This is a genomic window from Streptomyces sp. NPDC001851, assembly GCF_040297165.1.
Lineage (GTDB): Bacteria > Actinomycetota > Actinomycetes > Streptomycetales > Streptomycetaceae > Streptomyces.
Window position 1 is genome coordinate 56,031 of the sequence record NZ_JBEOYR010000032.1, and the last position, 55,687, is coordinate 111,717.

Consider the following 55,687-nt stretch of genomic DNA (forward strand, 5'->3'; position numbering starts at 1 on the left):
CGTCCCGGCTCTGATGGCCGTCCAGTCGCCGCCGGTCCGCCCGCCCTTCGCCGCTCCCTGGATGCTGCTCGGCATCGCCCTGGCCGTCGCGGGCCTCGTGACGTGGCGCGCCGGGCATCGCCGGCGGGTGCGGGCGTGGCTGCTGCTCGCCCAGTCCGCGGGGCTGGTCACGCTGTCCGTCGTGGTGGCGCTGTGGGTGAGGTCGCGGGTCGAGCCGGCCGCGCTGCGCATGGCGAAGGGTGATGCCAAGGGCGTCTGGGGTCTGGTCGCGGAGGCGCAGACGCTCGCCGTCATGCTGGTGGCGGTGGTGTTCTTCCTCGTCGTCCGCAGGGTCAGTCCCGCGCCGCGGTCCCGTTGGGCAGCCGCCATGCGGCCGTTCAGCCAGCGCTTCCCCAGCCCCGGCGAGATCTGGTGGTGCCAGCCGAGCGGTGGGGGCAAGCACCGACCCTGTCTGGTGATCGACCGGGACGAGGGACGAGCCCGCGTCCTGCGGATCGCCCACTGGCGGGGTGAGACTTCCGACGCCTCCGTCGCCGTGCGGGACGGCGCGTGGAACGCTCGGTCGCGTGGCCACTCCAACTGGGTGAACGTGCGCAGCCACGAGGACGTGCCGCTGGCCGCTTTCGGACGGCAGATGGGCCTGTGCCCCCTCAGCACCTGGCGTCAGGTCCACAAGGTCGTCCGCGGGGAGTCCGGGGCGCGCCGGCGCCCCGTGACGTACCGGCACTCCCCGCGCCGGTATCCACGGCCCCTGCGGTGGCTGGGCCGCGACCCGAATCGGCCCGCCATGGCCGACGGGCCCGCACCCTGGGAGCCGGAGGGCGCAGGCGCGGCGCACGACCCGTCGGACTCCACCGCACGACAGCCCGCCGATCCCACGACGGATGCACCCGTACGACGTGCCCGGCGGCGTTTCCCGAGCATGGGCCGTCCGCCGGCCCGCCGCTGACGGCGCGTTCGCTCGCCCTCGTGTGCCCACCTCACCCTCTCCTGCCCCAGACCCCGCCTCGCCGTGGAGCCGTACGCCCCGGCGCGTGACCTGAACCGTGCGCCGGGTCTGGTGCCCACGACCCAGCGGAACCGCCGTAACCGGCGGACCGGCCCGAACCCCGCGCCCTGACCTCCCGAAGGTGCCGAACATGAACGCTGTCGTCGACGTCTCGAACGTCTGCTGGTCCGACGAGATCGGACCACGATCGAAGCGCCCCCTGCTGAGCCGGCTGGACCAGGTCACCGAGGCGTGGCGGGACCGCTACGGGGCGGGCGCCGAACTCGTCCTGGTCGTCGACCGGGCCCTGCGGCACCAGATATCCGGGGAACAGCGCGCCGACTTCGACCGGCGGTGTCGGCAGGGGCTCTTGAGGGTGGTGCCCTTCGCGGATCCGGTACTGCTCTCCCTCGCCCAGGAGCGCGACCTCCAGATCGTCAGCCAGGACCGGTTCGTGGATCTGCGGCGGCAGTTCCGCTGGATCGAGGAGCAGCCCGAGCGCTTCCACGGCTGGCGCCGGGACGGGAACGGACTGCGTTTCGTCCCCAGCGGCATCGTGCCGGTGTCCGGGCAGGTCAAGTCGCGGGCCGAGGAGGACAAGGACCTCTTCATCAGAGGGCTGAAGGACCACAAGGACGTCGTGCGCTCGGTGTGGCGCTGCGCCTCACGCTGCTTCATGGCCCAGGTCTGGCCCGAGGGCCTCCTGCTGTGGCCGGAGCTGGATCGGCGCACGGGCGAGCCCGTGTGCCCTGATCCCCGGTGCGGCCGTCCCCTGGTGAGGGTGGGCGATCGCAGGCCGTCGCGCGAACTGCTCGTCGAGCGCCTCGACCTGGACGAGGACAAGGCCGTACTCCTGCGTTTCCCGCTGGAGGCCGACGGCTGCCTGGAGATCGGCCGCGGCGCGCTCACCCACGGCATCAACCTCGACGGCATCGGCCGCGAGCACCGCGACGCGGTGGCCCGGGTCAGCCGCAGGCACCTGCTGATCGAGGCGGACGCCGCCCTGACGGTGTCGGTGAGGGACGTGGGGTCCTCGCACGGCACGGCGGTCCGGCGCTGGGAGGGCCACGTCCTGGGCCGCCCGCGCCCCCTGGAGCCGGGCGAGCCGGTGCGCCTGGGCCCATCGGATCAGGTGGTGCTCGCGGACTCCGTGGCCGTACGGCTGTCCGGTCGTCGGTACAGCCCGGACGTGGTCCCGCCCGCCCTCGGCGGCGGGGGCGGGGCGAGGACGGTGCTGCGGTAGCCCCCAGGACCGGCCGGAGTTTAGCTCGCTCCAGCGGTAAATGATGAAATATGGGAACTTCGGGTATTCCCTCCACTTCCCTGACTAGGGTGCTGCGTGTGTTGGTGAGTCTGACGAGAGTGGGAGCGGCACGGCAGGCGCTGGCCAAGGGGCTCGCGGTGCAGGGTGCCGACCGGGACATGGTGATGACGGCCGTGGAGCGCCGCGGCCTTCCCGAACTGGGCGGCGAGCGGCTTCTGTTGCTGCCGCACCAGCGCCACCGGGCGGTGATGCGGCTGGTGACTCCGCCGGCCTGGTGGGGCACCCGGGCGGCGCGAGCCGAAGGATTCGACGTCCTGGCCCAAGCGATCGCCGCCGTGGCGGACGCGGCGCGGCAGGCCGGCGGGGCCCTCACCGTACCGGGCGTCTCGCTGGACGGGACCGCCGTGCCTCCGGACGGCGACCTCCACCGGCTGGAGACGACCGACCCGGTGGAACGGGAGTTGCTGTACCAGTTGCTGCGACGGCACTCACCCACGCTGATCGCGCTCGCCGGCCGGGGCTCCTTCTCCCCGGGCGGACGCCGGGACCGCATCGGGTCCCGGTGGCTGGCCGACTCCGGCGAGCACCTCACCGCCCGGGAGATCGGTCCCGTGACGGAACGCCACCTGGAGCGGGTGTACGCGGAGTTGCGCCGTCGCGACGGCATCAGCCACCTGGACCGCATGGACCTCGCGCCCGCCGAGGACGGCCGCACCGTGCTGGTCCGCTGCCTCGACGCGCAGGCCACCCTCGCCGAGGTCCGGGCGCACATGCTGCTCCTCGACGCGCTCGCCCTGCGCGCCCGCGGGCAGGCGAGGAAGGGCCAACGGCAGCGACCCGTCCGGCAGGACCTGCTGGACGACAACCGGGCCCGCGCCGTCGCCGAAGGCCTGCGAGCCGTGTTCATCGAGGACCGCCCCCAGAAGCCGGGGCGGGACCGAGACGACACGCGGAGGGGCGACACAGGGCGGGACGACGCGCGACGAGGCGGCCCGCGACGAGACGCCCCAGGGCGCGACGAGCCGCGGCGAGGCGGGCCGGCGGGGGAGCGCCGGGAGCGCCGCCGCCCCGCCCGGCAGGCCGCCCGCGCCCTCCTCGACGACCTGGTCCCCGAACTCGCCAAGCTGGACGCCACCGCCGAAGAGCTCCTGCCCCTGCTGAACCTGGTCGAGCTGCCGGGCCGGACCCGGCCTCCGTGCGGCCAGGACCTGCTCCGGCTCGACACGGCCCGCCGGCCGCCGGCCGAGACGCTTCGCGCGGGGCTGACGGACACCCGGCCGGGCGGCCCGTTGCTGCCGACGGTCGTCGCCAGCCACCCGGGAAGCGCCGCCCTCATGCTTCAGGCCTGGCGCGCGGCCCTCGCCGCGGGCGAACCGCTGCGGGAGCGCCGGGGACGCGACGAGCCGGGGCGACCGGGCCGCGCCGGACCGCGCCGCGAGGACCGGCCACCGTCGCACCGGCGCCGGCGGCCCCCCGGCAAGGGACCGGGCGCCGCTCCGGACGGCCGCCGCGACCAGGGTCAGGCACGGGGAGGGAACCAGCAGTGACCACGGCACCCGCCGAAGTCCCCGCAGGAGACGTCGAGGTCGTCCTCGACCTGCGGGAGGCAGACCTCGGCCTCACCACCGCGCAGGCCTACGGCGAGCTGTGGCAGCAGCTGGAGCCGACCCTGCTGGGGCGCCCGCTGCGCACCGGCACGCCGTTCCGCTGGGAGTCGCAGACCGGAGACATCGTCCTGGAGGTCGTCCGCTGCGGCCCCGGCGTCACGGTCGTCCGCCAGGACACCCGCTTCGACGTCGTCGCCGTGCGGGAACGCCCGGACCTGACCCGCGCGGCCTGCGCGGCCTGCGCCGGGGGCGGGCGCACGGCCTACGGGCCCTTCACCTGTGAGCTCTGCGAGAAGGAGGGACGTCCCGCCAGGCTGTGCGACGACCATGTGGTGCTCCTCGACGGGGCGCTGACCGCGACGTGCGCCGCCCACCACCCCTCCTGCAAGGAGTGCGGGCGGCCGGCGTCCTTCCGCTGCGCGGGCCCTCGGTGCGGCACCACTGAGGCCTGGTGCGACGCGCACCGCCACCCGCACCCCGCCGACCCGGACCTGGACTACTGCCCGGCCTGCCACCGACGCCAGTTCCCCGTCTGCGAGCAGGAGGGCTGCCGCGGCGCCGGCCGCGTCCGGTGCGACTGGGCGGACCCCGCGGGTACACCGTGCGGCCGACAGGTGTGCCCCCGGCACGTCCACCGCTGGCAGGCCTACGGCCACGAGAAGGTCGGCCTGGGCCTGTGCCGCGAGCACCACCGTGCCCCGCGCGCCGCGGCCCCACCCGAGCTGGTCCGGCAGATCGTGGCCACGGCCGCACGCCGCCGGGGAGGCCCCCGCGTGTCGCTGGCCCTGCTGGGCCACAACCTGCGCAACACAGGACACGGCCAACTCGCCGTGGACTACCGCGCGATCCACGCCCTGCTGCGGCGGCTCGCCGACGACCCGGGCCACGGCAACGGAGCTCGCCGCCTGGCAGAGCACGTACGCCGGGCGGAGCCGGACTGGCAACGGGAACTGACCCGGCTGGGCGACACCGCGACGGAGGGCCGTCGCCTGTTCGAGCGGCTGCGGACGCTGGTGCGCGAACAGGAAGCGGGCCGGGCGGAGATCGCGGACGCACTGCGCTTCGTGGAGTACAAAGCGCCGCGCATGCGCGACGGCGTCGCGGAACGGCGGGGCCTGCTCTTCGTCGACCTGCCGCAGTCCCTGCGCGGACGGTTCATCGGCGCCAAGGGGGCGCATGCGGCCCGGTACCGCCAGGCACTGGGCGTGGACGTGAGGTTCGAGGGCGATCGGAGCCGACGATGACGGGGACGACGACGGATCCCCGGCTGACCCGGGGTGTGGTCGTGCCGGCCGGCGGGGTGCTCGCCGGGGCCCGGGTCGGGGTGTGCGCAGCGGAGTGGGAGACCGCCGCACGACCGCCCGGTGGCGAGCGGTACCGGGTGCTGAGCCTCGGTGCCGGGTACGACGCCACGGCCGTGGCCGTCGAGGTCGTACCGCTGGCCGAGGTGCCGGCCGGACTGCTGGCGGTGCCCGAGGACCTGGCGAGGGCGACCGACTTCGACGCCGCGGCCGACCGCGCCGCCTGGCGGCTCGACGCGGCCCCGGTGGTGGAGGCGCGCTCCGTGCAGCTGGAGTCGCCCACCGAGCGCTCCCTCGACGAAGCCGGCCGGGAACTGGCCGGCACGGGACTGGCCGGACGGGCGCTGTGGGTGCCCGCCGACGATCAGGAGATGTGGCTGGAGGCCGGCTCGGTGCCCTACCGGGTACGGCAGTTCGACTCGGGCGGACGGCGCGAGGTGATCCTCGCCATCGGTGAGCGCACCGCCGTCGACCTCTTCGTGCCCGGCGCCCGCAACGGCGTCGACGTCGTGGTCCTGGCGGACTGCAGCGGCTCGATGAAATGCGAGGACATCGTTCCCTTCGCGGAGTACGCGGCCGCGACCGCCGCCACCTCCCGCTGGCGCGGCCTGATCGGGTCGCGCACCCGGCCGCCCCGGGCCGGACTGAGCCGGATGCGCGCGCTGCAGGACGCACTGCGCCATCTGCTGGAGGTACGCCTTCAGGCCGGCGGGCGGGTCTCGCGGATCGCGCTGCTGGAGTTCACCCACCGCACCCGCCAGATCTTCCCGCCCGGCGGCGGCATGGCCCAGATCGACGCGGGCACCCCGGCGGAGTCCGACCTGTTCCGCAACGCCGTCGGCGTGCTCAAGGCCCAGAACGCGGGCACCGACATCGGCAACGCGCTGCACGAGGCCGCCAACCTCCTCTACCACCATCACAAGCCGGGCAACGAGAAGCTCATCGTGCTGGTCAGCGACGGCGCGCACTGGGCGCCGAAGGGCGAGCAGGGCTCCGGCGAGGTGCTGATGGCCACCGAGGAACCGGTCAGCCTCATGGAACACCTGCACGCCGACACCGGCATCCGGCTGCACGCCATCGGCATCAGCACGCCGCAGCTCTACCAGGACTGGCTGACCCGCGCCCAGGTGCAGGACCACGTCTCCCTGCGGCCCGACCACGCGCTGCTCGCCGAACTCGTTCAGGTCGGCGGCGGTGATCCGGCGGCGATCGGCGGCTACGAGGTGCTGGACGAGTACTTCTCCGGCCTCGGCGCCGGCATGTCCCGGCGCGTCCAGGTCACCCGGGCCCGGACCGGCGGGCTCCCCGCCGAGACGACGCAGGCGCTGGACACGTGGCGGACCCGGATCGCCGGGGACGCCGGACGCCCCCCGGCACCAGACCCGGGCCACGGCCGGGAGGCGGTGCGGGAGCGGCTGTCCGCGGCAGCCGGCCGCTGCGCGCAGGCGGCCCAGGCCGCACTGCGCACCCCGCTGCTGGATCTGATGCGAGTGCGGGACGCCATCGACCGGGGCCTGGAGGGCGAGCACGGCGTGCCCGACCCCCGCGCGTTCGTCCGCACCATCGGCCGGGCGCTGCCCCAGCCGCAGTCCGACGCCGTCCCCCCTCCCGCCCAGGTGCGGCCGCACCTGCACGAGGCGGAGCGGTTCCTCGCCGGCCTCTCCCAGGAGTACGACGGTCTCACGGCCGCCGGGCCGGGACCGGACACGGCCTGGGTGGTGGCCCGCTGCGACCGACTCGCGCACCTGCTGGAGTCCCTCACCGCGGCACTGGAGACCGTTCCGGCGCCCGCCGTCGATCCCGCGCCGTACAGCGGCGGACGGCCGGAGCGGTCGCTGCCCGCCGACGAGGACCCCTACGACGTCGAGGCGGCGCTCGGCACGCTCGGCGTGGCGACGGGCGGCGTCTCCGCCCCCGCGGCGCCGGCCGTGTTCCGCCTGCGGGAATGAGGTGTGCCCATGGATCAGACGCCCCACGATCCCGGCATGCGCGTGGGCAGCAGGGAGAACCCCGACCAGTACACACTGGAACGGTTCATCGGCGCGAACGGACTGGAGGGCGAGTGCTGGCAAGCCCGGCGCACCGACCGCGCCGGCCAGGTGTCGTGGTGGATGGTGAAGATCCTCCCCGCGCAGCGCGACGACGCCGCCCTGCGACGCTGGCAGGCCCGCTGGGAGGACTGCGTGCACGCCGCGAACCTCCTGGCGATCGAGGGCCTGATCGCGCCCCTGGTCCTGGTGGGGCCGGCCCCCCACGCGCCGGGCGCCGCCGCGGACGCCCTGTGCTCCTACCTGGTCAGCCGGTGGTTCGACGGCGCGGAGCTGGCCCAGTGGGCGGCGGAAGGCACCGATCCCCTGGCGGCCGCGGCCGTCCTGGAGCGGCTGTGCTCCATCGTGGACCGGCTCCACGACAGCGGGTGGGTGCACGGGGATGTGTCGGCGCGCAACGTCATGGTGGGCCGGGACGGCTCGGTCCAGCTCATCGACCTCACCTTCATGCATCCGGCCGGGCAGCGGCGGGAGACGGTGGTCTACTCCCAAGGACACCGGGCGCCGGAGCGCGAACAGTCCCCGGGCCGACTCACCGTCGAGGGCGAGCGCTACGCCGTCGGCGCGGTGGCCAGGACCGCACTCCTCGGCCGGCCTTCGATACTGCCCGACAGCGGCGGCGGAGCCGACGCGCAGTTCCGGGAGGAACTGCTGGACGCGGGCTTCTCCGCGGAAGCCGCCGGCCACGCCGCCCGTCCGCTCTCCGACGACCCGGCGAACCGGCCACGGCTGCTGCCGTGGGCGAAGCGGCTGACCGAACTGCTGCGGGCGGGCGGGCGGCCCGCCCGGCACCGGTGCGTGGACGTCCTGACCGGGGGCGGCGGCCTGATCGTCGTCGCGGGCGGCGCGGCGGGCGTGGAATACCTGCGTGTGCCCGGACCCGACGGACCCGACCGGGCGGCGGCCGACACCGGCCTGCCGCCCGGGGACGGCGCGCCCAGGTCGGTGCGCGAGGTGGCGGCCCGTCGCACCGGCACGGGCCGACCCGTGATCGCCGCCCTCGACCCCGCAGGGACGCTGCACATCGGCACGTCCACCGGATGGAGCAAGGTACTGAGCGGTGCCGAGGGGGTCGCCGCGACCTGCTCCACCTCAGGTGACGTCGTCGTGTGGACCGCGTACGACGGGGCGCTGTTCGCGGTGCACTGCCCGGCGGAGGGCGGCGAACCGGAACGCAACCGGGTGCCCGGCGCCCCGGCGCGGCGAGTGATGACGGCCGCGCGGGACATCGACGGCAGCACCGGGGTGCTCGCCGAGGACGACGGCACCGTCGTGTGCCTGCGGCTGCGTTCGGGCCTGCCCCCCGTACGGGAGGTCGTCCCGGTCGGCCGAACGGACCGGGGGGCGCTCGCACTGAACCGGTGGGGACACCTGGAAGCTGTCCTCGCCCGGCCGGACGCGCCCCCCGTCCGCGCCGAACAGGACGCGGGGATCTGGGAGTTCGAGAACCTCCCGCAAGAGGACGGCGTCCACGACGTGACCGCCGCGGGCCACCGCGGCGGTCCCACCGTCGCCCTCGCCGGCCCGGCGGGCGTGCGGGTGCTGACGCACGGCGCCGGAGCCGCGGAATGGCACCTGCTGAGGGAGTCCGCCTCGGCGACCCGGGTGCGTGTCGCCGAAGGGCCCGGGTGGCGGTTGTGCGTGGCCGCCGTAGTGGACGGTTCGGCACGACTGTGGTTCGAAAAGGTCACCCGCAACGGCTGGGACCGCCCCGCCATCCTGGCCTGACCGGCGCGGACGGACCCGGACCTGCGTCGCCCGGTCGCCGGCGCTCCCGTCCCGCGGCCAGGCGTGCGACCGCCTGGCGTCCCTCGGCGGTGCGGTGCGGTGAGCCCCACGCGAGCGTGACGCGTTCGGCAGCGCGTAGCTGTCGGTCGCGGCCCGGTCCTGCCCGACGAGCCGGTACAGATCGCCGAGTGCGTGGGTGCGGGGCCGGGTCGCACAGGCGGCGCCGGCCGTCCCGGCGAACTGAGCGCGATCGGGCAGCAGATGCCCGTCCAGCACAGTGCGGTCCCAAGCGAGCGCCTGGACGGCTGAGGAACGGTGGGCGCGTCAGAAGTGCTCCGCGGCGTGAGGGTCCCGACAGCCTCCCGCTACCGTGCTGCTATGGCCTTTGTGGTCACGACGGCCATGAGGACCATGATCGTGAACAGGTTCGGGAGATGACACCGAGCTGGAGGCCGATGCCGAGGACGACGATCTCGGTGATCCGGCGGCAGTTCATCAGGGTGCCCAGCAGCACCGACCACCGCCAGGAGCAGCCGGCGAGTCGAGCCGCCCCGCCGGCACCGACCCACTTGCCCGTCTCGGCGACGGCCAGGATGAGTGCCGCCCAGCCCCACTGGCCGGCCGGGACAGAGGCGAGGCCGGTGCGCAGTCCGAGGTCGACGAAGAACAGCGGCAGCAGCACCGGAAGGACCACCGCCTGGAGACGGGCGGCACTGCGTTCCCGGGCCCGGCCGCCCCTCGTGCGATGCCTCGAAGGGGGCGTTCTGCCGCAGCCACCTCGCAAAAGACGGCCATTCGCCATGAGTTGGCGTCAGGCTCTTGTCCATCGTCCGGGCATGGCCGCCGCCCGAGCCGCCGAGCCGACGGCATGCGCGTCATCGATGTCCGCCCGTTCACCAGCCCGCCAGCGGCCGTCCTGTCGTGAAGGCGAGAACGGCCTGCACGTTCAGCTTCCGGGGACCAGGATGAGCTTTCCTGTCGTGCGGCGGGCGAGCAGGTCCTCGTGCGCCTGGCGGGCCTGCATGAGCGGGTACTCTCCTCCGACCAGCGGTCGCAGGCGCTGCCTGGCCGTGAGGTCGAGGAGTTGCTCCAGCGGCGCGCCCCCGGCCCCTTCCCGGACGAGCAGCGGGGTGAGCCAGAAGCCCGCGACGGTGAGACTGTCCACCGCGAGGCGGCTCGGGGCGATGGCGGAGGCGGGCTGCCGGGCAGAGGCGCCATAGGTGACAAGCCGCCCCAGATAGCCCAAGGTGTCCAGGGCGGCGTCGAGAACCGGTCCGCCGATGGCGTCCAGCACGACATCGACCGGCCGCCCGTCGTTGGCGGCCAGAACCCGCTCCCGGTAACCCCGTGCCTCGCCGTCGATCGCCACGTCCGCGCCCAGGTTCAGGGCAAAGGCGCGCTTGGCCTCGGAGGACGCGGTGGCGATGACCCGCCCGGCCCCGAACTCCCGGGCCAGCTGCACCGCGAGGCTTCCGGTGCCGCCCGCGGCGGCATGCACCACCACGCTCTCGCCGGGCCTGATCCGGGCGACCGAGCGCAGCAGGTGCCAGGCCGTCAGCCCTTGGACGAGGACCGCCAGCGCCTCGCCCGCGCTCACGCCCTCCGGCACGGTGACCAGGTCCCGCTCGGCGACCACCGTCCGCTCGGCGTAGCCGCCCTGCAGGACGTGGCCGAGGACCCGCCGCCCGTCCGCCGTCCGGCCCACGACCTCCATGCCCGGGATCCGGGGCAGCGGGCCCTTGGGGGCATAGGGGCCGTCGGGCTGCTCGCCCGCGGTTTGCTTGATATCGCCGAAGTTGACGCCTGCCGCCTCCACCTCGACCACCGTTTCAGCCGGCCCCGCCACCGGTTCGGGCACCTCGGCCTCCGTAAGGACCTCGGGCCCACCGAACCGCTCGAACTGCATGACGCGCATGCGTCTCCTCCTCGCTGCGAGGTTCTCTCCATGGCCGTCACGCCGGTATCGGACCCGGACGTCACTTTCGACGGCACTGGACTGCTTTGTTCACGCTCTTGCTGCGCGTGCGTAAACGGATCGGCGGCGCCGCGGCGGGGACGGTCGTACACGTCATCGCCCATGACCCGGCTGCCTCGCTCGACCTGCCGGCGTGGTGCCGCAGGGTCGGCCACGAGCACCTGGGCGAGACGTCCGTGCCGACCGGCTCACCTGTGCCGTCCTGCTTGCCGCCAACGCCCTGGACACCCGTTCCGATGCGCCGTGGCCCTCGCCGACCGACCGCTTCCTCCCCGCGTCCGCCGTGTGACGGATCAGGCCGACGGTGGCGGACCTGCGGTCGGCCGATCGGTCGGCTGGCGGTCGAGCTCGGCCGCCCAGCGGTCGGACCAGCGGACCAGCCCGCGGAGTTCATGACAGGCGTCCCGGCCCAGGGCGGTCAGCCGGTAGGCGCCGGCAGCGTCGCGTTCGACGAGCAGGGTCGCCTGCAGGTCGTTGAGGCGCTGCTGCAGCACGCTGGATGACATACCGTCGCATCGCTGCTGCAGCGGCCGGAAACCGAGCGGTCTGTCGCGCAGTTCCCACATGATGCGCAGGATCCACCGCCGACCGAACAGGTCGAGCGCGGCCATGAGCGGACGACCGGTGGTGGAACCACGGACCGGGCTGCGCGGGCGAGGAGTTGACGTCACGGGAGATGCCGTTCTCTTGTGCGTGGCACGGGATGGTGCTTCGGAATCAGAAACACTACCCTCCCCATGGGTGCTTCGAAATACGAAGCAGTCTCTGGGGAGGAATGCAACGCCATGGCCAGCCGGATCCCACCACTGTCGGCCCCCTATCGCGGGGAGAGCGCTGCGGTACTGCGGCGCATGATGCCGAGCGGGGAAGAGCCGATCGCCCTCTTCCGCACCTTCGCCCGCAACCTGCCCCTCGCCGAGGCGCTGCACGGCTGGGGCTCCTACCAGCTCAGCCGCCGGCTCAGCCTCGGCTTGCGGGACCGCGAGCTCGTCATCGACCGCACCTGCGCCCGGTGCGGCTGCGAGTACGAATGGGGCGTCCACATCGCCCGCTTCGCCGACCGCGCCGGCCTGACCACCGAAGAGATCACCTCCCTGACCCACGGATCCAGCGCCGACCCCTGCTGGACCGGCGAGAGTGACCGACTGCTCATCGACACGGTCGACGCCCTGCACGACGGCCACGACATCGACGACACGCTATGGGCCCGGCTCGGCACTCACTACAGCCCCGAACAGATCCTCGACGTGCTGATGCTGTGCGGCTGGTACCACGCCATCAGCTTCACCGCCCGCGCCACCAGGCTCCCGCCGGAGCCGGGGGCACCGCGGTTCGACACGTTCCGCGCAACCGACGCGCAGGACGGCCGCTGATGCGTGGGCGCTGCCTGCCCGTCGCCATCGTCCGCGCGTGCCTGCGCCAGGGCACAGGCGGGCGCCCCACGGCACCGGCGCTGGGCGGCCGTTGGGACGTTTCAGTCTTCACTGCCCGTTGCGCGGCCTGACCCACTGTCCGGCGGCCGGCCTCCAGCCGTGCAGGGTGCCGGACAGGCAGAAGCGCAGCCTGAGTCCGTGACCGCTGGGTTGCCCAGCAGCACCGGCCGTGCCCGGCTTGCTCCTGACGCGAGGAGGGATCTGACGTCCATGATCGAGTGCGTCGAGGGCTTCCAGGTCGCGGACGTGAACCCGTGATCCCGTGGTGGCGAGGCCGCGCCACCCTGCGCGGAGTGTATTCGGTCAAGGCCCCCGGATCCCTTCCGGGCTGCCGGGCCCTGGAGCTGGCAGCCCTTCGCTGACGCGCAGTGAGGGCCGGGAGGATCCGGATCGGGTGAACGGGGGCATCCGTACGTGACGGGGTCGCCCCTTCCGCTGTGTCAGCCCAGCAGTCCGGTCAGCACCGCCGTCGCCGCGCTCAGCAACTCCTCGGCAGCGGGGCCGCCCGCGGTGGTCCGGGCGAGCAGGCCCTCGCGTGCGGCCAGGATCACCTCGGCGGCCTGCTCGGCGGAAGCCCCGGGCGGTACCAGCTCCGGAAGGACCCGTTCCAGCAGCCCAGCCACCGCCGTCGTCACCGTGCGGTCGTGCGCGGCGACCCGGTCGGAGAGCTCGGATGTACGGGCGGCCAGCAGGCGGAACTCCAGGAAGAGCAGGATCCACCTCGTTTCGGCGGCCTCGACCCGCAGCAGCGCCTCGACCAGTCGCCGTGCCCGTTCTGCGGGCCCCAACTGTTCGGCCGCGGCGGCCAGGTGCTCCAACTCGGTCATCCGCTCGGCCGCCTTCTCGTCGAAGAGGGCCAGGACCAGGTCCTCCTTGGTGGTGAAGTTCGAGTAGAACGCCCCACGGGTGTAGCCGGCGGCGGTGCAGATGTCCTCGATGCTCGTCCGCGCGTATCCCGCGGACAGGAACAACTCGCCCGCCGCCGAGAGGATGCGGGCTCTGGTGTGGACGCGGCGCCGCGGAGGCCGCGGCGCGGAGGGTTGGGCGGGGGAGGAGTTCACAGTTTTACGATACATGGTGTATTCAATACGTGTCGTATTGAAACGGGGGGAAGGACCACCGCCATGAGCCGACTGCTGATCACCGACGCCCACCTGCTCCATCCCGAGACCGGTGTCCGCACGGACCCCTCCTGGATCGAGGTCGCCGACGGCCGGATCGCCGCCACCGGCAGCGGCCGCCCGCCCGGCGCCGGGCAGGACGTGCGGGTACTCAGTGCGGCCGGCGCCACCGTGCTGCCCGGGCTGATCGACGCGCATGTCCATCTGCTCGTCACCTCCCTCGACCTGGCGGCCATCGCCTCCTGGACCCCCGGATACCTGACCGTCCGGGCCCTCGCGGAGGCGGAACGGATGCTGCGCCGCGGCTTCACCACCGTCCGGGACGTCGGTGGTGCCGACCACGGCATGGCCCGGGCCCTGGCCGAAGGGCTGGCGCTCGGCCCGCGGCTCGTCCACGGCGGAAAGGCCCTCTCCCAGACCGGCGGCCACGGCGACCTGCGGCCCCTCGGGGACGACTCGGTGCCCTGCTGCGAGAGCCGTCCCAACTTCGCCCGGATCGCGGACGGCGTCGACGCCGTCCGTGCGGCGGCCCGGGACGAGTTCCGCAAGGGCGCCGCCCATCTGAAGGTGCTGCTCTCCGGCGGGGTGGCATCGCCGCACGATGAGATCGCGGCCGTGCAGTACAGCGAGGAGGAGATACGCGCCGCCGTGCAGGAGGCGCAGAACCACAACCGGTACGTCACCGCGCACGCCTATCACCCGCGCGCCATCGACCGGGCCCTGCGGGCCGGGGTGCGCTGCGTCGAACACGGCAACCTGATCGACGACGCGACCATCGCACTGCTGTTGGAACGGGACGCCTTCCTGGTGCCGACCCTGGTCGCTTACGAGCAGACGGCGAAACTCAGCAGGCAGTCCGGGCTGCCGGAGTCGTCCTACCGCAAGCTCACCGAGGTTCGCGACCACGGGCTGGCCGCGCTGGAGAAGGCCCACCGCGCGGGTGTCAATCTGGTGTACGGCAGTGACCTGCTCGGGCCGCTGCACTCGGCGCAGCTACAGGAGTTCACGCTGCGCGCCGAGGTCCAGCCCGCCGTGGATGTCATCCGCTCCGCCACCAGCACGGCGGCCCGCCTGCTCCGGATGGAGGGCGAGATCGGCACCCTTGAGCCGGGAGCCCACGCCGATCTCCTCGTCGTGGACGGTGACCCGCTCGCGGACCTGACCGTCCTCACCCGCCCCGAACGCCACCTTCGGCACGTCATCAAAGCCGGTTCCGTCGTCTGAGAAGGCTTCTCGGGCGGTGGGACGCATGGTTCTCCTCCGCGAACGGGAGCGGAAGACCCCCCGCTTCACCGCCGGGATGAGGTTGTCGTAGCGAACCTGCCCGGCCGCCCCCGCCCAGTGCGGTCAGCGCGCGGACGCATCCTGCGAAGAATGCCTGCTGACCGCACGGGTGGGGGATGCGGTGCACGGCCTTGGCGGGGTGGGCCGGCCGGGAGGCGAACGGGTGCCGGCCGGTGCGCCGGCCGGCCAGGTCCACGCAGTAGACGTCACCGACGCCCACCTCGGCATCCGCATCGCGGGCGTTGTGCCGGGTCGCGCATGCAGCGACCGCCGCACCCACTTGGGCCGTGATCTCCCTGCGTCGTGCGGCTGCGGCCTCCCGAACCGTCGGACAGGGGATCGCCTCGCCGAACGCCTCCCCGATCCGCCGCACCGTGCGCCGCTGCTTGCGCGGCGCCTCGGGATCGGCCCGCAGTCAGCCATCGACCCTCTACCTGTACGGCTCCCTCCGCGCCGAGGTCGGTACCAGCCGCCTCTGCGTGGCACCGGCGAGAGACGGTGTATCGGATGCCGTGCACTCGGTGCGCATCCCTTGACCACTCTCGCCACCGTCCCGGTGAGGCCGCACACCGGACGCCGAAGTCTCCCCGGCTGTCCTCGCCCTGACGAAGGCCCTGCTGTTGCAGGCCGGCGGGCTCGGCGCGGTCACGAAGACGGTGGAGGGCTTCGGCGGGGTCGCGAAGCAATACGAGCAGATCGAGAAGGTCTCCGCCCACCACGGCAACTCCTGGGAAGTGCTGCTGTACGAGCAGATCGGCCGGGACCGGGCCCTGATGTTCGACCTGGCCGAGAAGCTTCAGTTCACCGCCACATCGGAGGACGGGCGAGTCCTGGACGCGCTTGCGCACGCGCAGCGGAACGAGGCCGCCCGCGGCGAGTACATCAGCGCGCTCGGCGAGGACGGCGGGCGGGTCGACATCTCCTCCGGCACGCAGAACTGGCAGAAGGCCGTGGTCGACAGGACGCGGCCGGCGCAGTTCGTCCGCAAGCACTTCGAGGCGATGGTCTTCACCTGCCTCGCCGAGGAACTGCGCACGGGAGACGTGGCGGTGGTCGGCTCGGAGGCGCTGAGGAGGGCGAGGCCGCCGGCTTCGACGCCGCTTCCTTCCGCCGCCAACTGGAGGACCGGCTGCGGGCAGCCGCCGCGGCGGCCGACGCCGGGTACCCGGACAACGAGAGCCTGGTGATCGACCCGGTCACCGGCATCCCATCGCTCAAGGCACACCGCTCGGAAGGGCAACTCCCCTCGGCGAATGGCTGGAGCAGGAGATCAAGGCCAGGATGCCGGAGCGCACGCCCGCCACATCCCCGGCGTGAGCGGGCACGAGCTGGCGTACACGGCGAACCGGCACTTCTCCCTCGTGCTGCTGAGCGAGGCCATCGCGGACTTGGTCAACGCGCATGCCCGCCTGGACATCTCGCAGGCGTGGGGCGACGGGGCCGCCGTGGCAGCGGACGGCACCCACATGGACACCTACCTCGACAACGTGCTCGCCGAGACGTCCGTCCGGTACGGGAAGCCGGGAGGCATCGCCTACCGTCACATCTCTGACACCTACGTCGCGCTGTCCACGCACTTCATCCCGTGCGGGGTGTGGGAGGCCGTCTCCATCATCGAGGGTCTGCTCAAGAACCCTCCGAGGTGAAGCCCACCACCGTGCACGCCGACACCCAGGGCCAGCCCCTGCCGGTCTTCACCTTGGCGCACCTGCTGGGCTTCGACTGCTGGGCTTCGACCTGATGCCCAGGATCAGGAACTGGACGCCCTGTTCGGCGAGGCCAGGAAGGAAGAACGTCATCGCCTTCGACCTGATCGAGTCCCAGTTCCGGCACCTGGAGAAAGCGATGAAATTCAACTCTCTGCTCACGAACGCGGTGATCTTCCACAACGCCCTGGACATCGCCGAGATCGTCCGCCGGCTGCTGGAGGAGGGCGGGGAGATCGACCCGGAGGACCTGGCCCACATCACCCGTACCTGACCGAGCACATCAAACGGTTCGGCGAGTACTCCACCCATGAGCTCGGCATCGAGCCCGAGGCGTACGACCCGAAGCTTGACTTGACCCAACGTCTTCGCCTACGCGGCCGCCTCATTTGTGGAGCGGGATGCGGGTCGGCTATGCGGTGGGCTGCAGAAAGCCGACGACGGCCTCCTTCTCCATGTCGATACACTGCTCGATCTGAGGCGGGACAGGTTCGAACGCATCCACCTTGATGGAGCGTGCGCCGGAGCCACGGGTCCAGGTGGCGATGGCAAGGCCGTCGGCGATGACGGTTGGCCGGATGAGGCCGCCCCCTGGCCAGACGCGGGCCTGGTGGAGAGCGGGGACGGACACCTCGCGGGTGCGGTAGCCGATCAGGTAGTTGTCGTAGGCGGGCAGCATGCGAACGTCCGGGGTGTCGGACGAGCCTGGGAGTTCTTCCACCCGCCCGGCGAGCATGGTCCAGGCGCCGTATTCGTGGATCGCGCCCGATTCCGCCAGCAGTTTCCAGGCCGTGCGGGCCCAGGTGATCGGCAGCCCGGACCAGGCGGCGAAGTCTTCCAGGGTGGCGGGGGCGTGCGCGGCAAGGTAGCGGCGGGCCAGCTCGGCGAGGGCGGTGTCGCCCTCGCACCGGAAGCGCCCGGTGGCGGGCAGCCAGTCGTTGAGCAGTACATAGGTGGCCTCACCGGCGCGCCGTCTGCCGTGGCAGAGGATGCCGGTGAGTGCTGCGTGTCGGATCAGGTGGAAAGGCGCCTGCCCGTCCGGCGGGATGCCGAGGGTGGTGAGGTGCTCGGTCAGCTCGGCCCGGGTGAGCGGGCCGTGCGCGGCAAGAGCGCGCCGGATGAGATGGTCGGCGCGCCGGCGCAGATCGTCGTCCAGGCCCAGCTGCTGGTAGCGGCGGTTGGTTGCGGCAAGAATTCGCGGGGACAGCAATTGCAACACCCAGCGGGCGTCGTTGCTGGGGATGGTGTGCAGGGTGCCGCGCATGTACCAGTTGCGGACGATGCTCCGCTCTTTCTCGTATGCCGTGCGGATGGCTTGGGCGGTGATGTCCAGGCCGCGTACCCGGATGCCCAGGTCGGCGGCCGTGGCGTCCTGGGCCTGGATGGCGAAGACCCGTCGGACGACCGCCTCGGCAGAGGCCTCCCGTGCTCCGCCGGCCAGGGCCTGAGCGTGGGCCCGCAGTCGGCGGACGTTTTCGTGGTCACGCATCGGGCTGTGCCTCTCGGCCGGTGCGGTCAGGAGACGGCCTTGTCGAGGATGTCGGCGAGTTCGGCGGGCGCGGACAGCATCGGCCAGTGTCCGGTGGGCAGGTCGAAGCGTCGCCACGGCGGCTGGTTCAGGTAGGCCAGCATCGGCACCCCGGCATCCAGCAGCCCCGTGAAGTCATGGCACGCGACCAGGACACGGTCCACACCGACGCTGAGCTCGGCCGGGCCAGCGAGGCGCTGGGTATAGGTGCCGAATGGCTGAGAGGTGGCACGCGAGCGCAGAGCGTCCCGCTGGCCTTCATCGAGCCCGTCGAGGCTGCTGGACAAGCCCAGGACCTCAAACGGCGGCATCGGTAGCCGCCACCCGTCGCCAGACGCGTCGACCTGCTGGCGCAGTTGGTCCGCTGCTTGCGGTGGCATGAGGTCGAGCATGCACATGCCTGCGGCGAACGGGGCGCTGTCCACGTAGACCACGCGTTCCAGCCGGTCGCCGAGACGTCCGGCTGCCCCGGTGACCGGGGCAGCCGCATAGCTGTGGGCGACCAGCGTGATGTCGCGCAGATCGTTCCGCTCGATGAAGCCGATGACATCAGCGATGTGCGTGTCCAGGTCTGTCTGGGGTCCGCCCTGGTCTGCGTGTTCGGCCAGTCCGGTCAGTGTCAGTGGCAGCGCCGTGTGGCCGCGCTCCTGCAGAGCGCGGGCGGTGTTTTCCCAGGCCCATGCCCCGAGCCAGGCGCCGGGAACGAGTACGAAGGTGGCCATGTGATCTCCCAGAAGTAGCTGCTGCGGGGAGCGTAGAGTCGATACAGGACAGAATCCGCCCTGAAATGCCGAGTGATCCATGTCGCATCCCCTGACCCGTGTGCTGACCCTGCTGGAACTCCTCCAGTCCAACGCCCGGCTCACCGGGGCGGAGCTGGCAGACCGCCTGGACACCGACGTGCGCACGGTGCGCCGGTACGTCGCGCACTTGCGGGACCTGGGCATCCCCGTGGAGGCCGAACGCGGCCGGTACGGCGGCTACCGACTGGCCCGCGGCTACCGCATGCCCCCTCTGGTCCTCACCAATGACGAGGCCCTCGCCGTCGTTCTTGGCCTGCTCGCGGCAGAACGTCTGGGCATGGGCACTGCCGCGCCGGCCAGTGCCGGTGCCTTGGCCAAGATCGAGCGGGTGCTTCCGCACGCCCTGCGCGAGCCGCTCGCCGCCATGCGGGAGACCCTGTCGTTCACCGCCAACGCCGTGATCGGACAGGCACCCGGAACCGGCGTCCTGCTGGCACTGGCCCAGGCCTCCCGCGCCCGCGCGACCGTCGGCATCAACCACCAGTCCTGGCGCCAGGAACACACCGAACGCGACATCGACCCCTACGGCGTGGTCTTCCACACCGGCCGCTGGTACGTCGTCGGCCACGACCACCTCCGCAACAGCCTGCGGACCTTCCGCATCGACCGCATCGCCTCCGTCACCCCCCGAGCCGGCGGCTTCATCGCACCCGAAGGCTTCGACCCCGTCGCCCACCTGACCTCGACCCTCGCCCAGGGGCCCTACCGCTGGCAGGTCGAGGTGACGATCCATGGCCCCCTCGATGAGATCGCCCGCCGACTGCCTCGCTCAGCGGTGACCCTCACCGCCCAGCCCACCGGCGTTCTCGTGCACGCACGGGCAGAACGGCTGGACGGCATGGCCCACATGCTCGCCTCCCTGGAATGGCCCTTCACCATCCACCATCCCGACGAACTCCGAGAAGCGCTCAAGAATCTGGCCGCCCGGCTCACCGCAGCCGCCCAGCGGGGACTGGAACAACTACCGCAGTGAATACCGGATTTACACTGCGACAGAAGCCCTATCCTGATCATTGCGGCCTGCGGCGGGCCATTCCAGCCGCCGGGGCGAGGTGCACGCATTTACTGCGGCAGCACGTAGGGGGCGGGCCGGGCGTGACGATGGAACCAGTGACCGGACTCGGGGGGCAGGGGCGAGTCCGGGCTGCCGCGCGCCCGGGTAGTGCCGGTAGTGCCCCTGACCGCCCCGCCGTCGTCGTACACCGCGGCGGTCGAGCGGTACCTCACCGGCGCGGGCATCGCGAAGTCCTCCGCGCGGATCTACCCGGATCTCGCTGACGACGTGGGGATGGTTGCTCGCCGGCGAACCGGCGCCGACCGGACCTGCCCGCGGGGCGCGAAGCCGCCCGTCTTCCCCGTCACCGCGATCGACGACCCGGCTCTGCCGGAGGCCCTGGCCGAACTGGCGGCGACCCGGGCGGACGAGATGGACGCCGGCACCGTCAACCGGGAGCTGTCCATGGTCCGCAAGGCAATCGGGTGGTGGCAGCGCCGGGGCTGGATCGTCGGCGACCCGACGATCGGCATCGAGCGGCGGCCGGCACCGCCGGGCCGCCTGGAGCGATACGCCCGCCCGGCGTCGACGCCGTCGCCCGACACGTCGCCGAACGCGACCCCACCACCCGCCGGAAGCGCTGACGCTTCCAAGATCAACTATTGGCGGCTTCAGGGGTCACCTCGGCGATACCCCGATCTCGCCGGCGCTCAGAACCATTGCTCCGCCGGCGCAAGCAACGTGCTCGCCTCGCCGCGGGGCCAGCTGAAGCGCATCGTCCATGCCGACCCTGAAAGTGAACGGTTCGGCCAGTTCCACTGCCGAGCGCTCAGCGACCCGGTTTCCGAAGTCAGCCGCCGAACCGATCCGGCACCCGCCGCTGCCAGGCGGGGCCGCAGCCTTCAGGCATGCGGCGAGGGCGCGGTTGTGCATGCGGGCGATGGCCCGGATCGCGTGGTGGAGGCCGGCGCCGCGCTGCCGGCAGTCGCGGCGCCGGCACCCGGTGCGGGTGTGCGAGCACGGGGGCGCGGGGCTCGGTCAGGTGGGTTGGGGGCGGCCGAAGAGCAGGTCGTAGCCTGCGGGGAGCTGCAGCAGGACCTGGCCCAGGAGGTCGCGGCCCGCCGCGTCGGCGACGGTGCTGAGGACGGCGCTGACGTCCCAGGCCGCGGTCTGCTCGGTGGCCCCCTCGATCCAGGCTGCCGTCGCCCGCACGAACCGCTCCGGCGGCAATGGCTCGGCGCTCTGCAAGGGGTTGAGCAGGATCAGGGCAAATTCCTCGGGCAGGCACGCCGCCAGCTGGGCGCGCACCTCGCCGACCAGATGTGCGCCCAGCAGCGCGAGGACCACGCGCGCCGCGCGCTCTGCTTCGCGCTCGGTTCCGTACTCACCGCGTTCCTTCACCTGGTCGAGGAACGCTTCGCGTCTCAAGGCCACGTCGGCCACCACCCTTCTTCGGCTTCTTTGCTCCGGCAGGGGGCGGAGGGCGGTCGAGGGGAGATCAGGTGCCCGTCCTCGACCCCTGGTCTGCACGACGGCCGGTCGGTCAGCAGCGAGATCTCCTCGCGCGGTCGCTGATGGCGACCGGACCTGATTTCAGCCGGCCAGGTCGGCTTTGCCGAGCAGAACGGCGCAATTGGAGGGGAGCTGGCCGAGGATCTGGTTCAGTTCACCGCCGGAGACGGCGCCGACCAGGGGTGTCAGGCCCGCGCTGGCGTCCCACTCTGCGGTGCGCGGCCGGGCGCCGGTCCGCTCAGCGACCCTGCGGTAGAACTTCTGGCCTCCAAAGCTCTTGGCCTGCGCCGACTTGGCCCCCGGCCAGCGCCTGTCCGAGCGGTCCGGCAGTTGTCAGCCCCGCGCTACAGGCAGCGGCGGCTTCTTCGCCGGGGCGGAGGCCTCCCGTACGCCGCACTCCGGCGCCGGCCCGCTCTTCGCCGGCGGGGCCGGCCCGGTGACCTCCACGGTGGCCGGGCGCAGCAGGCTCTCGCCGAGACGGTAGCCGGGGCGCAGGACCGCCGAGCACACCAGGCGGTCCGCACCGGGGGCAACATGGTGCGTCAGAGCGTCGTGGCAGGTCGGATCGAACTGATCACCCACCTCACCGAACGACGTGACGCCCAACGAGCCCAGCTGCTCCTGCAGGCTGTCGGCGATGTCCTTCAGACCGGGGGTGAGCGGCTCGTTGGCGCACGCCCGGTCGACGGCGTCCAGCACGGGCAGCAGCGCCTTGAGCACGTTGGCCACCGCGATCTCGCGCACGGCCAGGTGGTCGCGCCGCACCCGCTTGCGGTAGTTGTCGTACTCGGCCTTGGCCCGCTGCAGGTCGGCGGTCCGCTCCTGAACCAGGCGCCGCAGCTGCTCAAGTTCGGTGCTCCGCGGATCGCTCCTGGTCATCGTCAGCCAGCCTCCGGCTTGTCGTCGTCGACGATCTCGGCGTCCACCACTTCATCCTCCGGCCCACCGGCCGCACCGCCCGGAGGCGCCCCGGCCCCACCCGCCGGTTGCCCGGCCTGGGACTGCTGGTACAGGGCTGTGCCGATCTTCTGCGCGGCCTGCGCGGCGCGGTCGATCGCCTGCCGGATCGCGGCGGTGTCCTCTGCCTTCAGCTTCTCCTTCAGCTCGGCCAGTGCCGCCTCCGTCTCGGTCCTGGCATCGGCCGGGCTCTTGCCCTCGTTGTCCTTGAGGAGCCTCTCGGTGGAGTAGACGAGCTGCTCGCCCTGGTTGCGGGTCTCCGCCGCCTCACGCCGCTTGCGGTCTTCCTCGGCGTGCTGCTCGGCCTCGCGGACCATGCGGTCGATGTCGTCCCTGGGCAGCGCCGAGCCGCCCGTCACCGTCATCTTCTGTTCCTTGCCGGTGCCCAGGTCCTTGGCGGAGACGTGCATGATGCCGTTGGCGTCGATGTCGAAGGTGACCTCGATCTGCGGCACTCCCCGCGGCGCCGGGGGGAGGCCGGTCAGCTCGAACATGCCGAGCTTCTTGTTGTAGGCCGCGATCTCCCGCTCGCCCTGGTAGACCTGGATGGTCACCGACGGCTGGTTGTCCTCGGCCGTGGTGAAGATCTCCGAACGGCGGGTCGGGATCGTGGTGTTGCGCTCGATCAGCTTCGTCATGATGCCGCCCTTGGTCTCGATGCCCAGGGACAGCGGGGTGACGTCCAGCAGCAGGACGTCCTTGACCTCGCCCTTGAGGACACCGGCCTGCAGGCTCGCGCCGACGGCGACGACCTCGTCGGGGTTGACGCCCTTGTGCGGGTCCTTGCCGGTCAGCTCCTTCACCAGCTCGGTCACGGCCGGCATCCGGGTCGAGCCGCCGACCAGGACGACGTGGTCGATGTCGGACACCTTGATCCCGGCGTCCTTGATCGCGTTGTGGAACGGCGCCTTGCACCGCTCCAGCAGATCGGAGGTCAGCTGCTGGAACTGGGCGCGGGTCAGCTTCTCGTCCAGGTGCAGTGGCCCTTCGGCCGAGGCGGTGATGTAGGGCAGGTTGATGGTCGTCTCAGTGGACGAGGACAGCTCGACCTTGGCCTTCTCCGCCGCCTCCCTGAGGCGCTGGACTGCCATCTTGTCCTTGGACAGGTCGACTCCGTAGTGGTTCCTGAACTGCTGGACCAGGTGGTCGACGATCCGCTGGTCCCAGTCGTCACCGCCCAGGTGTGTGTCGCCGTTGGTGGCCTTCACCTCGATGACGCCCTCGCCCATCTCCAGCAGGGACACGTCGAAGGTGCCGCCGCCGAGGTCGAAGACGAGGACCGTCTGGTCGTTCTCCTTGTCCAGGCCGTACGCCAGTGCCGCCGCCGTCGGCTCGTTGATGATGCGCAGGACGTTCAGGCCCGCGATCTCACCGGCCTCCTTCGTCGCCTGCCGCTGGGCGTCGTCGAAGTACGCCGGGACGGTGATCACCGCGTCGGTGACGTCCTCGCCCAGGTAGGATTCCGCGTCCCGCTTCAGCTTCTGCAGCACGCGCGCGGAGATCTCCTGCGCGGTGTACCGCTTGCCGTCGATGTCCCCGTGCTCGGGGAACCGCCAGGCGTGGTCGCCGATGTGCCGCTTGACCGAGCGGGCGGTACGCTCGACGTTCGTCACGGCCTGCCGCTTGGCCACCTCGCCGACCAGCACCTCGCCGTTCTTGGAGAACGCCACCACCGACGGAGTCGTCCGCGCGCCTTCGGTGTTGGTGACGACGGTGGGCTCGCCGCCCTCCAGGACCGAGACCACCGAGTTCGTCGTACCCAGGTCGATACCAACCGCACGCGCCATCTGTGCTCTCCCTCCTCATCCTCGCCTCGTTCTGCGTCTCACCGGCCGGGATTCCACCGGACCGGACCCGCGCGCGGCGGCGGCTCGGGGTGGACGTCCCCGAGTACCGTGGCGTACCTCCACGAGGGGCGCGCGGGCTGCGTGGGGGCCGAGTCCCGACCGGACCCCGGCCCCGGCTGGTGCTCTTGGCGCTGGTCGTAGGCCGTCCGCAGAGCCGGATCTCGCAGTGTCTCGTACGCCGCCCGCACCTCGCCGACCCGTGCGGCGGTGGCCGCGTCGACGCGGGTGTCGGGGCGCAGGTCCCGCACTCGGGCGCGGAAGGCGGAGGTGATCTTCTCGGCCGTCGCCGAGGGCTGCACCCCCAGCACCGCGTACGGGTTCGATTCCGGCTCGCGCACCGGCACGTCAGGACACCTCCCCTCCCCTCGTGAGCTGCGGTTTCTCCTCTGACTTGCCTATCTTCTGAAATAAAACTTGAGCCTTGTCCCGTCAAGTCTGGGGGAGGTATACGGGAGGTGTCAGGACGGCTCCCGGCACTGCGGACGCGGTGCCGGTGGCGAAGGAGTGGAACGAGGGAGCCGGGCCGTCGACCGTGGACGGTCCGCGCGGTACGAGAGAAGCAGAGAGCGGGGTGGGGATCATGGCACTGTTCCTCGCGGGGCACTGGGAGAACGGCTGGGCCGTGATGGAGATCAAAGGCGTCCTGGACGGGGCCACTGCCCGGGAACTGCGCGATTTCGCGGACTCCGTCACCGCGCAGCACCGGCACCAGCATCTGATCCTGGACCTGTCCGAACTGACCCATGCCGACGCCGACGGCCTCGACGCTCTGATGTCCGTGCGGACACTGCTGGGCCGGGATCAGGGTCAGCTGTGCCTGGTGTGCCCAGAAGGGCGGATGGAGCGGCTGCTGCGCAGCAGCGGCGTCGCTTCCGCCATGCCCGTATACCCCTCGCTCGACGCAGCCCTGTCAGCGCCCCGGACCGTGCCCGTACACCGGATGGGAGGTGGAGTGCAGTGATCACCGAACTCGCTGTCGAACGCGTGGAGTTCACCTGCGGCTCGTGCTGGCACAGCTGGAGCGTCGACCACGACGTACAGCGCTACCGAGACGCTCTGGACGCCGAATGGGAGGTCTTCTACCGCGACAACACCGCCGTGCCCTCCCCCTACACGCCACAGGGCGCACCACCGTGCGAGCACTGCGGCCGCCGCTGGGTCGGGCGCCTGGTAGCGCGCCGGCCCGTGCCGCTGCCCGGTGATACCGAGGTGCCCCGCAGCCGTGTCCCGGCCGAGGGCGGCCACCGTCGCGAACGGCACACCGCGCCGATGCTGCACGCCGCCGGTCACCCGCAACCGCCATCCGGCGCACGAGCAGCCCAACCGCCCACAAAACCGTCCCATCGATCCACTTGATCCACGCAGCGACGCGCCCGCCGGGCCGCGTGTGCGCGCACTGTGTGCCAGGAAGGGCAGCGCCGGCCTTGTACAGCTCGCGGCGCCTTCGCGCCGCGGGTTTCTGCCGGCCGCGGGCTTCTGCCGACAGAGGCGGACACGATCGTCCCTTATGTGTGAGCTGCGACATTGTCGGCACCGACGGCTGGCCCCGACCATGACCGGACCAGTGACGTCAAGGAAGGCAGCTCCTCATGGGTGATCATGTGCACGTGCGGCTCAGCCAGGGGCTGAGCGTGTCGGACGAAGGACAACTGATCGAGCACTCCCGCTGCCGGTGCGGGGCCACCTTCACCAAGGTGTTCGACGCCGACGGCGGGGAGCCGGAACGCCGGTGATCTCGCACAGCTGCGTGAGGCCAGGCACGGCGTCAGGGCCCCGGACTGATGTCCGGGGCCCTGACGTGCTGGTGTCACTGTGGCGTCAGCCGCCCAGTTCCTTGCGGTCGCTGCCGCCGCTGATGGCGATCTTGCGGGGCTTGGCCTGCTCGGCGACCGGGATGCGCAGCTTCAGCACACCGGCCTCGTAGGAGGCTTCGATCTTGTCGGTGTCGAGGGTCTCGCCGAGGAACAGCTGCCGGCTGAACGTCCCCGCGGGCCGCTCGGTGACCACCGCTTCGGTGTTTTCGCCGTACGCCGGCTTGCGTTCGGCCTTCACTGTCAGGACGTTGCGCTCGACATCGAGGTCGATGGACTCGGGGTCCACGCCCGGCAGGTCCAGCTCCACGAAGAACGTCTCGCCCTCGCGCCAGGCGTCCAGCGGCATGCCCGCCGGGTGTGCGGCCGTACCCCAGACCCGCTCGACGAGCCGGTCAAGCTCGCGGAAGGGATCCGTACGCATCAGCATCTGTCATCCCTCCTTGATGTGTGTCTCGCGTCCTGCGCTTCTCTTCTGATGTACCACTACGCGGGAAAGTTGACAACTACGGGCTCAACTTTTTGCGGGCGATCTCCGCGGTGGTCTGCCGCAGCCATGCCGCGTCGGCTTCCGGAGACGAGGTGGACACGGCGAGGCGGGCGTAGGGCGCGTCGCGGCCGAAGGTCGTCACCACGAGCACCGGACCTCGGGCATGCAACGCGGCGAAGTCCCGGCCACGGGTGTGCTCCAGCTCGCCCACGCACCACCGCCCGGGACGGAAGCGGTAGCGGCGCCCGGCGCGCGGGCGCACCGCGCGCCACCAGTGCGGCTCCACGCGGACCTCGTCCACGAACTCCAGCGGCAGGCGCACGGTGCGGCGCCGCGCCGCCGGCGCCCACCGCCACGGCAGACGCACCACCAGATCGCCGCCGTCGATGTGCGGCCGCGTCATGAAGCTCACCTGCCTTCCGGCAAGCAGGGGGACCGCAGGGCACGATGGCCCTGCGGTGCGCCGCGCCTGGGGTGCGAGGGGCAGTGGTCAGTGGGCCACGCGGGCACCGGAGGCCGGCCCTGTCCATGACCGCGCACCGTGCCCGGTACGGGTGCGGTACTCCCGCCAGGCGGCAGCCAGCCACAGGCCGCCTGCGATCAGCGCGTACACACCCAGGACGAGCGCGACGGCCACCGCACCGGCCTCCGGGCGCAGCCACAACAGCACACCCGCGGCCACCGACACCACGGCGGATGCCCGCCACCACCACGCGTGCCGTAGCTCGTGCCGCAGCCGCGTAGCGACCCACAGCTCCAGGCAGCCCGTCACGATGGCCCAGGCGCCCGCCATGGCCACTAGCGCCAGGGCCGTCAGGCCCGGCCACAGGGCCGCGACCAGTCCGGCCGCCACACCCAGAGCACCCGCCGCCGCACACGCCGCGGCCGACCGGCGCGCATGCCGGTGCCGCCACGCCGTTCCCATGACCATCACGCCGTCGACCAGGGCGTACGCGCCGAACACCCAGGCCAGGGCCAGCACTGTCAACTGCGGCCACAGCAGCGTCAGCACGCCGAAAACCACGGCCGCCACGCCGCGGGTCCCCAGCAGCCAGACAGTCTTCGTCCTTTCCGCCACCAGCGGCCTCCCTTCCGGTCATCCCGTGCGCCGATTCCCAGACCACCCAGGCGGCCGAGTCATCGGCGCTACCGAACACTCACTGCACGTGATAGGAAATTGAGTCGACTACTGTCAACTTCATGCAGTCGGCACTTGTCACTGAACCTTCCGGCGGGGTATACGAGTAGGCGGTACTCAGTCGTCGGGCCGCAGTCCCTGCGGCCTGCCTTCAGGGAGGGAGAAGTTGGACATGCTTGCGCGTACGGGTGTTCTGGGTGATGTCGACCGGCTCGGGCATCAGCTCGCGCATGCCGGCGCCTCGGCCGGCAACGTCATCCCGGCGGATGCCTGGCGTGACGACGAAGCGCTCTACCTCCAGTTCGACCTGCCCGGCATGGACCGCTCCACCATCGAGCTCACCACGCAGCAGCACACGCTGACCCTGAGCGCCGAGCGGCCCTCCCCGATTCCGGCCGACGCCCGGCCCGTACTCACCGAGCGGCCCACCGGCCGCTTCACCCGCCGCCTGGCCCTGTCCGACGCCCTGGACACAGCTGCCACCGAGGCGGCCTACGACAACGGCGTCCTCACCCTGCGCATCCCGCTTGCCGCACACGCCAAGCCCCGCAGGATCTCCATCTCCGGCGGCGCGCCCAAGCAGCTGACCCGCTGAGAGCCGTCTGTCTGCCCGTCCCACCGCATCGAAGGAGGACGAAGCCATGGGCGCCCTGCTGTGGCTGCTCGCACCCCTCCTCGCCGGCATCGCCGCCAGCGTCTGGGCCTGGCGCACCGGATGCCGCAACGCCAGCCCACCCGACCACGGCACCTGGGAAGACCTCGACCGCTACCAGCGACTGCGGACCGTCCTGAGCACCAGCGAACACGCCAAGGTGACTTACGAGTTGGTGCGTGATAGCGGGTGAGTGTCATGCCAGGTGGATGGCATGAGCCCGCTGTGGCGATCATGGTCAGCCGGACGGTGCTGGCGCATCGGCTGTTCACGGGGCTCTCGACATCATCTTGCTTGCCTGGCCGATGAGTTGGCTGAGCCGTGGCAGGCCGGGGTCGAGGGTCGTCGCCATGCTGCGCGAGGAGGACTCCGGAAGCGGGTCGCGGGTGCCGGCGCCCGCCACCAGCTGGTGTTCGTCGACCGGCTCGTGACCACGCTGATCCATCTGCGGCACGACCAGCCGCACCCGGTGCTGGGGCTGCTGTTCGGCGTCGACCGGTCCACCGTCACCCGGGCGATCGGAGAGGTGCGCACGCTGGCACGGCCGGCTGGTCAGTCCTTGCGCAGCACCCATTTGTAGTCGTAGATGCTCAAAGGCAAGCCGTTTGTGTCGCTGAACTCGCGTGCTGCGCGCATCACCCCAGGCCAGTTGTTACTGAAGTCGTCGCCGATCATGACTCCGCCTTCACGGACCAGCGGCCAGTAGTGCTCGATGTCGGTGAGAACGTCTTGGTACTCGTGTCCGGCATCGAGGTAGACGAGGTCGCACCGGATGCCGTAATGGGCGAGGAACTTTGCGGCATGGGTACTCGTGCACGCAAAGGGGGTGATGACCTCCTCCAGGCCCTCGTGCAGGACGTTGAACAAGAACTGGTAGTAGAGCTGAGGGTGGCCGAACTCCAGGTTCAGCTCGGACCTCCCCCGCGGCGTGATCCAGTGCTCCACACTTCCGAGGAAGCTGTCGACGCACACGATCTCGCAGTCCACTCCGAGACACCGCACAAGTTTGCCCATGTGCAGGGCGGACGCACCCTTCCACGTGCCGACCTCGACGATCAGACCAGGGGCGAGCCGTTCGATCTCCTGGGCGAAGACCGGATGATCCGACCCCCAACCTTGCGGATCGTAGGACATTCCCTTTCCGTCGAAACCTGCATAGGGAGAGGTGCTGTGCAACAAGGTTTGGACGTTCTTGGGCATCAGGACTCCTTGGCACTCGGGTCTGCGAGGCTGAGAAGCTGTGTTTCAGCCTGCTGACGTGACGTGCTGTGACCATGCACAGCCGTGCCCCCTCATGATGGTGCGTTGGGCGAGGCAGGGGATGAAACCGGTGGAGTCGGCGGACTGGCCATGCCGGGCGGTCGGCCTTCGGCCTTGTCGGCGACGATCGCGGTGTCGACCGGACGGGGGCAGCACACAGGGGCGCCGCCCCCTTATGGCACCTCGGCTGGTCAGTTCGTGCGTGTGATGGTGACGGTGTCCTGTGCGGTGGCGAAGGCGGGTTGGCCGAGCTGGATGCCGACGAGTGCTCGTCCGGCCGGTGCTGTGGCCTCGACTTCCATGGCCGGGTAGATGGATACCCAGGCGTCCTTGCCGGGCCGGCTGGGTACCAGGTCCAGCGGCACGGCCGGGCAGGTGAGGGTGCGGCGGTCGGCTGAGAGCACCCCGAGGGCGACGGGCTCGTGACTCTCGTCCTCCGAGCGGGTGAAGGCGACCCGGTCCTCGAGGAACAGCAGTCCCTCCGGAGCGGTGAAGACCACCTTGGTGGTGCCGATGGTGCGCTGGCCCGTGTTGCGGATGACGAAGGCCGGGTAGAGCCAGCGTTCCTGGCCCGCGGTCGCCGTCAGGTTCTGTGTCTTGATGGTGGCGCGCAGTCCGGTGTCGATGCTGGCCGGTGCCGTGTACCGGTAGTAGACGCTGCCGAGCTGGAAGGCGTCCTCGGGTTTGGCTTCGTCCCAGCGCAGGCTGCTGGGAGAGCCGTCGGGGTCGGCGGACTGCGGCCAGACCAGGAAGCGGTAGTAGCCGGGCTTGTCACCGAGCTGGCGCAGGTCGATGGCGGGCAGGGTGACCTTGCGGCTGGTGCCGCTGTCCTTGTGCCCCTCGGCCTTTTGCAGCTGGGGGGTCGGGGTGTAGTGCGAAGGTGTTCCGTCCTCGTGGACGAGCTGGTAGTAGACGTGGTCGCTGTTGCTGCTCGGTACGCCCTGTTCGCCCTGGCGCGGGTTGACCAGGTCGATGATGAACTTGTCCCCGGGGATACGGCCGCTGTCGGTGACGTGGCCGAAGCCGGCCTGGCTGTTGGGGGTGCCGCCCCAGCCTGTGTCGTAGGGCAGCCGGACGAAGGGCCGTCCGACCTTCTCCGGGTCGCTGCGCTGCCAGGAGCCGGCGAGCACCTCGATCTGAGGGTTCGCTGTGCGGACCTCGCCGTTGTCTAGGGTGACGTCGACGCGGATCTGGTACGTGCGGCTGTAGGCGGGGCGGGGGTCGGCGTCGACGTTGAGGTCGCCGCGCAAGGTGAAGGTGATGAGGTCGGCGTCGTCGAGGAAGGTGAGGTCGATGACCTCGTACTCCTGGTCGATGCCGCCCCTGCCGCGCTTGACCTCCGTCGCGGCGAGGTCGGCCTGCCCGTTGCCGGTGTAGGAGTACTTGACCTCCTTGATCTTCACCCCGACGGGGACGCGGATGCGGCCGTCGTAGCGGAACTCGCTGTCCCAGACGGCGAAGCGGTTGGCGTGGCCGAGGCTCCGGATTCCGGTGACTTCGGGGTCGAGCGCTGTGTAGTCCTGGGGAGCTGCAGGGGTGTTCATGCGTGCTCTCTGCTTCCTGCCGGGAGTGTGGGGTGGGCGGTGCGGCGTGACATCGCCCTCACGGAGGCCCGCGCCGTTGGGGCGACGGGATCACCGACTCGGGCGTCGGCGGCCCGTCTGCAGTGCGCCCTGGGCGCGGCGTGCGAACGGGATGCCACTGCGCGGGAGGTGACCGCTGCGGGGCTGGGGTGTCGCGGCGGCCGGGGCAGAGGGGCCAGGGAACGCCCGGGGGCATTCGCGGGTACGTCTGGCCGAGGTGGTGCCTTGGGAAGCCTTCGCGATATGCACCGCAGAGGCTCGGGCCCTCTCTGTCCAGAGAGAGGGCCTGGCCTCTTCGAGCGGGTGTCGCCCCGCGCCGAGTGTGGGTCGTCGCGGGGTTATGCCTCGATGGTGACGGTGGCGTTTCCGCTGGCGAAGGGCGGGTTGCCGATGCGGATGCCGACGCGTACGGCGCCGGTCGCGGCGTCTGCCTGGACTTCCATCTCGGGGTAGATGGCGGCCCATTTGCCGGGGTCCAGGTCGAGGGCGGCGTCCCGGAGGGTCAGGGTCCGGTTGCCGTCGGAGCGTTGGCCGGCCAGTTCGGTCTCGTACGTCGCCCCTTCGCGGGACATCATGACCCGGTTCTCGGTGAACCACAGGCCTTCGGGGGCGGTGAGGACGATGTCCGCAGGGCCGATGCGTGTGCGCCCGGTGTTGGTCAGGGTGAGCACGACCGGGTAGACCCATTGCTGGCCGGGCTTCACCCGCGCCTTCTCCAGTTGGGTCTGGACGATACGGGCGCTGTGCCCGGCGGAGGCGCCGGTGACCTTGGCCAGGATCTGCACGGGGGAGCGGCGGCCGATGCTGGCCGAGCCGTCGCTTGCGAGGCCGGGGGTGGCGTCGGGCTGGGCGCGCAGGCCGATGCTGTAGACGAGGGTGCCGGCGTCGGTGTGGGTGGTGTTCAGGTGCGGGTTGTCCCGGATGATCAGGGTGCGGCCGGAGTCGTAGATCTCGTGGTGCAGTTCACCCGTGATGGCACCCTCGACGGTGTCGGGATAGGTGTAGGTGGGCCGGCCGATGAAGGTGAAGCCGGTGGGAGCGGTGAAGCGCTGGGTGATGATGCCGGGGTTCACCGGCTGGCCGACGGGTGAGACGTAGCGCAGGAGGACGCGGGCGGACTGTCCGGGTGCGGCCTCGGGGATGTTCTCCTGGTAGACGGTCAGGGCGCGCTCGTCGGCGGTCGGTTCGGGGACGACGACGGTGACGGGCAGGGTGAAGCTGTTGTCCTTGAGGTTGAGGTCGCCGCCGTACTGGATCTCCAGTGTGGACTCGTACGTGCCCGGTTTGGTGGTGTCCGTGGCGCGGACGCGGAAGACGCCGTCCAGCGAGCCTCTGTTGGGGGCCAGGTCGGTGCCGGGGAAGGTGCGGGTCAGGCGCCGTCCGTTGTTCTCCTGGGCGCTCTCCAGGCCGTCGGCCAGGGTGAGGACCACTGTGATGTGTTCTCCGCTGGCGATGGCGGGGCCGCGGTTGTGGACCCGGGCACCGAGGTCGAATTCCTGGCGGCGGGGGACCGTGACCGGGAGGATGACTTCGCCGTACAGGTCGGCGATGGGAGGGGGCGGCGGGGTCACGGTCGCCGCTGCGAACACCTTCCGCACGCGGTGGTTCGAAGCGTCACCGATGTACAGGTCGCCGGAGGGGGCGACGGCCACTCCGTAGGGGTAGTAGAGCCGTTCGCCCACCGCCGGTCCTCCGTCGGCGACGTAGCCGGCGACGCCGGTACCCGCGGCGGTGGTGATGATCCCGTTGGATGTCACCTTGCGGACACGGTGGTTGTGGCCGTCACCGATGTAGAGGTTCCCGGCCCCGTCCACGGCCACGTGTGAGGGGTAGTGCAAAGACGTGGCGACGGCGGGTCCTCCGTCGGCGACGTAGCCGGCGACGCCGTTGCCTGCGACGGTGGTGATGACGCCGTGGGGTGTCACCTTGCGGACACGGTGGTTGTAGCGGTCGCCGATGTAGAGGTTCCCGTCCTGGTCCACCGCCACTCCCCAGGGGTAGTGGAGTTTGGTGGCGACGGCGGGGCCGCCGTCGGAGACGAAGCCGGCCTGGCCGTTGCCTGCGACGGTGGTGATGATGCCGTTGGGTGTCACCTTGCGGACACGGTGGTTGGAGTAGTCGGCGATGTAGAGGTTTCCCTGCCTGTCCACCGCCACGCCGATCGGCGCGTTGAGTTTGGTGGCGACGGCGGGGCCGCCGTCGGAGACGAAGCCGGCCTGGCCGTTGCCTGCGACGGTGGTGATGATCCCGTTGGGTGTCACCTTGCGGACGCGGTGATTGGAGTGGTCCGCGATGTAGAGGTTCCCCGCCCCGTCCACCGCCACGCCATAGGGGTTGTAGAGGTTGGTGGCGACGGCGGGGCCGCCGTCGGAGACGAAGCCGGCCTGGCCGTTGCCTGCGACGGTGGTGATGATCCCGTCGGGTGTCACCTTGCGGACGCGGTGGTTGCTGACATCGGCGATGTAGAGGTTCCCCGCCCCGTCCACCGCCACGCCTGAGGGGTTGTAGAGCTTGGTGCCGACAGCCGGACCGCCGTCCACGACGAAGCCGGCCTCACCGTTGCCCGCCGCTGTGATGATTGTCCCGTCGGGGTAGGTCGCTGTGGCGGCGGCTCTGTTGGTTGTCATCGCTGTTCCTCCTGTTGTGGTGCGGGGCGCGGCGTCGGCCGGAGTTCCGGCGTAGGCGGGCCCCGGGCTGGTACGACCGCGCCCGGGCTGTGCCCGACGCGCGGAGTGGGAAGGGGTCGGCAGTGCGAGGGAGGCGGCTGACGTGGCGCTCGGTGCGGCGGCGTCCCAGGGCGCCGGGGTCAGGGGACCTCCACCCAGACGTCGGTCGCGTTCCGCTCTCGCGGCAGCCACAGAGCCAGGCGGTCCGAGGCGACCTGGACCGGCCCGCTGGCGAGGACCGCGTCGGTACGGCGTCGCGGGAGCAGCTTGCACACGGACACTCCGGCCATGAGCAGGGTGGTGGCGGCCACGACGGTGGCGAGGGTGTCGAAGCCTGAGCGGCGCCGGGATGCGAGCGCGGATGCCCCGCCGGCTCCGAGGGCACTGGCCAGTGGTACGCCTGCGTACACGGATCTCCCGCCTCTTCTCCCGCCTGTCGTCCCTATGCGCTGGCATCGCTGGTGCGGCTGTCCGGGACGGCGTCCTGGGCAGTGCGGGTCGTCTCAGGTCGCGCACCAGCGCTCCTCGCGCCGCCGGGCCATGTCCCACAGGGCGCGGACGTAGACCGCGTGCTGGAACAGGTCGTAGACCAGCTCGACGGCGAGGGTGCCCGCGAGCAACTGGGACTTCAGGCCTGCGCCGCGGGCGGTGACGACCTTCTCCGCGACGAAGACCAGGCCGACGGCGCCCCAGAACGGCGAGAACTCCGGGCGGCCGCGAGCCAGCATCCAGGCGGTGAAGACGAGATACAGCGCCAGGGCCAGCACGGACAGTCCCATGAGCGCCTGGCGCACGAAGTACGGCGCGGTGACTCTGGTCCAGCCGTAGTCCCGCAGGTTCTCCAGGGCCCCGCGCTGCCAGCGCATCCGCTGGTGCCACAGCTTGGGCACGGTGGTCATCACCTCGGTGACCACCCGGCAGCCGGCGGGCGAGACCGTGCGGTAGCCGATCGTGCGCACGGCCTTGGTGATCTCGTCGTCCTCGGTGAGGGAGGCCAGGGAGTAGTACGACGTTCCGCCACCGATGAGACCGTCCAGGCGCGCCCGTCGGATCTGCCGCAGGGTGGAGACCCTGAACACGGTCGCGGTCCCGGTGAGCACATCGGCCCGGTAGCCACGCCGGGCGATCTCCCTCGCATAGCGCTGGAACTCGATCCGCTGCAGGGCGCCGAGCAGTCCGCCGCCCGGCTCGCCGTAGAAGATCCCGCCGACCGCCCCCACACCCGGTCCCATCGCCTTCACGGCACTGGCCACGAACGACGGGACCAGGGTGGTGTCGGCGTCCTGGACCAGCACAAGGTCATCGGCGGCCAGCCCGTGCAGGACGCCGTCCAGAGCCTGGTTGAGCGCCCCTGCCTTCTTGTGCCGGTTGCCCGAGGACTCCACCACTGTTGCCCCGGCCCGCCGGGCGTTGTCCGCGGTGGCGTCGGTGCAGTTGTCGGCCACGACGACGATCCGGTCCGGCTCCCGGTTCTGCGCCCGCAGGGCGGCGATGGCCGCGCCGATACGGCCGGCCTCGTTGTGCGCGGGGATCAGCGCGACGATACGGGCCGCCGCCACGTTGCCGGCAGACGGCCGCACGCGGGCTTGATGCGTGCGTCTTCGCATAACCGTGCTCCTGACCGCACGCACGCATCACCGCGCGCACGAGGGGACTTGTGCCTACAGAAGGCACCGGGCCGACAGAGGACGCCGAGTACACGGAGAAGGGCCCGACGGGCGAGGCCGTCACACAGGCCGTCCCTCGGCTCCGGGGCCGCAGGCATGACGGCCCCATGCATCTTTCGGTGGGTGGTATCCAGGGAACTGTCGGACGGAATTTCATCCGGCATATGCAGCCCTTCCACTGGGAGCGTCGTTCGCGAGGAAGCCTCACCCGATCGGGGCGGGCCTGTGGAAGCACGAGTCGAGTGTGTTTCCCGCTCCGGCGCACGCCCCCCGGTGCGTACGCGCCCCCCATTCGGGTTAGCCGCGCCGCTGTCACAGGCGCCCTACCAGCAGGGTCGGCTTCCTGAGGCCACCGTCCCTGCCGGGCAGCGCGGGCCGGGTGTACGCACTGCTCAGGCCCGGCCGTGCGCCTCCTGGGAGCGGCGCGACAGTGCGTCGATGACCGCGGCGGCGAACAGTACCCCGCCGGTGATCACGAACTGGACGGCGACCGGGATGTCTGTGATCGCCATGCCCGAGGCGATCGACTGGATGATCAGAGCGCCGAGCACCGCTGACCAGGTCGTGCCGCGTCCCCCGAACAGGCTGGTGCCGCCGATGACCGCCGCCGCGATGGCGTTCAGCAACAGGACGCCCGAGCCGGAGGACTGGCTGACCGAGGTGATCCGTGAGGCGAGGAACAGGCCGCCGATCGCGGCCATCGTGCCGGAGACCGCGAGCACCACGGTCTGCACCCGCACCACGCCGATACTGGCGCGGCGGGCCGCCTCGACACCGCCGCCGAGTGCGTAGACCTGTCGTCCGAGGTACGTGCTGTGCAGGAGCACGTCCAGTCCGGCCACCACGACGAGGAAGACCAGAAGGGCCAGTGGCAGTCCGTGGAACTGGTTGAGCGCGTACGCAGCGGCGAACGCGATCACCGTGAGCGCTCCCGTGCGCACCCCGAGTTCGGAGAGGGAACGGTACGGCAGGCCCAGGGCCCGTCGCCGGCTCCTGTTCCGGTAGGAGATGACGAAGGGCAGGCCCGCGCCGAGCGCCGCCACACCGTAGGCGACGGCGGTGTTGCTGAAGTAGTAGCTGGTCAGCTTGGCGACGAGGCCGTTTGCGTCGAGGTCGATGGTGCCACTGGTGCCGAGGACGTAGAGCATGACGCCGTTCCAGGTCAGCAGCCCCGCGAGCGTGACGACGAACGCGGGCACGCGGGTCCTGGCGAAGGAAAAACCCTGGATGGTGCCGGCCGCTGTGCCCACGAGCACCGCGAGGATGACGGCGAGCCATTCGGGGACGCCGTTGTTGACGCTCAGCACGGCGAAGACGGCTGCCGCGAGACCGCTGATCGAACCGACCGACAGGTCGAGCTCGCCGATCAGCAGCACGAAGACGATGCCGACCGCGATCAGACCCGTACCCACGATGTCCACACTGAGGTTGGACAGGTTCCGGGGTGAGAGGAAGTTCGGGTTGAGGCACTGGAAGATGACCCATACCGCGAGGAGGACGAGGATGACCGGGAGCGAGCCCAGTTCGCCGGCGATGAACTTGTGCCGGGACGCGGCGGCCCAGCCCTCCACCACACGGACGACTCTCCGCCGGGGCCCCGGTCGGCGGGGTTCGGCGGCGGGGGCGGCCTGACTGTTGTCTGTCTTCTTGCGGTCCTGTGTCACCAGTCCACCTCCCGGTGGGCCATCCGGTGCGGAACGTTCTGCGTGGCCCCGGTGATGGAGGAAATGATCTCTTCTTGGGACGCGGTGTTCACGTTGAAGAAGCCGTTGTTGCGGCCCAGCCGCAGCACCGCGGCCCGGTCTGCGAGGGCTTTGACATCGGCCATGTTGTGGCTGATGAGGAGGACTCCCATGCCGCGGTCACGCATCTGGTCGACGAGTTCCAGGACCTCGGCGGTCTGTTCGATGCCCAGGGATGCCGTCGGTTCATCCAGGAGGAGTACCCGGGGGTCGCCGAGGAGGGAGCGGGCGATGGCGACCGTCTGCCGCTGGCCGCTGGACAGGGCCACGACGGGGGAGCGCAGATCGGGCAGGCCCGTCGCCAGGCGCTTCAGGAGGTCACGGGTACGGCGTTCCATCTCCGCTTCGTCGAGGAAGCCGAACCTGCGGATCTCCTGTCCGAGGAACAGGTTGCCGACGACGTCGAGGTTGCCGCACAGGGCGAGGTCCTGGTAGACGGTGGCGATGCCGAGATCCCGGGCGTCCTGGGGACGCCTGATGTGGACCGTCCGGCCCTCCCATTCGAGGACGCCCGAGTCCGCGGGGGCCACGCCCGAGATCACCTTGACGAGGGTGGACTTGCCGGCCCCGTTGTCCCCCAGAAGCGCCACGACCTCGCCCGCGCGAATCTTCAGTTCGATGTCGGTGAGGACCTGAACGACGCCGAAGCGTTTGCACACGCCGTGCAGTGCCAGCAGTGGGGGAGCCGACACGGAAACCATCTCCTTCCCCGGGCCCGGCTGTGGGGGACCGGCCTATCCGGTCAGTCCGGCCCGGTGGCAGGCCGTTCTGAGCCGGGGCACGCAGATCCGCTCGACCGTGTACACACCGCCCTTCACGAGGGTGTCCTTGATGGTGCCGGCGGTCACTGACACGGGGGTGAGCAGGACGGCCGGAACCACGTTCCCGCCGCGGGTGCGTACCGTGCCGGTGGCGTTGCGGTGGAGGTTCTCGCCGCGGGCCGCGGCCACGGCCATGGCGGCGCCCGCGGATGCCTCGGCCTCAGTGGGCTTCCAGACGGTCATGTACTGTTCGCCGCCGACGATGCGGCGCACGGCTCCGAGGTCGGCGTCCTGGCCGGTGACGGGGGGCAGCGGGGAGACCTTGTTCGCTCTGAGGGCGGAGATGACGCCGGAGGCAAGGGCGTCGTTGGCGGAGTAGACGCCGTCGATGTGGCGGGCGCCGAGGTCGGCGATGGCGCCGGACATGTTCATGTTGGCGATGTCCGAACGCCACATGGGAGTGTCGTACGTCTTGCCGATCTTGACCTTGCCCCTGAGCACCGACAGGGCGCCTGCTTCGAACAGAAGAGTGTTGGGGTCGGTGGGATCACCGTTGATCATGACGATCTGATCACCGACTGCCCGGAGGGCCATGGCCCTCAGCAGCGCCCTCGCCTGGAGCCTGCCGACCTCCTGGCCGTCGAAGGACACATAGCCCGAGATCGGGCCCTCATCGAGGCGGTCGTAGGAGATGACAGGGACGCCCGCGTCGTGCGCCTTCCTGACTGCGGCGCTGAGCGCGCTGGCGTCGACGGCCACGAGTACCAGCGCATTGATCCCTTTGGTGATCATGGAGTCCACCTGTCGCTGCTGGGCGGCCACGTCGCCGTTGGCATTGGCGTGCTCGACCGTGCAGTCGCGGCACAACTGCTTGATCTTCTCCTCCAGCAAGGGCCTGTCCTTGGACTCCCAGCGGGACGTGATGGCATCCGGTAGCAGCAGACCGATCCTCGGGCCGCCTCCGGCGTGGACGGCGGTCCCGCCGCCCTGTCCACAGGCAGCAAGCGCCATCGACATGGCGACCACGGCGATAGCAGCGTCCCGTATGAAGGTCTTCATGTGAGAGACCTCCCTGAGCCGTGCCACTGAGGTGGGGCCCAAGCAGGGTCCGCAGGTCGGGGGGCCGTGGACCGACTCGCTCCGTGGGAATGGCCGACCCGGTTGGCGGACCTGGCGAGGAGCGGTGTGCGCGTCTCTTGTGCCCGTTCGGCTGCCCGCTCCCGGGGCGGATGGCGTGTGTGCGCGGCGTGCGTGCGCGGCGCCGTACACGCACCACACCGGTCGCCCCGCCCGCGGGCACCGGCGCCTCCCTCAGTGCGTATGGCGATACCCGGTCTCCTCACCCGGCCACGCCACAAGACGGCCACGTCGTCAGTCTGGCATCGGCCGCGGTGCCCTGCGAGCGCAGTGGATCCGTGAGGGGACGAGGCGCCGAATCCGGGCTGTGGCATCGGCGCGGCGGGCGGCGGTGCGCACCGGATGCGCGATGCGCACCCCCAGGTGGGGGCGCACCACCGCGCCAGGTGCGCATCCACCTGGTACGGTGGCGCGGCTACCGGTGCAGAGCCACCACGGTGTCCACCACCGCGCGGGCCCGCTCCGCCTGCTCATCGCGCAGCGCCCGCAGAGCCTGGACGACGTCCTTCGGTGCGGGGCGAGGACCTGGCCGACGAAGTGCTCGATGGTGCGGGCGATCCCCGGCGCGGCAGCTGCAGGCCGTGCGTGGCCCACACGCGGATCGCCGTCAGACAGATGACGCCGACCTCGTCCAGGACGTAGGGAGTGGGCGCAGGGGGCGCTGTCGTCGGTCAGCGCGGTCACGGGGAAGACGATCAGTTCCGCGATGCCCGGCAGCAGTCCCGGCAGCTGCTCCACCTCGGGCGCGAGCCGTGCGGCCTGGACGGCGTCTCCGGTCTCCACCCAGGATGCAGTCGAAGCCGAGCTGGACCAGGCGCGAAGGTCTTCCACCAAGCCGACCAAGTGAGCCGCTCAGCCGGGGTGCCCGGTCCATGCACCAGGCGGATCACGTCGTACGGGGGCCAGCCGGGGCAAGGGGGAGAGTGTTGGACGGCCAAACCCGCCGACGGCTGAATCACAAGGGGCTGCGTGAGCGGCCTGACGAGCCCCAAGCCCGAAGAACCGCTCGCCGGCCAGCCGTCCATGGTCAGTCGGTGGACAGAGCCTGAAGCAGGTCACCGACCTTCGGGTCCGGCAGTGCCCCGGGCGACGTCGGCCTGGGCGACGATGCCGACCAGGCGATGGCCGTCGATGACGGGCAGGCGGCGGACCTTGTGGTCACTCATGGTGCGCAGGATCTCCTCGGCGTCGTCGTCAGCGCCGATCGTCACCGCCTCACCTGGGCCAGCTCGCCCGCCTTGACCTGAGCGGGGTCTTCGCCGACGCCGAGGACCTTTACGACGATGCCCCGGTCGGTCAGCATGCCCTTGAGTTTGTGGTCCGTGCCGCAGATCGGCAGCGCTCCGACGCCCAGCTCGGTCATCTTCTTCGCAGCATCGAGCACGTTCTCCTCGGCGCCGATGCACTCGGCGCCTCCGTCATGATCTCGCGGGCCGTCGCCGTAGGGCAGTCTCCTGATACCTCGCTGATGAGATATGGGCTGAAAGCCAGCCCGAGCCGCGTCATGGGTGCCCCGTCAGCTGGGGGGACAACGGGTTCCGCACGCATTGCACCCCAGGGAAAGGCTCACGGCCGGGGACCCGTAGCAGGCGGGCGCCGGGCGAGGCGTTGACCAAGACGACGTCGCCGGCCCTGAGCGTGGAGCGCGGCAGGCGCAGTGTGGTGTCCTGGTCGGGCAGGTGCACGGCTTTCGCTCCGGCGGCGCGTGCGGCCAGCTGAAGATATCCGGGCTCCTCTCCTCCCACCGTGATGAGCTGGTCCAGGCGCAGGCCGGCGGCGTGCCGACCGACGTCCTCGTGCGCAGCGCGCGCCTCGTCGCCGGGTTCGTTCATGCGGCCCAGGACGGCGATCGCCCGCTGGGCGTGGCCTCGGGCCATGGCCGCGAGCGTATCGAGTCCCACGTCAAGAGGTTCGCTTGGACGCCACCGGGCGGTGGGTACAGGCGCGGCACGACGGGGCCGACGACGGGTATGCGGGTGAGCAGTCCATCGTGCAGAGGGGTGGAGACGACCAAGGCGGGCGCTCGGCTTGGGCGTTCCTCGTCGTCGAGTGGCTGGGCAGCGGCTGGCGGTGGTGGCAGCGGCCTGCTGGGCACCGGCGGGTGGGGCCGGTGATCCCCTGCCCGCCGAGGAGACTGCCCGGCAGCAGTTGACGCGCATGCCAAGTCACCGACGGTGATGGCGGCTTGCCCATAAGCCTGCGGCGTCCTTGCCGACTACCCTGCGACGTCACACCGATGACGTGCTCTCGCCTCCTCCAGCATCCGGTGCTCGATCGGGCCGGGGCAGCACCCGTACTCGTCGAGCACCGTCCGGGTCGCCCGGTCGAGCGGGCGCAGCCGGCGTGCACTGCCGTCCCCGGCCGGCCGCAGGCGCAGCGTCGTGCCGCCCTCGACGGGGATGACGGTCAGCACGCCGTCGTCGACCATCGCCTGGACGGAGCCGTGCCGGTAGGGGCTGGCGGCGAGGCATCCGTCCGGGTACTGACGTACTGGCGGTCGTAGCGGTCGTACGGGCCGGTGAAGTAGCAGTCGACGACGGGCCCTTGGCCTCACGGTGAAGTGAACACCACCGAGAGGACACGGCCCTGTCATCCACGCTCTACACCTGCTGTAGGTTGAGCCGCTCCGTTAGCAGCGAGTCCTGCTGAAACTCCGGATTCCATGTTGCGTTAACAGTGGGCCGATCGGTTGATAGCAATCGCGTGGCCCGTCAGGAGGGACCGTTGGGCTGAAGCCCGGTTCGGACGCCTGACTGTGGTCTCGGCGGCTGTTCAGGCGGCGGTCTCGATCCGCTGCGGAGCGATGCCCAGGATGAGCTTCCCAAGCGCCTCCGGGGCGGGACCGAATGTGGCCAGCCAGGTCTCGACTAGGTAGATCTCGCTGTTCTCGTCAATGCCGAGGAAGAATCTGCCCTGATCGACTTCGCCGATGGGGAAGATGGCGCGACCGATTGTCGCGCTCCAGTCGGCGAAGCGGTCCTCCTCGCCGATCAGGGTGTCAGGGTCGAAGTCGAAAGGGGCCTTGGCGCAGGTGATGCCTGGTCCGCTGATCTGCACGTCCAGGTCGCCGAACTCTGCCAGAAAGGCTTCGGCGGCATCGTGCATGCGGACCAAGCCGGTCTTCCCGAGCGTCTCCTGCCAGCGGTCGATCGGGATGCGCCGTCCCGGCCACCAGCCGGCGGCCCGCAGAGTTTCCTCGATCACGCCGGTTTCCCGCCGCATCCCGCCCCGCGTCGGCAAGATGCTCTCGGTGGTGGAGGAGACCGCGGAGAGCACGAAGCCGTGGTGCGGTGCCGCGGCCGCGATGGCGGGGCGGGCGGCGCGGCCGCCCCGGCGCCGGATGCGAACAGCGACACCGGGGAGGCGTAATCGCGGATCGCCTCAGCCGTCTCCACGGTGATCTCGCTGACTGCACTGGCCTTTCATGCCGCTGTCCGCACCGGGACCGGGCCGCAGGCGCTGTGCGACATGGGCGGGGTTCACGATCAGCACGGTATGCAGTGAGCCCTGGCAAGTCAGGCTGTGACCAGGTGCTGTATGCGGCGGAGGCAATCCCGGACTCTGCTGGGAGTATCGAGCACCATTGTTGTCGAGGACCAGCGTTGCGGCCCTGAGATGTCAAGCCAACACGACAGCTCAACGCCAGCCGCGTGAGAGCTCGCGGCGACGGGGGAGGAGAAGTGGTACTGCCCGAAGTCTCGGTAGGGCACGAACAGGTGGGTGTTCCCTTGGGCTATGCGCAGGCCGGTGCTGGTGAAAGCCAAGCTGATGGTCGGCCGGAACAAGCTCAGCCTGACCAGCCAGAGCGCGATCAGCTTCTCTCCCGGACCAAGCCGGTGTTGGTTACAGGCGCGCTTCACCTCTTTGTTCGCAAATGCCGTCTCGACCAGGAACACGCCATGCGCGGGCCGGCTGCGGAAGTGATCACGGACAACACCGCCGATGCGCTCCAGGTCGACGGCGGACGATCCCGCGGTGTCGTTGCTGTCCTTCGCGGCGTTCTTTGCGATGCAGATGCGATTGGCGGTGCCCCGGGTGCCGAAAGTGGGCTGGGGCAGCCCATTGGCACGCAGTTCGGAAAGCAGCTGGTCGTGCAGGGCTGCCATGTGCAGCAATGGGGCACCTCCGGGTATGCCCCGGTAGAGAAGCGCGATCAGTGCCTGGGTGAACGCCGTGTAGTGCGCGTCGACTGGTGCGAGCGCCAAAGCGCCCGCTGATGACGCTGTCAGTACGCAGCTGGCACCGCCGGGCGCAATGCGATCGAGTGCGATGTTCGCGAGATCCGCGAGGTCCTCGCCGGGTGACATCCCGCCGGGGATGGCGCGGCCGCTGTAGCAGCAGTCCAGGATGACCACGACTTGTCTGCCATCCGCGCGACCGCGTCTGATTTCGCGTCGAAGATGATCGAAGGCGCAGGCGGTGTCGGGACGGTGCTTCCGGGACTCCGGGAGGGCCAGGTAGAGCTCGTTGCCGAACTCGTCGTCGTTCAGGCCATGTCCTGCGTAATAAATCACCACCGTGTCGGTGGCCTGCTGGCACGCCTGGATGACGGCGTCGATAACGTCGGACGCCCTCTTCGGTTGGGAAACCTTGATCACGTTCTGGGGTGGCAGGCCCCAGACTGCTTCCGTGGTGAAGGCATCTTCAAGGCCTTCCAGGTTGTTCTCCACTGCAGGCAGTGGTGGCAGGTGCTCGTAAGCGTGCACTCCAATGAGAACCGCCCGCGAGGCAGCTGGATCGGCCAGCCGCAGGCCGTCGTTCACCGGGGCTCTGGCGCTGCGTCACCGTCCTGGGCAGGCGGATTCGCCTGCTCGTTCATGAGGTCGGCTGCCAGGCGGCGTGCCTCCTCGATGTCCGGCGAGGAGACCTCGACCACAACATTGCCGTGGGCATCCCGCTCCATGCGCACTGTCGGCGGGCTCACCCGGCCCTTCTGCCACAACCCGATTGCGGAAATAACCGTGGCCAATCCCGTAAAACCGGTTCCCACAGCGGCCAGTATCAGATCCGCGGACCAGCCCGTCATCGCGTCCGGCCGCTCCGCAGCCGTGCCGAGTGACAGCTCATCGACTGCCTCGGTGATCTCCGGATCGTCACTCAGCCATCGGTACAGAGAGGCGAGCTCACCCTCGTCGTCCTGGCGGATACTCAACTTGAACAGCACGCTACTCATCCCCCTCAGATGTTCCCCACGGCAGATATCTACCGCATACGTTCCTCCGTTGACCCGCAAATGGTCGGTTTGACGGCTCTCGTCTCACACATCCGTGAGCCTCGGCCGAAGGCGTCAAGCTGGTGGATACCCCACGCTGGGTGAGCCCGGACTACCTAGCCGAGGTCCGGGACCGCGAAGCCCGGCTCCGCCATTTCCGCATAGGGAGTCTGCAGACGCCGCTGATGGGTCTTGGCCAGCCGGCCCGCGCGTCCGGCTCGGTCAACGGGCGGCCGGCCAGGTCGTCGACGGCGTTGGTCGCCGCACTCAGTTCCTGGCTGGGTGTCAGTGCCAGCGCCCGCCTCGGACATCGATGCGAGCAGCCGCTGCAGCACGGCCTTGGTCGCCTGGCCGACGCGGCCGGATCGCACGGGCGTCCGGGCGGTCAGCTCTTCAGGGCGGTCCAGGTGTCCCGTCCGACGAGGCCGTCCCCAGCGAGCGGCCACCAGGCTTGGAACTGCTCAACGGCCGCCGAACTCGATCGCGATCGACTGCAGTCGGCCTGTCAGCCCGGTGCTGTCGGCGGTGCCGCGTGGACAGGCCCGGCACCTGCTCGGCGTACGTCGTGCGCGGCCCTATAGCGTTGGGCCACTGCTACGTACTACGCCATATCGTATAACGTAGTAGTCGGCAGGGAAGATGAAGGGGGTGCCTGATGCCGCGTCAACGTGACCGTGTCGGGTGGGCCGAGCCGGCGCTGCTGATCCTGGCCAGCCTGGCCGACGGACCGAAGCATGGCTACGCGATCATCAAGGACGTCGAGGAACAGACATCCATCAAGCTGGGGCCGGGAACGCTGTATGCCGCCATCGCGCGGCTGGAGGAACGGGGCCTGGTCGCGCCGCTGGACGAGGACGAGCGTCGGCGGCCCTACCGGCTCACGGCGGAAGGCCAGACCGTGCTCGACGACAAACTGCGGGCGATGGTCCGCTTCGCACGCACCGGGTTGACCCGGCTGGGGGTGGCAAACGCGTGATCGACATGGCGGCCCGGTTGGCCTTGCGGGCATACCCTCCCTCGTTCCGGGAGCGCTACGGTTGTGAGCTTGAAGCACTGGTCGAGGACACCGGCGCAGGCCCAAGCGTCGTAGCAGACCTCCTTGTCGGCGCGCTGCGGGCATGGCTTCGCCCGGTGATGCCCGATGAGTCCGCCGAACGGCGCCGCCGCCGCATGCAGGCAAGCGTCGCCACCACCTGGGTCTCCTGGTGCGCTGCACTGTATGCCCTGCCGATCTTGCGCTTCATCCTGTCCGAGGAGCCCTGGCCGACTCCGGACCTGGTGCGGAGGCTGCTAGACGTTGCGCAGTACGCCATGTACGGCGCTGGCCTGATCCTGTTGGTCGGCGCCCTCGCACTCCTTGCGGAATCCTCCAGGACCGGCAGCTGGGCCGCGTGGCGCCCGCTGGTGGCTCTTGTCCCGACGCTGCCCACGTGGCTGATCGCGCCGTTCCTCCTGGCATTCGCCTCCATCGACCCGGTCTCCTACTGGGTCGGGGCCTTGGGGGTGCTTGGGCCGGCAGCGTTCCTCGTTACCGCGGCGGTGACGCCGGCGGTCGTCGTCACCCGGTGCCGACCATCTGCGAAGGTGTTGCGGCTGCTTGCCCTGTCCGGGGTTGCGGTGGCGTTCGCCGTGACGACGACAGGCATCGCCTGCGTCGCGACGTTCACCATGAATACCGCTGACGCAGCCCAGCTGGTCACGATGCCCATACTCACCGTCACCGTTGCCGCTTCTGCAGCAGCCCTGGTCAGCGCCGGTCGGGGGGCCAAGGCCGCGCTCCGCAGGGAACATCCGGTGGCTCTCGATTCAGATCCCGGAGGGGCGTAGCGCTCGACGACTTCACCGGGTGGCTCCTTCGGGCTATGGCACCCCGGCTGAGGCCCGTGCCGACTTCGACACGGGCCTCAGCCCTCTCCAGGCGGTTCCTGGGCCGCTGCCCCAGCCCTGGGCCGGCGAGCTGCCGCAGCTGTGCCTCGTCGAGCTTCGCCGGGTGCATCTATGCCACTGCCTTACGCCACCAGCCATCGGTAGCTACTCTGCAACCATGTCTGTGACCACCATGACCCTGCGCATCCCCGATGACCTCGCCCCCTCGATCAAGGCGGCTGCCGCCGAGGCCGGCATGAGCGTGAACGCGTACGTGGTGCGCGCGGCCCGCCGCGCCGCCACCCTCGACGCCGCCCAGCAGCTCGCTGCCCTCGGCCTCGGCGACGACCTGGCGGACGAGGGCGACACCCTGTGAACCGTGGCGACATCTGGGCTCTGCCCGACGGCCGCAATGTCCTGGTCATCAGCCTCACTGGCCTGGAAGAGTCCTACGGCGCCGTTCTCGTGATCGTGCTGCACGAGAGCGGCCGGTACCCGGACACCGCCATGTCGGTGGTGATCGGCGACCCGATCCCCTGCACCGCCGTCGCCGTCAACATCACACAATTGCGGGTCAACCGGTTCGAGGGAGCAAAGCTGCTCGGCCCTGTCGATCCTGCCACCATGGCCCGCGTGGACCAGGCCCTGCGCGCCGTCCAAGACCTCTAGCCCGACGCTGGCCGACCACTGGTGAGTCGAACCAGCCCGGCCTGAGACACCGTCACAAAGCGGCGGGCACGCCGGACTGATGACGTGGACGACCTCAACCAGATCTTGGCCAGCCACTGTCTGAAGCCGCCGCGCATGCGGCTCTCCCGAGCCGACGAGACGCTGCTGCCCGGCGGATACACCGGCCCTTGGCCACACGCCGACAGACCGTGTGGCACCGCCTGCACTCCGCCGAACTGCACGCTCGGTAAGGCTCGGGAGTCCTGGAAGTGGCCGCCCAGGGTGTACCAGGGCAGCCGGCGTGCCCGAGGCGCAACGCGCCCAGAGCCGCGGTGGCCAGTCCGCACCGTTGGTACTTCTCCATGATGCAGGGCTGTTCGGCCCACCCGAGTCGGCAGTGGGCGCAGACGGCGTAGTCGACGGCGAAGGCGACGTCGCCGGCGAGGTTCGCGGCGGGCTCCCTCCAGGCGGGGCGTTCCGAGGAGGGTGTGTCCTGCCAGGGCGCATTCAGCTTGATCATGGTCCAGCCGGTGGGCCGGCGGCCCCATCGGCCGCCGCTGATCGCGCGTAGGACCCGTTGCCAGGGCGTGCTGTCAGGAGCCCAGGCCACGTGGCGGGCCTGCGCGGCCAGTGCCATGGCTGCTTCGCCCTGATCGGTGCGACTAGGTGTCGAGGAACTCGGGGATGAAGATGTCGCGGCTGGTCAGCAGGCGCTTGGAGAGGCCCTGCTCGTGGTGGTAGCGCAGGAAGGTGTCGACCGCCTTGCGGTTCGCGCGCAGGCCGTAGGGCCACCAGTCCTCGCCGAGCAGGCTGCGGTTGTGTTCGAACAGGCTGCTGAACCAGGGGGTCACCAGGCTCATGTGCTGCTTCGGGGCGTCCTCGATGTATGTGCGTTCGGCCAGGTCCTTGGCCTTGACGAAGGCGCGGTAGACCGAGCGCAGATCCTCGGAACGGTGCACCAGGTCCTTGCGGACCGCGACGATGTGCATCGGGGGGAAGATCCCGGTGCGCCGGTAGTAGTCGCGCTCGACGTTCTCATAGTCGGGGAAGAGCCGGACGATCGTCGTCGATCCCCGCAACATGGCCTGGGGCACGTCGACCGAGATGAGCGCGTCGATCTCTCCGGACTCGAGCATGGCGCCGAGGGTCTGGCCGTGGCCGGCGTGCCGCACGTGCACGCCGTCCGGCACTGGCTGCGGGAGCCAGTCGAATGCGGGGATGGGATGGTTGGTGCCGCCGATGACCCAGCGGCACTGGTCGACGGTCACGCCGTACTCGTCCGACAGGATGCCCTTGGGCCAGACGCCGGCGTCGTGTCCGAAGAGCGCGAACTCGCCGAGTGTCTTGCCGACGAGGTCCTGGGGCTTCTCGATCCCCGCCTCGGTGTTCACGAAGATGGCGGAGTGCCGGAAGTTGCGGTTCGGGAAGATCGGCAGCGCCAGGAATGGGGCGTCGTCCAGGTCGAAGGTGCGCAGGAAGTAGGTCAGGCCGAGTTCCGCTATGTCGTAGCGGCCTTCGAGCATGTGCCGGAAGAGGTCCGAGACCAGGGGCTCCGTCTCAAGGGCGGCGTCCACTCCGTCGATCTTCACGCGGCCGTCGAAGAGCGCCTCGGTGTGCTCGTACCGGTAGGTGCCGATGGTCAGCTCGATGCTCATCAAGATCCCCGCTTCCGTGAATGACCTTTCATTTTCACGATGGGCCCGATATGGTTCCCTGTCAAGATGAATGATCATTCACTTTGAGGGAGGCCGGACATGCCGCGCATCACACCCGAGCGTCGGGAAGCCAAGCGTGCGGAGATCGTGGCGGCGTCGCGCCGGTGTTTCGCGCGGGGTGGCTTTCACCAGACCTCGATGCCGGACATCGCCGCCGCAGCCGGTGTTTCTGCGGGCGCCCCCTACCGCTACTTCGCGAGCAAGGAGGAGATCATCCTGGCCATCGCCGCGGACGCCTTCCGTCTGATCTTCGAGCCGATGGAGCGGGTGGCCGTGGCCGCTGACGCCCCTTCCCTGGGCGACCTGGTCGCCGCCTCCCTTCAGGCACTGAGTGCCGAGACAGTCACGGACGCCGCAGGGCAGGTGGTGCCGGTCGAAGAACTGCTGCAGTGCGTCGTGCAGACCTGGTCGGAACTGCTGCGCAACGACAGCCTGCACGCCCGCGCGTTGGAGGGCTTCGAAAGGGTCCGTCGCAGCATCGCCGACGCCCTGCGCCGCGGACAAGCGGCGGGCGCCGTCCAAACCGTGGAGCCGGAGAGCGGCGCACGGGTATTGATCGGTCTGCTGCACGGATTCCTGCTCCAGCGTGTCGCCTTCGGCTTGACCGACACGGCGGGATTCAACGACGCCGTCCGGGGGTTGCTCGACGGAGCCGAGCGCCCGGACAACACCTCGCGGTGAGCGGTCCCCAGCTCAGGCTGCAAATCCGCTGCACATGTGGATCCGGCACCCCCGCATCCGCCGGCGCCATGATGGCCCACGCCGCGGTGGTGTTCCGCTGACAGTCCACGGACGGCGGTGGGAGAGTGGCACCGAGGCCGGGTCCGGGCCGGTGCGGGCCAAGGAGCGTGCGTATGCCGTGTGGGACCACACGGGCTTTGACCAGCACCGGTGGAAGTACTTTCGGGCCATGGCCGGTGCGCCGGATCCCCGGTATGGCGACGGCAGGCCGGTCTATGAACGCAGCGGACCCTGTGGAGTGCGGTGGACGCTGGTCGGTGTCGCCTGTCCGGACCCGCGCCGACTCAGGGCATGGGCGGAAGAACTGGCCCTGCTGGTCCCCCCACAGCGAACTCGAAGTCCTCACTGGTCGGGCGTGGGCCCCGTTCCAGGTCTACGTCCTTAACCCGGACACTGGCGAGACGGACGAGGAGCGCGTGCTGCCGGCAACTGTCATGTGACCGGCGTGCATGAAGCCTCTGCGTCCCACAGGTATGCGCCGCGGGACGGTGCCGACGGCGAGGACGATCCGGACGTCCCGGTGGACTGTCGATGATGGTCGGCTTGGCCCAGGAGTAGTGCTGAACGAGGCCGTCGGCGGCGGCGTTGAGATGGAAGCCGACGCGGCAGAACGTCTGCGCGACCTGCTGCCCGGGCCGGTCCACGCCCGCTGATCCTAGGAGTTCTGTGCCGATTCCGCCGATCAGTTGGCTACCAGTCCAGGGATGGCCCGGCGATTCAGCCGTCATGGGACGACGGTTCCTCGCCGTACACCGCCCGGTCGTATGCGTCGTAGCGGCCGACGTCGTCTCCGCAGACACATACCCGCCCTCGAACGGGAGAGCGTCGCATTCCTCGTCGTGGACCACTGGCCGCCTGGTACTCATCGCGTGGCCACCGCCCAGAATGCCGGAACTTGGAACCGGTCGGGATCCGGCTCTTCGGCGTGGTCGGGGAAGGTGGGGGTGCCGGATGCCGTCGAAGATCACGATGACAGCGCCGTCGTTGCGGCCGTCGGATTCGAGGCGGTAGAGGCCGAGGGTCTGCTTCCGCCGCCGGAGGAGCCGCCAAGTTCGGACAGCAGGCCACCCTGGAGGGCTCAACTTCAACGTCTCCCCGAAGCTGCCCGCCGCTCAGATCCGGGACCTCGCGGCCCTGCGCTGGCTCCACTCCGGCGAGTCCGTATTTTATTCGGGCCCGTCGGTGTCGGGATGACGCACGTCGCCCAGGTCCTCGGCCACCAGGCCGCCCGTCAGGGCGCGAACGTCCGCTTCGCCAAGACCAGCCGCATCCTCGCCGAATTCGCTGGCGGCCACGCGGACCGCACCTGGGACAAGCGCATGCGCGAACTCGTCCGCCCCGACCTGCTCATCCTCGACGACTTCGCCATGCGCCAGCTGTCCGCGTCCCAGGCCGACGACCTCTATGAACTCGTCTCCGAGCGGCAGGGCCGCTCCTTGATCATCACCAGCAACAGGGCGCCCAGCGACTGGTATCCCCTCTTCCCCACCCCGGTCGCCGCCGAGCCGCTGCTGGACCGGCTGATCAACTCCAGCCACCAGGTCATCATGAACGGCCCAAGCTACCGGCCCAACAAGCGACCGAAAGGACCCACCACCCCGACCGAACCACCGCAGCAATAGGCAGTCCGGCGGATCACCGGTCTGCTCGGCATCGCTGTCAGTGGTGCGGAATACGATCCGGGGATGCGAGCTTCAGGAACATTCAAAGTGGCCGACTTCACCCCAGCTCCGGTGCCGAGCCCGGCGATCGAGACCGCGGTGCCCGTCGGCCTCGCCACGATGAACAAGCAGTACGAAGGCGAGGTCGCCGGGCGCTCCGCCACCTTGTTCACCGCGGCGTTCGACCAGTCCACCGGCACGGGCACCTACGTGGCGATGGAGTCCTTCGAGGGGGAGCTCCGTGGCCAGTCGGGCACCTTCAACTTTGCACACTCCGCAACCACCCTGGGCGAGGGCAGGCAAGGCGACTTCTTCATTATCGTTCCGGGCAGCGGAACAAGCGAGCTGGTCGGGATCACCGGGGCCGGAGGCATCGCCGTCGACCCGGACGGCACACACCGGATCTGGTTCGACTACGACCTCGGTCAATAGCCCAGCAGCTCAAGCCCTCAGCAAGAGTCCGATCGAAGCGACGATGGCGCCACAACGGCATTGAGTTCCGCGCTGACACCGGACAGATGACGTTCCCCCACCCCTCCGTCTGCCGCATCCCTCTTTCCCATCGAGCATCACCGCCTGGCCATGGGGTGGGGAATTACGGGCTCTGTCGGGGATCTTGTGACGTACCTAGTCTGAACTGGGCATCTATCGGGTGTGCGGTTCAGGGGGTTTGGGGCGGTTGCTGCCGCATTTAGCCGGTGTGGTGGTCGAGTCGATCGAGCGTGCGGCCGGTACGGTCACGTTCTGCGCGCACGCCGCAGGGCCGACGGCGAGGTGCCCAAGATGCGGGGTGGTGTCGTGGCGTGTGCACGGCCGGTACGCGCGCCGGCTCGCTGACGCGCCTCTCGGCGGAGCCTCGACGATGGTCGAACTCGTGGTGCGCCGGTTCAAGTGCCTCAATCCGCAGTGTCCGGCGGTGACGTTCACCGAGCAAGTCGACGGGCTGACCAGCGCGCATGCCCGGTACACGCCGCTGCTGAGCACGCTGCTCACCTCGATCGCCGCATGTCTGGCGGGCCGACCGGGTGCCCGGCTCGCGGCCGCGCTGAGCATCCGCGTCGCCAAGGACAAACTCCTGGACCTCCTCCGGCAGTTACCGGAGTTGCCGCAGGCCAGCGTGTGCGTCCTCGGGGTCGACGACTTCGCGCTGCGCAAGGGCGACTCTTACGCCACGATCCTGGTGGACCTGGAACAGCGGCGCCCGGTCGATGTGCTGCCAGGCCGGGACGCCGAGCCGCTCGCCACCTGGCTGCGCGATCACCCCGAGGTCGAAGTGATCTGCCGGGACCGGGCCGGTGCCTATGCCGAAGGCGCCCGCAGCGGGGCTCCGCAAGCCCGGCAAGTGGCCGCCGAGGCGGTGGAAAAGACGGTCGGCGCCCATCACCCGTGCATCCGGACGGCGTTCACCACGGCCCAGGCCGTCACGGAGTCCGCCGCCGTGTCCAGGGGTACGGCGGAGCCGCCCGCGGAGGAGATGCCGTTCGTCCCTCCGGACGGCACCCGGGACGTCCTCGGGCGCCCGAGGCGGCTGGTGGCCCGCACCACCGAGCGGTACACAGCGGTGCAGCAACTGCTCGCCGAGGGTGAATCTCTGGCCTCGATCAGCCGTCGGCTGCGGCTGGATCATTCAACAGTGCGGCGCTTCGCCCGCGCCCAAAGTCTCGACGAACTGCTGGTCAAGGCCACCAGCCGGGCCTCGATCCTGGACGAGTACAGGCCCTACCTGCACGAACGCTGGCGCGAGGGCTGCCACGACATCCCTCAATTGCACCAGGAACTGCGCGCACGTGGCTTCGCCGGAAGCATCCAGTGCGTCCGCCGCTACTTCCGGCCCTTCAAGAAATCGCACAGCCCTAAACCGCGCAACTCGTTCACGCCTGCTCCCGAGCCACGACCCGCCCCGAAACCCCGACGCATCGTCCCCTGGATCATGACCAATCCTGGACACCTCGCCGAGAGCGATGCGGCCGAACTCAAAGAGATCCGGGCCGCCTGCCCGCACCTCGACGCCACCGCAGGCCACGTCCGCGACTTCACCGCCATGATGCGCGACCTGCGTGGCGATGGCCTGCCCGCTTGGATGGACCGCGTCCTCGCCGACGACCTACCCGCCCTGCACTCCCTGGTCAACGGCATGAAACGGGACCTGGACGCTGTCACCGCCGGCTTGTCGACGCCATGGAGCTCAGGCCAGGTCGAGGGTCACGTGACCAGAGCCAAGCTCCTCAAGCGCATGGGCTTCGGCCGGGCCAACCTCGACCTCCTCCGCAGACGCATCCTCCTCAGGACGTGATCGCCGAGCTCGCCATATGCTGCAGGCCGTCTGCGGAGTGAACGGAGGGATCGGACACGGTGAGCGAATCGTTCTTGCTGGTCTGCGACGACCTGCCGCACACCGTAGTCCTGACTGACGCCGGCCCCCGGGCCATCGAGATCGTGAAGCTACTGCACCGGCGAACCGGGCAGAGTTTGTGGCGCTGCAAGTCCCTCATCAGCCACTTGCCCGCGACCATCCTCGAGAACGTGCCGGAAGAAGTCGCCACCGCCATGGTGGCCGAACTCCGCGAGGCCGGTGCCGACGCTCATGCCGAGGCGAATCAGTAGGCTTCGGCCCCCTCATCGTCACAAGATCCCCGACAGAGCCGGATCGGCTGACCGTCGACACCGAAGACTGACCACGACGTGAATTTGTCCGCCTGGCTGACTACGCAGTCCGGCCACCGCCCCACGGCGGCCATGACATGGGCCCGCCCGGACGGCCTGGAAGCCGCAGAGCGCCAGACACGTGACTTCGGCGGAGGAAGGTGGGTGTTAGCTGCGGTGGACGGGATGGGTCAGGTAAGTCGCCGTCCCGTCTTTGCTGACCGCCGGTTGTGTCCCTTCGTGTCCCACCACTCTTCCAGATGGGCATGGACGAGGTGCACAAGCTGCAGCAGTCGGTCGGGAGGGGGTGCGGACGAGGTGAGCACATCCGCCCAGGACTTGAAGTCCCAGGGGAGGGCGACGACCCAACGTTCATCCGGGTAGTCTTGACGGCCTACAGTCAGCCAGTACGTCAACGTCACGCTGCGATCCGGATGGTGCTCGACCGTCATTTTGATGATGTCGAACCGGAGTCCGTCAGCGGTGCCGTACGAGCGGCTCAGGGCCTGCTCGGCTGGTGTCTGTCCCTCCAAAGGGTTAACCACCCTTTCACCTGGGCCCGCACCCCAACACCGTGTCGAGCAGCGAGCAGCGAGCAGCGAGCAGCGCCGGCGACGGCCGGCTGGTCGACCTTGTAGGCCGTCAGGAGATCGTTGTTCCCGGCAGGGGTACCGAATGATGGTGCGGAACTTCTCCACGTTCGGGCACTGATGGGTGTAGGTAGAGTAACCAACGGGCACGGCGGTAGTACGTCTTCAGGATGTAGGTGCGGCTGTGGCTCCTGCACTTGGCGTCGAAGCTGTCGGCCGCCGCGGTGCCGGCCTTCCCTGAGACAGCGGGCGCGGCCGACGCGGAACCAGCTGCCGGAATCAGCAGGGCCGGCCGATATGACGGCAGCAGCGGACAGGGCTGTCTTGACGGAAGTGTGGAGAAGTATGCGTTCCCCTCCATTCCCCTTGTGGTCAGCGGGGAGTTGGTGTACGAAGCCTCATTGGTGGTGCCGTTTCACCGTTTCATCGCTGACTGTACGCTGTTAATTGATTACTACAGGCCACACGTTTCCCGGAGCCCTGCGTGGCCCGGGTCGCCAACTCCATCGGCCAAGGCCTGGAAGGCATCACCATCACCTTCCAGCTCACCGGCGCCGCGCCGGAGCGGTCTTCGCGCCCAAGTAGTGCTTCTGCCCCCTGTGCCAGCGGAACGTCCGTCACGGAGCGGCCGAACGCAACAGATCGAGCGAAGAAGGGTGATCGGCGCGCTCCAGTTGTCGCCGGTGCGGATCGCGTACTCCAGCCGTCCGACGGGGAAGGGGACCGGGTCGCCGGTGTAGCGGACCTTCAGGATCTGGTGGCCGTCGCCGCTGACGTGCCAGTCGGTGGTCTTCCGGTGGGCCAGCACGGCCAGGTCGTACTGGCCCAGGGCGAAGGTGCGCTGGCAGGAGAGGTCATCGTCGTTGCGCAGGTGCTCGATGATGGAGACGAAGAAGCCGGCGATCTCCATCGCGATACCGCCGACGATGGTGGGATCGGCGATCGCCATCGCCAGGTTCCACACCTTGTTGTCGAACATCCACTTCGACAGCTCGTTGCAGGCGCGCACCAGGTTGTCGAACCATGCGCTGGTGCTGTGGTCGGCTTCCCAGACCGTGATGTGCACCGCCAGGCCCGCGCCAGCCTGTCCGTCGAAGATCGTCCGGCCCCGGCCCGTGGTCGGGAACGTGCGCGTCTGGCGCCGTTGCACCGCCCCGAACTCATCGGAGAAGTAGGCGGGGGCGGCGACCTTGTCACTGGTGGCGGACGCCGTGAAGTACAACTCGTCACGGCCGCTCAGGCCGTCGCCGCGCGCGACCGTAGAAGCTCTCCAGCTGCCTGCCTACGCCCCGGACCTGAACCCGCAGGAAGGCCCAGCTGCTCGACGGCTGTCTCACCGGCACCGGCACCGGCCTGGCCTTCGAGGCGTGACCCGCCTGGGGAACCTGCCACCCGAATGCGCGTTCGGTAACATTGCGTCGCCCGGATGAGGTTTCGCCTGACGAATCGAGTGAGCCCGTGAGTGACGATGTCCTCTCTGTCATTCCGACCGACTCGCACTGGCAGCCTGAGCCGGCGGCGGCTGAGCGTGCCGCGTCGCTCGTGGAGGACCTGGCCCCCGGGCTCCCCGACGGCGTCGATGTCGAG

The 55,687-nt window shown here is 70.2% G+C and carries 57 protein-coding genes and 4 pseudogenes (2 of these 61 only partly in view); 28 read left to right on the forward strand and 33 right to left on the reverse strand.

Going from position 1 to position 55,687, the window contains the following annotated elements:
* The 6 genes from ABT171_RS34925 to ABT171_RS34950 all read left to right on the forward strand — a co-directional run.
* Window positions 1-949, forward strand: the 3' portion of a protein-coding gene (locus ABT171_RS34925; protein ID WP_351250417.1) for a hypothetical protein. 104 nt of this gene lie to the left of the window's left edge; 949 of the gene's 1,053 nt are visible here — the last part of the coding sequence; its start codon lies off the left edge, out of view; the stop codon is at window positions 947-949.
* Window positions 950-1,139: 190 nt separating this feature from the next.
* On the forward strand, window positions 1,140-2,231 hold the full coding sequence (locus ABT171_RS34930) for an FHA domain-containing protein (protein WP_351250418.1): 1,092 nt from the start codon (window positions 1,140-1,142) through the stop codon (window positions 2,229-2,231).
* Between the two features lie 104 nt (window positions 2,232-2,335).
* Window positions 2,336-3,799: a hypothetical protein gene (locus ABT171_RS34935; RefSeq protein WP_351250419.1), complete on the forward strand. Its 1,464-nt coding sequence runs from the start codon at window positions 2,336-2,338 to the stop codon at window positions 3,797-3,799.
* Window positions 3,796-5,103, forward strand: a complete 1,308-nt coding sequence (locus ABT171_RS34940; RefSeq protein ID WP_351250420.1) for a hypothetical protein — start codon at window positions 3,796-3,798, stop codon at window positions 5,101-5,103. Before ABT171_RS34935 ends, ABT171_RS34940 begins: the two co-directional genes overlap by 4 nt.
* Window positions 5,100-7,109 carry a vWA domain-containing protein gene (locus ABT171_RS34945; protein WP_351250421.1) on the forward strand — a complete coding sequence of 670 codons (2,010 nt, stop codon included), beginning with the start codon at window positions 5,100-5,102 and terminating at the stop codon, window positions 7,107-7,109. The genes ABT171_RS34940 and ABT171_RS34945 overlap by 4 nt, the downstream gene beginning before the upstream one ends.
* Before the next feature lie 9 nt (window positions 7,110-7,118).
* The gene (locus tag ABT171_RS34950; RefSeq protein ID WP_351250422.1) at window positions 7,119-8,936 is read left to right on the forward strand and encodes a serine/threonine-protein kinase; all 1,818 of its coding nucleotides are present in this window, start codon (window positions 7,119-7,121) and stop codon (window positions 8,934-8,936) included.
* Window positions 8,937-9,327: 391 nt separating this feature from the next.
* Here the strand turns inward: ABT171_RS34950 and ABT171_RS34955 are convergent, their stop codons facing one another.
* The 3 genes from ABT171_RS34955 to ABT171_RS34965 form a co-directional block, all read right to left on the reverse strand.
* Entirely contained in the window at window positions 9,328-9,630 is a 303-nt protein-coding gene (locus tag ABT171_RS34955) for a cation:proton antiporter domain-containing protein (protein WP_351250423.1), read from the reverse strand.
* A gap of 252 nt (window positions 9,631-9,882) precedes the next feature.
* Window positions 9,883-10,851 (reverse strand): quinone oxidoreductase family protein, encoded by a 969-nt coding sequence (locus ABT171_RS34960; protein ID WP_351250424.1) that lies wholly within the window; start codon window positions 10,849-10,851, stop codon window positions 9,883-9,885.
* A 353-nt stretch (window positions 10,852-11,204) separates the two neighbouring features.
* Complete coding sequence (locus tag ABT171_RS34965) at window positions 11,205-11,522, reverse strand: winged helix-turn-helix transcriptional regulator (protein ID WP_351250425.1); 318 nt, start codon at window positions 11,520-11,522, stop codon at window positions 11,205-11,207.
* Window positions 11,523-11,696: 174 nt separating this feature from the next.
* Here ABT171_RS34965 and ABT171_RS34970 point away from each other — a divergent pair, with 174 nt between their 5' ends.
* Window positions 11,697-12,284 (forward strand): carboxymuconolactone decarboxylase family protein, encoded by a 588-nt coding sequence (locus ABT171_RS34970; RefSeq protein WP_351250426.1) that lies wholly within the window; start codon window positions 11,697-11,699, stop codon window positions 12,282-12,284.
* Window positions 12,285-12,784: 500 nt separating this feature from the next.
* Here the strand turns inward: ABT171_RS34970 and ABT171_RS34975 are convergent, their stop codons facing one another.
* Window positions 12,785-13,405: a TetR/AcrR family transcriptional regulator gene (locus tag ABT171_RS34975; protein ID WP_351250427.1), complete on the reverse strand. Its 621-nt coding sequence runs from the start codon at window positions 13,403-13,405 to the stop codon at window positions 12,785-12,787.
* Between the two features lie 63 nt (window positions 13,406-13,468).
* Here ABT171_RS34975 and ABT171_RS34980 point away from each other — a divergent pair, with 63 nt between their 5' ends.
* The 4 genes from ABT171_RS34980 (at window position 13,469) to ABT171_RS34995 (ending at window position 16,729) form a co-directional block, all read left to right on the forward strand.
* Window positions 13,469-14,689 (forward strand): metal-dependent hydrolase family protein, encoded by a 1,221-nt coding sequence (locus ABT171_RS34980; RefSeq protein ID WP_351250428.1) that lies wholly within the window; start codon window positions 13,469-13,471, stop codon window positions 14,687-14,689.
* Window positions 14,690-15,369: 680 nt separating this feature from the next.
* Entirely contained in the window at window positions 15,370-15,936 is a 567-nt protein-coding gene (locus ABT171_RS34985; RefSeq protein ID WP_351250429.1) for a hypothetical protein, read from the forward strand.
* A 66-nt stretch (window positions 15,937-16,002) separates the two neighbouring features.
* A complete protein-coding gene (locus tag ABT171_RS34990) occupies window positions 16,003-16,395 on the forward strand; it encodes a Tn3 family transposase (protein WP_351250430.1) in 393 nt (130 codons plus the stop codon).
* Between the two features lie 94 nt (window positions 16,396-16,489).
* Window positions 16,490-16,729, forward strand: coding sequence for a Tn3 family transposase (locus ABT171_RS34995; protein ID WP_351250431.1), 240 nt, complete (start codon window positions 16,490-16,492; stop codon window positions 16,727-16,729).
* A gap of 138 nt (window positions 16,730-16,867) precedes the next feature.
* Here ABT171_RS34995 and ABT171_RS35000 read toward each other — a convergent pair whose 3' ends face one another.
* Both ABT171_RS35000 and ABT171_RS35005 read right to left on the reverse strand, forming a co-directional pair.
* Window positions 16,868-17,944, reverse strand: coding sequence for a winged helix DNA-binding domain-containing protein (locus ABT171_RS35000; protein WP_351250432.1), 1,077 nt, complete (start codon window positions 17,942-17,944; stop codon window positions 16,868-16,870).
* Between the two features lie 26 nt (window positions 17,945-17,970).
* Window positions 17,971-18,705 (reverse strand): alpha/beta fold hydrolase, encoded by a 735-nt coding sequence (locus ABT171_RS35005; protein ID WP_351250433.1) that lies wholly within the window; start codon window positions 18,703-18,705, stop codon window positions 17,971-17,973.
* 79 nt (window positions 18,706-18,784) lie between these two features.
* Between ABT171_RS35005 and ABT171_RS35010 the strand changes: the two genes are divergently transcribed.
* Entirely contained in the window at window positions 18,785-19,759 is a 975-nt protein-coding gene (locus tag ABT171_RS35010) for a helix-turn-helix transcriptional regulator (RefSeq protein ID WP_351250434.1), read from the forward strand.
* A gap of 89 nt (window positions 19,760-19,848) precedes the next feature.
* Here ABT171_RS35010 and ABT171_RS35015 read toward each other — a convergent pair whose 3' ends face one another.
* The 7 genes and pseudogenes from ABT171_RS35015 to ABT171_RS35050 all read right to left on the reverse strand — a co-directional run bounded on the left by ABT171_RS35015 (window position 19,849) and on the right by ABT171_RS35050 (window position 24,440).
* Window positions 19,849-20,025, reverse strand: coding sequence for a hypothetical protein (locus ABT171_RS35015; RefSeq protein ID WP_351250435.1), 177 nt, complete (start codon window positions 20,023-20,025; stop codon window positions 19,849-19,851).
* A 667-nt stretch (window positions 20,026-20,692) separates the two neighbouring features.
* Window positions 20,693-20,770 (reverse strand): annotated as a pseudogene (locus ABT171_RS35025) (IS5/IS1182 family transposase); the annotation flags it as partial.
* 48 nt (window positions 20,771-20,818) lie between these two features.
* On the reverse strand, window positions 20,819-21,214 hold the full coding sequence (locus tag ABT171_RS35030; RefSeq protein WP_351250436.1) for a DUF2267 domain-containing protein: 396 nt from the start codon (window positions 21,212-21,214) through the stop codon (window positions 20,819-20,821).
* Window positions 21,215-21,373: 159 nt separating this feature from the next.
* Complete coding sequence (locus ABT171_RS35035) at window positions 21,374-21,622, reverse strand: DUF2267 domain-containing protein (protein ID WP_351250477.1); 249 nt, start codon at window positions 21,620-21,622, stop codon at window positions 21,374-21,376.
* Window positions 21,623-21,625: 3 nt separating this feature from the next.
* Window positions 21,626-22,171, reverse strand: coding sequence for a nucleotide exchange factor GrpE (grpE, locus tag ABT171_RS35040; RefSeq protein ID WP_351250437.1), 546 nt, complete (start codon window positions 22,169-22,171; stop codon window positions 21,626-21,628).
* A gap of 2 nt (window positions 22,172-22,173) precedes the next feature.
* On the reverse strand, window positions 22,174-24,036 hold the full coding sequence (gene dnaK, locus ABT171_RS35045) for a molecular chaperone DnaK (protein ID WP_351250438.1): 1,863 nt from the start codon (window positions 24,034-24,036) through the stop codon (window positions 22,174-22,176).
* A 38-nt stretch (window positions 24,037-24,074) separates the two neighbouring features.
* Window positions 24,075-24,440: a J domain-containing protein gene (locus ABT171_RS35050; protein WP_351250439.1), complete on the reverse strand. Its 366-nt coding sequence runs from the start codon at window positions 24,438-24,440 to the stop codon at window positions 24,075-24,077.
* A gap of 236 nt (window positions 24,441-24,676) precedes the next feature.
* Here ABT171_RS35050 and ABT171_RS35055 point away from each other — a divergent pair, with 236 nt between their 5' ends.
* The 3 genes from ABT171_RS35055 (at window position 24,677) to ABT171_RS35065 (ending at window position 25,829) form a co-directional block, all read left to right on the forward strand.
* Window positions 24,677-25,057: an STAS domain-containing protein gene (locus ABT171_RS35055; RefSeq protein ID WP_351250440.1), complete on the forward strand. Its 381-nt coding sequence runs from the start codon at window positions 24,677-24,679 to the stop codon at window positions 25,055-25,057.
* Entirely contained in the window at window positions 25,054-25,452 is a 399-nt protein-coding gene (locus ABT171_RS35060) for a hypothetical protein (RefSeq protein ID WP_351250441.1), read from the forward strand. Before ABT171_RS35055 ends, ABT171_RS35060 begins: the two co-directional genes overlap by 4 nt.
* 233 nt (window positions 25,453-25,685) lie before the next feature.
* The gene (locus ABT171_RS35065) at window positions 25,686-25,829 is read left to right on the forward strand and encodes a hypothetical protein (RefSeq protein ID WP_351250442.1); all 144 of its coding nucleotides are present in this window, start codon (window positions 25,686-25,688) and stop codon (window positions 25,827-25,829) included.
* Between the two features lie 85 nt (window positions 25,830-25,914).
* On the opposite strand, the gene ABT171_RS35070 is transcribed toward ABT171_RS35065, so the two are convergent.
* The 3 genes from ABT171_RS35070 to ABT171_RS35080 form a co-directional block, all read right to left on the reverse strand.
* Window positions 25,915-26,337 (reverse strand): Hsp20/alpha crystallin family protein, encoded by a 423-nt coding sequence (locus tag ABT171_RS35070; protein ID WP_351250443.1) that lies wholly within the window; start codon window positions 26,335-26,337, stop codon window positions 25,915-25,917.
* Between the two features lie 76 nt (window positions 26,338-26,413).
* A complete protein-coding gene (locus tag ABT171_RS35075; protein WP_351250444.1) occupies window positions 26,414-26,800 on the reverse strand; it encodes a hypothetical protein in 387 nt (128 codons plus the stop codon).
* An 87-nt stretch (window positions 26,801-26,887) separates the two neighbouring features.
* Window positions 26,888-27,475 carry an HdeD family acid-resistance protein gene (locus ABT171_RS35080; protein WP_351250445.1) on the reverse strand — a complete coding sequence of 196 codons (588 nt, stop codon included), beginning with the start codon at window positions 27,473-27,475 and terminating at the stop codon, window positions 26,888-26,890.
* Window positions 27,476-27,707: 232 nt separating this feature from the next.
* Here ABT171_RS35080 and ABT171_RS35085 point away from each other — a divergent pair, with 232 nt between their 5' ends.
* The 3 genes and pseudogenes from ABT171_RS35085 to ABT171_RS35095 all read left to right on the forward strand — a co-directional run.
* Complete coding sequence (locus ABT171_RS35085; RefSeq protein ID WP_351250446.1) at window positions 27,708-28,130, forward strand: Hsp20/alpha crystallin family protein; 423 nt, start codon at window positions 27,708-27,710, stop codon at window positions 28,128-28,130.
* A gap of 46 nt (window positions 28,131-28,176) precedes the next feature.
* Window positions 28,177-28,380 carry a hypothetical protein gene (locus tag ABT171_RS35090; protein ID WP_351250447.1) on the forward strand — a complete coding sequence of 68 codons (204 nt, stop codon included), beginning with the start codon at window positions 28,177-28,179 and terminating at the stop codon, window positions 28,378-28,380.
* A 41-nt stretch (window positions 28,381-28,421) separates the two neighbouring features.
* Window positions 28,422-28,740 (forward strand): annotated as a pseudogene (locus tag ABT171_RS35095) (transposase family protein); the annotation flags it as partial.
* Here ABT171_RS35095 and ABT171_RS35100 read toward each other — a convergent pair.
* The 14 genes and pseudogenes from ABT171_RS35100 to ABT171_RS35165 all read right to left on the reverse strand — a co-directional run bounded on the left by ABT171_RS35100 (window position 28,740) and on the right by ABT171_RS35165 (window position 44,167).
* Window positions 28,740-29,387, reverse strand: coding sequence for a class I SAM-dependent methyltransferase (locus ABT171_RS35100; protein ID WP_351250448.1), 648 nt, complete (start codon window positions 29,385-29,387; stop codon window positions 28,740-28,742). The pseudogene ABT171_RS35095 and the gene ABT171_RS35100 overlap by 1 nt on opposite strands.
* Window positions 29,388-29,638: 251 nt before the next feature.
* Window positions 29,639-30,991, reverse strand: coding sequence for an amidohydrolase family protein (locus tag ABT171_RS35105; protein WP_351250449.1), 1,353 nt, complete (start codon window positions 30,989-30,991; stop codon window positions 29,639-29,641).
* A 377-nt stretch (window positions 30,992-31,368) separates the two neighbouring features.
* Window positions 31,369-33,657 (reverse strand): NHL domain-containing protein, encoded by a 2,289-nt coding sequence (locus tag ABT171_RS35110; protein ID WP_351250450.1) that lies wholly within the window; start codon window positions 33,655-33,657, stop codon window positions 31,369-31,371.
* Between the two features lie 179 nt (window positions 33,658-33,836).
* Window positions 33,837-34,106: a hypothetical protein gene (locus tag ABT171_RS35115; RefSeq protein ID WP_351250451.1), complete on the reverse strand. Its 270-nt coding sequence runs from the start codon at window positions 34,104-34,106 to the stop codon at window positions 33,837-33,839.
* A 93-nt stretch (window positions 34,107-34,199) separates the two neighbouring features.
* Complete coding sequence (locus tag ABT171_RS35120) at window positions 34,200-35,276, reverse strand: glycosyltransferase family 2 protein (protein WP_351250452.1); 1,077 nt, start codon at window positions 35,274-35,276, stop codon at window positions 34,200-34,202.
* Between the two features lie 479 nt (window positions 35,277-35,755).
* Window positions 35,756-37,027, reverse strand: coding sequence for a sugar ABC transporter permease (locus tag ABT171_RS35125; protein WP_503077734.1), 1,272 nt, complete (start codon window positions 37,025-37,027; stop codon window positions 35,756-35,758).
* Window positions 37,024-37,806, reverse strand: a complete 783-nt coding sequence (locus ABT171_RS35130; protein ID WP_351250453.1) for an ATP-binding cassette domain-containing protein — start codon at window positions 37,804-37,806, stop codon at window positions 37,024-37,026. The genes ABT171_RS35125 and ABT171_RS35130 overlap by 4 nt, the downstream gene beginning before the upstream one ends.
* A 33-nt stretch (window positions 37,807-37,839) precedes the next feature.
* Window positions 37,840-38,925: a sugar ABC transporter substrate-binding protein gene (locus ABT171_RS35135; protein WP_351250454.1), complete on the reverse strand. Its 1,086-nt coding sequence runs from the start codon at window positions 38,923-38,925 to the stop codon at window positions 37,840-37,842.
* A 1,105-nt stretch (window positions 38,926-40,030) separates the two neighbouring features.
* Window positions 40,031-40,425, reverse strand: a pseudogene (locus ABT171_RS35140) (CBS domain-containing protein).
* 80 nt (window positions 40,426-40,505) lie between these two features.
* Complete coding sequence (locus tag ABT171_RS42020) at window positions 40,506-41,162, reverse strand: glutamate ligase domain-containing protein (protein WP_503077739.1); 657 nt, start codon at window positions 41,160-41,162, stop codon at window positions 40,506-40,508.
* A gap of 56 nt (window positions 41,163-41,218) precedes the next feature.
* Complete coding sequence (locus tag ABT171_RS35150; RefSeq protein WP_351250456.1) at window positions 41,219-41,431, reverse strand: hypothetical protein; 213 nt, start codon at window positions 41,429-41,431, stop codon at window positions 41,219-41,221.
* Between the two features lie 344 nt (window positions 41,432-41,775).
* Window positions 41,776-42,279, reverse strand: coding sequence for an SUKH-3 domain-containing protein (locus tag ABT171_RS35155; protein WP_351250457.1), 504 nt, complete (start codon window positions 42,277-42,279; stop codon window positions 41,776-41,778).
* Between the two features lie 239 nt (window positions 42,280-42,518).
* On the reverse strand, window positions 42,519-43,766 hold the full coding sequence (locus tag ABT171_RS35160; protein WP_351250458.1) for a caspase family protein: 1,248 nt from the start codon (window positions 43,764-43,766) through the stop codon (window positions 42,519-42,521).
* Window positions 43,763-44,167 (reverse strand): effector-associated constant component EACC1, encoded by a 405-nt coding sequence (locus ABT171_RS35165; RefSeq protein ID WP_351250459.1) that lies wholly within the window; start codon window positions 44,165-44,167, stop codon window positions 43,763-43,765. Before ABT171_RS35165 ends, ABT171_RS35160 begins: the two co-directional genes overlap by 4 nt.
* A 703-nt stretch (window positions 44,168-44,870) precedes the next feature.
* On the opposite strand from ABT171_RS35165, the gene ABT171_RS35170 reads away from it, so the two are divergent.
* From ABT171_RS35170 to ABT171_RS35185, 4 genes are all read left to right on the forward strand, one after another.
* The gene (locus tag ABT171_RS35170; protein WP_351250460.1) at window positions 44,871-45,191 is read left to right on the forward strand and encodes a PadR family transcriptional regulator; all 321 of its coding nucleotides are present in this window, start codon (window positions 44,871-44,873) and stop codon (window positions 45,189-45,191) included.
* A complete protein-coding gene (locus ABT171_RS35175) occupies window positions 45,188-46,042 on the forward strand; it encodes a hypothetical protein (RefSeq protein WP_351250461.1) in 855 nt (284 codons plus the stop codon). Before ABT171_RS35170 ends, ABT171_RS35175 begins: the two co-directional genes overlap by 4 nt.
* A gap of 217 nt (window positions 46,043-46,259) precedes the next feature.
* Window positions 46,260-46,457, forward strand: coding sequence for a toxin-antitoxin system HicB family antitoxin (locus tag ABT171_RS35180; protein ID WP_351250462.1), 198 nt, complete (start codon window positions 46,260-46,262; stop codon window positions 46,455-46,457).
* The gene (locus ABT171_RS35185) at window positions 46,454-46,750 is read left to right on the forward strand and encodes a hypothetical protein (protein ID WP_351250463.1); all 297 of its coding nucleotides are present in this window, start codon (window positions 46,454-46,456) and stop codon (window positions 46,748-46,750) included. The genes ABT171_RS35180 and ABT171_RS35185 overlap by 4 nt, the downstream gene beginning before the upstream one ends.
* Window positions 46,751-47,412: 662 nt before the next feature.
* On the opposite strand, the gene ABT171_RS35190 is transcribed toward ABT171_RS35185, so the two are convergent.
* Window positions 47,413-48,405 carry a substrate-binding domain-containing protein gene (locus ABT171_RS35190; RefSeq protein ID WP_351250464.1) on the reverse strand — a complete coding sequence of 331 codons (993 nt, stop codon included), beginning with the start codon at window positions 48,403-48,405 and terminating at the stop codon, window positions 47,413-47,415.
* Window positions 48,406-48,504: 99 nt separating this feature from the next.
* Here ABT171_RS35190 and ABT171_RS35195 point away from each other — a divergent pair, with 99 nt between their 5' ends.
* The 5 genes and pseudogenes from ABT171_RS35195 to ABT171_RS35215 all read left to right on the forward strand — a co-directional run bounded on the left by ABT171_RS35195 (window position 48,505) and on the right by ABT171_RS35215 (window position 53,471).
* Window positions 48,505-49,146, forward strand: a complete 642-nt coding sequence (locus tag ABT171_RS35195; RefSeq protein WP_351250465.1) for a TetR/AcrR family transcriptional regulator — start codon at window positions 48,505-48,507, stop codon at window positions 49,144-49,146.
* A gap of 1,105 nt (window positions 49,147-50,251) precedes the next feature.
* Window positions 50,252-50,828: pseudogene (locus ABT171_RS35200) on the forward strand (ATP-binding protein); the annotation flags it as partial.
* Window positions 50,829-50,891: 63 nt separating this feature from the next.
* Window positions 50,892-51,299: a DUF3224 domain-containing protein gene (locus tag ABT171_RS35205; RefSeq protein WP_351250467.1), complete on the forward strand. Its 408-nt coding sequence runs from the start codon at window positions 50,892-50,894 to the stop codon at window positions 51,297-51,299.
* Between the two features lie 271 nt (window positions 51,300-51,570).
* Entirely contained in the window at window positions 51,571-53,160 is a 1,590-nt protein-coding gene (locus ABT171_RS35210; RefSeq protein ID WP_351250479.1) for an ISL3 family transposase, read from the forward strand.
* Window positions 53,161-53,219: 59 nt separating this feature from the next.
* Window positions 53,220-53,471, forward strand: coding sequence for a ribosomal protein L7/L12 (locus ABT171_RS35215; protein ID WP_351250468.1), 252 nt, complete (start codon window positions 53,220-53,222; stop codon window positions 53,469-53,471).
* A gap of 230 nt (window positions 53,472-53,701) precedes the next feature.
* Here ABT171_RS35215 and ABT171_RS35220 read toward each other — a convergent pair whose 3' ends face one another.
* Both ABT171_RS35220 and ABT171_RS35225 read right to left on the reverse strand, forming a co-directional pair.
* A complete protein-coding gene (locus ABT171_RS35220; protein ID WP_351250469.1) occupies window positions 53,702-54,043 on the reverse strand; it encodes a hypothetical protein in 342 nt (113 codons plus the stop codon).
* Between the two features lie 511 nt (window positions 54,044-54,554).
* Window positions 54,555-55,322, reverse strand: coding sequence for a hypothetical protein (locus ABT171_RS35225; protein WP_351250470.1), 768 nt, complete (start codon window positions 55,320-55,322; stop codon window positions 54,555-54,557).
* Window positions 55,323-55,558: 236 nt separating this feature from the next.
* On the opposite strand from ABT171_RS35225, the gene ABT171_RS35230 reads away from it, so the two are divergent.
* On the forward strand, window positions 55,559-55,687 hold the beginning of the coding sequence (locus ABT171_RS35230) for a hypothetical protein (RefSeq protein WP_351250471.1). Its footprint extends 339 nt past the window's final position; the window shows 129 of its 468 coding nt (coding positions 1-129); it begins with the start codon at window positions 55,559-55,561; its stop codon lies beyond the right edge, outside the window.

Excerpts from the sequence above, each read along its gene's own strand:
- ABT171_RS35055 (WP_351250440.1), top strand. The coding sequence starts at position 24,677 with ATGGCACTGTTCCTCGCGGGGCACTGGGAGAACGGCTGGGCCGTGATG.
- ABT171_RS35090 (WP_351250447.1), top strand. The coding sequence starts at position 28,177 with ATGGGCGCCCTGCTGTGGCTGCTCGCACCCCTCCTCGCCGGCATCGCC.
- ABT171_RS35075 (WP_351250444.1), bottom strand. The coding sequence starts at position 26,800 with ATGACGCGGCCGCACATCGACGGCGGCGATCTGGTGGTGCGTCTGCCG.
- ABT171_RS35195 (WP_351250465.1), top strand. The coding sequence starts at position 48,505 with ATGCCGCGCATCACACCCGAGCGTCGGGAAGCCAAGCGTGCGGAGATC.
- ABT171_RS35070 (WP_351250443.1), bottom strand. The coding sequence starts at position 26,337 with ATGCTGATGCGTACGGATCCCTTCCGCGAGCTTGACCGGCTCGTCGAG.
- ABT171_RS34970 (WP_351250426.1), top strand. The coding sequence starts at position 11,697 with ATGGCCAGCCGGATCCCACCACTGTCGGCCCCCTATCGCGGGGAGAGC.
- ABT171_RS34965 (WP_351250425.1), bottom strand. The coding sequence starts at position 11,522 with ATGGCCGCGCTCGACCTGTTCGGTCGGCGGTGGATCCTGCGCATCATG.
- ABT171_RS35130 (WP_351250453.1), bottom strand. The coding sequence starts at position 37,806 with ATGGTTTCCGTGTCGGCTCCCCCACTGCTGGCACTGCACGGCGTGTGC.
- ABT171_RS34960 (WP_351250424.1), bottom strand. The coding sequence starts at position 10,851 with ATGCGCGTCATGCAGTTCGAGCGGTTCGGTGGGCCCGAGGTCCTTACG.
- ABT171_RS35015 (WP_351250435.1), bottom strand. The coding sequence starts at position 20,025 with ATGCCCGCGCCGGTGAGGTACCGCTCGACCGCCGCGGTGTACGACGAC.
- ABT171_RS35170 (WP_351250460.1), top strand. The coding sequence starts at position 44,871 with ATGCCGCGTCAACGTGACCGTGTCGGGTGGGCCGAGCCGGCGCTGCTG.
- ABT171_RS34950 (WP_351250422.1), top strand. The coding sequence starts at position 7,119 with ATGGATCAGACGCCCCACGATCCCGGCATGCGCGTGGGCAGCAGGGAG.
- ABT171_RS34980 (WP_351250428.1), top strand. The coding sequence starts at position 13,469 with ATGAGCCGACTGCTGATCACCGACGCCCACCTGCTCCATCCCGAGACC.
- ABT171_RS34990 (WP_351250430.1), top strand. The coding sequence starts at position 16,003 with ATGGCTGGAGCAGGAGATCAAGGCCAGGATGCCGGAGCGCACGCCCGC.
- grpE (WP_351250437.1), bottom strand. The coding sequence starts at position 22,171 with ATGACCAGGAGCGATCCGCGGAGCACCGAACTTGAGCAGCTGCGGCGC.
- ABT171_RS35135 (WP_351250454.1), bottom strand. The coding sequence starts at position 38,925 with ATGAAGACCTTCATACGGGACGCTGCTATCGCCGTGGTCGCCATGTCG.
- dnaK (WP_351250438.1), bottom strand. The coding sequence starts at position 24,036 with ATGGCGCGTGCGGTTGGTATCGACCTGGGTACGACGAACTCGGTGGTC.
- ABT171_RS34995 (WP_351250431.1), top strand. The coding sequence starts at position 16,490 with ATGCCCAGGATCAGGAACTGGACGCCCTGTTCGGCGAGGCCAGGAAGG.
- ABT171_RS35010 (WP_351250434.1), top strand. The coding sequence starts at position 18,785 with ATGTCGCATCCCCTGACCCGTGTGCTGACCCTGCTGGAACTCCTCCAG.
- ABT171_RS35085 (WP_351250446.1), top strand. The coding sequence starts at position 27,708 with ATGCTTGCGCGTACGGGTGTTCTGGGTGATGTCGACCGGCTCGGGCAT.
- ABT171_RS34930 (WP_351250418.1), top strand. The coding sequence starts at position 1,140 with ATGAACGCTGTCGTCGACGTCTCGAACGTCTGCTGGTCCGACGAGATC.
- ABT171_RS35065 (WP_351250442.1), top strand. The coding sequence starts at position 25,686 with ATGGGTGATCATGTGCACGTGCGGCTCAGCCAGGGGCTGAGCGTGTCG.
- ABT171_RS35105 (WP_351250449.1), bottom strand. The coding sequence starts at position 30,991 with ATGAACACCCCTGCAGCTCCCCAGGACTACACAGCGCTCGACCCCGAA.
- ABT171_RS35110 (WP_351250450.1), bottom strand. The coding sequence starts at position 33,657 with ATGACAACCAACAGAGCCGCCGCCACAGCGACCTACCCCGACGGGACA.
- ABT171_RS34945 (WP_351250421.1), top strand. The coding sequence starts at position 5,100 with ATGACGGGGACGACGACGGATCCCCGGCTGACCCGGGGTGTGGTCGTG.
- ABT171_RS35100 (WP_351250448.1), bottom strand. The coding sequence starts at position 29,387 with ATGCCCAAGAACGTCCAAACCTTGTTGCACAGCACCTCTCCCTATGCA.
- ABT171_RS35150 (WP_351250456.1), bottom strand. The coding sequence starts at position 41,431 with ATGGTCGACGACGGCGTGCTGACCGTCATCCCCGTCGAGGGCGGCACG.
- ABT171_RS35205 (WP_351250467.1), top strand. The coding sequence starts at position 50,892 with ATGCGAGCTTCAGGAACATTCAAAGTGGCCGACTTCACCCCAGCTCCG.
- ABT171_RS42020 (WP_503077739.1), bottom strand. The coding sequence starts at position 41,162 with ATGCGCGTCAACTGCTGCCGGGCAGTCTCCTCGGCGGGCAGGGGATCA.
- ABT171_RS35190 (WP_351250464.1), bottom strand. The coding sequence starts at position 48,405 with ATGAGCATCGAGCTGACCATCGGCACCTACCGGTACGAGCACACCGAG.
- ABT171_RS35000 (WP_351250432.1), bottom strand. The coding sequence starts at position 17,944 with ATGCGTGACCACGAAAACGTCCGCCGACTGCGGGCCCACGCTCAGGCC.
- ABT171_RS35005 (WP_351250433.1), bottom strand. The coding sequence starts at position 18,705 with ATGGCCACCTTCGTACTCGTTCCCGGCGCCTGGCTCGGGGCATGGGCC.
- ABT171_RS35180 (WP_351250462.1), top strand. The coding sequence starts at position 46,260 with ATGTCTGTGACCACCATGACCCTGCGCATCCCCGATGACCTCGCCCCC.